This is a genomic window from Alphaproteobacteria bacterium, assembly GCA_019635875.1.
Lineage (GTDB): Bacteria > Pseudomonadota > Alphaproteobacteria > Reyranellales > Reyranellaceae > JAFAZJ01.
This window is the reverse complement of record JAHBYP010000008.1, coordinates 223083-280003: the sequence shown is the minus strand read 5'-3', so window position 1 is coordinate 280003 and position 56921 is coordinate 223083. Positions and strand designations below refer to the sequence as shown.

52 protein-coding genes and 2 tRNA genes (1 of these 54 only partly in view) are annotated in these 56921 nt (G+C 69.0%); 24 read left to right on the top strand and 30 right to left on the bottom strand.

Annotated features, from left to right (window positions below; all coding sequences use genetic code 11):
- Positions 1-57: 57 nt before the first annotated feature.
- Both KF889_25310 and KF889_25305 read right to left on the bottom strand, forming a co-directional pair.
- A complete protein-coding gene (locus KF889_25310) occupies positions 58-501 on the bottom strand; it encodes a DUF3429 domain-containing protein (GenBank protein MBX3502777.1) in 444 nt (147 codons plus the stop codon).
- Between the two features lie 63 nt (positions 502-564).
- Complete coding sequence (locus tag KF889_25305) at positions 565-1029, bottom strand: peptidylprolyl isomerase (protein ID MBX3502776.1); 465 nt, start codon at positions 1027-1029, stop codon at positions 565-567.
- 418 nt (positions 1030-1447) lie between these two features.
- Between KF889_25305 and KF889_25300 the strand changes: the two genes are divergently transcribed.
- A complete protein-coding gene (locus KF889_25300; GenBank protein ID MBX3502775.1) occupies positions 1448-3415 on the top strand; it encodes a CpaF family protein in 1968 nt (655 codons plus the stop codon).
- Positions 3416-3443: 28 nt separating this feature from the next.
- Here KF889_25300 and KF889_25295 read toward each other — a convergent pair.
- Positions 3444-3530: transfer RNA gene (locus tag KF889_25295), tRNA-Leu, on the bottom strand.
- Positions 3531-3653: 123 nt separating this feature from the next.
- Between KF889_25295 and KF889_25290 the strand changes: the two genes are divergently transcribed.
- The 6 genes from KF889_25290 (at position 3654) to KF889_25265 (ending at position 10965) form a co-directional block, all read left to right on the top strand.
- Positions 3654-5195: an AMP-binding protein gene (locus KF889_25290; GenBank protein MBX3502774.1), complete on the top strand. Its 1542-nt coding sequence runs from the start codon at positions 3654-3656 to the stop codon at positions 5193-5195.
- Between the two features lie 181 nt (positions 5196-5376).
- Entirely contained in the window at positions 5377-6348 is a 972-nt protein-coding gene (locus KF889_25285) for a zinc-binding dehydrogenase (GenBank protein MBX3502773.1), read from the top strand.
- 4 nt (positions 6349-6352) lie between these two features.
- Positions 6353-7120: an N-acyl homoserine lactonase family protein gene (locus KF889_25280; GenBank protein MBX3502772.1), complete on the top strand. Its 768-nt coding sequence runs from the start codon at positions 6353-6355 to the stop codon at positions 7118-7120.
- Positions 7121-7233: 113 nt separating this feature from the next.
- Positions 7234-8823, top strand: a complete 1590-nt coding sequence (locus KF889_25275; GenBank protein ID MBX3502771.1) for an efflux RND transporter periplasmic adaptor subunit — start codon at positions 7234-7236, stop codon at positions 8821-8823.
- Between the two features lie 157 nt (positions 8824-8980).
- Positions 8981-9733, top strand: coding sequence for an ABC transporter ATP-binding protein (locus tag KF889_25270; protein ID MBX3502770.1), 753 nt, complete (start codon positions 8981-8983; stop codon positions 9731-9733).
- A gap of 68 nt (positions 9734-9801) precedes the next feature.
- A complete protein-coding gene (locus tag KF889_25265; protein ID MBX3502769.1) occupies positions 9802-10965 on the top strand; it encodes an ABC transporter permease in 1164 nt (387 codons plus the stop codon).
- Positions 10966-11043: 78 nt separating this feature from the next.
- On the opposite strand, the gene KF889_25260 is transcribed toward KF889_25265, so the two are convergent.
- The gene (locus tag KF889_25260) at positions 11044-11901 is read right to left on the bottom strand and encodes an ATP-binding protein (GenBank protein ID MBX3502768.1); all 858 of its coding nucleotides are present in this window, start codon (positions 11899-11901) and stop codon (positions 11044-11046) included.
- Between the two features lie 204 nt (positions 11902-12105).
- On the opposite strand from KF889_25260, the gene yajC reads away from it, so the two are divergent.
- The 4 genes from yajC to KF889_25240 are packed head-to-tail and all read left to right on the top strand — an operon-like array spanning position 12106 to position 15755.
- Positions 12106-12510 carry a preprotein translocase subunit YajC gene (yajC, locus tag KF889_25255; GenBank protein MBX3502767.1) on the top strand — a complete coding sequence of 135 codons (405 nt, stop codon included), beginning with the start codon at positions 12106-12108 and terminating at the stop codon, positions 12508-12510.
- A 15-nt stretch (positions 12511-12525) separates the two neighbouring features.
- Complete coding sequence (secD, locus tag KF889_25250) at positions 12526-14169, top strand: protein translocase subunit SecD (protein MBX3502766.1); 1644 nt, start codon at positions 12526-12528, stop codon at positions 14167-14169.
- A 7-nt stretch (positions 14170-14176) separates the two neighbouring features.
- Positions 14177-15358 carry a protein translocase subunit SecF gene (gene secF, locus KF889_25245; protein ID MBX3502765.1) on the top strand — a complete coding sequence of 394 codons (1182 nt, stop codon included), beginning with the start codon at positions 14177-14179 and terminating at the stop codon, positions 15356-15358.
- Between the two features lie 52 nt (positions 15359-15410).
- The gene (locus KF889_25240) at positions 15411-15755 is read left to right on the top strand and encodes an Mth938-like domain-containing protein (protein MBX3502764.1); all 345 of its coding nucleotides are present in this window, start codon (positions 15411-15413) and stop codon (positions 15753-15755) included.
- Between the two features lie 130 nt (positions 15756-15885).
- On the opposite strand, the gene KF889_25235 is transcribed toward KF889_25240, so the two are convergent.
- A complete protein-coding gene (locus KF889_25235) occupies positions 15886-16479 on the bottom strand; it encodes a superoxide dismutase (GenBank protein ID MBX3502763.1) in 594 nt (197 codons plus the stop codon).
- 250 nt (positions 16480-16729) lie between these two features.
- On the bottom strand, positions 16730-17326 hold the full coding sequence (locus tag KF889_25230; GenBank protein ID MBX3502762.1) for a urate hydroxylase PuuD: 597 nt from the start codon (positions 17324-17326) through the stop codon (positions 16730-16732).
- A gap of 115 nt (positions 17327-17441) precedes the next feature.
- Between KF889_25230 and KF889_25225 the strand changes: the two genes are divergently transcribed.
- Positions 17442-18311 (top strand): squalene/phytoene synthase family protein, encoded by an 870-nt coding sequence (locus KF889_25225; GenBank protein MBX3502761.1) that lies wholly within the window; start codon positions 17442-17444, stop codon positions 18309-18311.
- A gap of 35 nt (positions 18312-18346) precedes the next feature.
- The gene (locus KF889_25220) at positions 18347-19258 is read left to right on the top strand and encodes an alpha/beta fold hydrolase (GenBank protein MBX3502760.1); all 912 of its coding nucleotides are present in this window, start codon (positions 18347-18349) and stop codon (positions 19256-19258) included.
- 2 nt (positions 19259-19260) lie between these two features.
- On the opposite strand, the gene KF889_25215 is transcribed toward KF889_25220, so the two are convergent.
- Both KF889_25215 and trmFO read right to left on the bottom strand, forming a co-directional pair.
- On the bottom strand, positions 19261-20097 hold the full coding sequence (locus KF889_25215; protein ID MBX3502759.1) for an LLM class F420-dependent oxidoreductase: 837 nt from the start codon (positions 20095-20097) through the stop codon (positions 19261-19263).
- A 122-nt stretch (positions 20098-20219) separates the two neighbouring features.
- Positions 20220-21587: a methylenetetrahydrofolate--tRNA-(uracil(54)-C(5))-methyltransferase (FADH(2)-oxidizing) TrmFO gene (gene trmFO, locus KF889_25210; protein MBX3502758.1), complete on the bottom strand. Its 1368-nt coding sequence runs from the start codon at positions 21585-21587 to the stop codon at positions 20220-20222.
- A 109-nt stretch (positions 21588-21696) separates the two neighbouring features.
- On the opposite strand from trmFO, the gene KF889_25205 reads away from it, so the two are divergent.
- Positions 21697-22083: a RidA family protein gene (locus KF889_25205; GenBank protein ID MBX3502757.1), complete on the top strand. Its 387-nt coding sequence runs from the start codon at positions 21697-21699 to the stop codon at positions 22081-22083.
- Between the two features lie 9 nt (positions 22084-22092).
- On the opposite strand, the gene KF889_25200 is transcribed toward KF889_25205, so the two are convergent.
- From KF889_25200 to KF889_25180, 5 genes are all read right to left on the bottom strand, one after another.
- Positions 22093-23457, bottom strand: a complete 1365-nt coding sequence (locus KF889_25200) for a DUF3179 domain-containing protein (protein ID MBX3502756.1) — start codon at positions 23455-23457, stop codon at positions 22093-22095.
- Positions 23458-23488: 31 nt separating this feature from the next.
- Positions 23489-24787 carry a sigma-70 family RNA polymerase sigma factor gene (locus KF889_25195; protein ID MBX3502755.1) on the bottom strand — a complete coding sequence of 433 codons (1299 nt, stop codon included), beginning with the start codon at positions 24785-24787 and terminating at the stop codon, positions 23489-23491.
- Positions 24788-24792: 5 nt separating this feature from the next.
- Positions 24793-25149, bottom strand: coding sequence for a transcription initiation protein (locus tag KF889_25190; GenBank protein ID MBX3502754.1), 357 nt, complete (start codon positions 25147-25149; stop codon positions 24793-24795).
- A gap of 78 nt (positions 25150-25227) precedes the next feature.
- On the bottom strand, positions 25228-25797 hold the full coding sequence (locus KF889_25185) for a chalcone isomerase family protein (GenBank protein MBX3502753.1): 570 nt from the start codon (positions 25795-25797) through the stop codon (positions 25228-25230).
- Positions 25797-27188: a radical SAM protein gene (locus KF889_25180; protein MBX3502752.1), complete on the bottom strand. Its 1392-nt coding sequence runs from the start codon at positions 27186-27188 to the stop codon at positions 25797-25799. The genes KF889_25185 and KF889_25180 overlap by 1 nt, the downstream gene beginning before the upstream one ends.
- Before the next feature lie 150 nt (positions 27189-27338).
- On the opposite strand from KF889_25180, the gene KF889_25175 reads away from it, so the two are divergent.
- Positions 27339-28199 (top strand): DUF547 domain-containing protein, encoded by an 861-nt coding sequence (locus KF889_25175; GenBank protein ID MBX3502751.1) that lies wholly within the window; start codon positions 27339-27341, stop codon positions 28197-28199.
- Between the two features lie 80 nt (positions 28200-28279).
- Entirely contained in the window at positions 28280-29314 is a 1035-nt protein-coding gene (locus KF889_25170; GenBank protein ID MBX3502750.1) for a hypothetical protein, read from the top strand.
- On the opposite strand, the gene KF889_25165 is transcribed toward KF889_25170, so the two are convergent.
- From KF889_25165 to KF889_25110, 12 genes are all read right to left on the bottom strand, one after another.
- Positions 29295-30131 (bottom strand): GNAT family N-acetyltransferase, encoded by an 837-nt coding sequence (locus KF889_25165; GenBank protein MBX3502749.1) that lies wholly within the window; start codon positions 30129-30131, stop codon positions 29295-29297. The genes KF889_25170 and KF889_25165 overlap by 20 nt on opposite strands.
- 85 nt (positions 30132-30216) lie before the next feature.
- Positions 30217-33114 (bottom strand): excinuclease ABC subunit UvrA, encoded by a 2898-nt coding sequence (uvrA, locus tag KF889_25160; GenBank protein MBX3502748.1) that lies wholly within the window; start codon positions 33112-33114, stop codon positions 30217-30219.
- A gap of 107 nt (positions 33115-33221) precedes the next feature.
- Complete coding sequence (locus KF889_25155) at positions 33222-33620, bottom strand: type II toxin-antitoxin system death-on-curing family toxin (protein MBX3502747.1); 399 nt, start codon at positions 33618-33620, stop codon at positions 33222-33224.
- Positions 33617-33838, bottom strand: a complete 222-nt coding sequence (locus KF889_25150; GenBank protein ID MBX3502746.1) for an AbrB/MazE/SpoVT family DNA-binding domain-containing protein — start codon at positions 33836-33838, stop codon at positions 33617-33619. Before KF889_25150 ends, KF889_25155 begins: the two co-directional genes overlap by 4 nt.
- A gap of 31 nt (positions 33839-33869) precedes the next feature.
- The gene (locus tag KF889_25145) at positions 33870-35042 is read right to left on the bottom strand and encodes an MFS transporter (protein MBX3502745.1); all 1173 of its coding nucleotides are present in this window, start codon (positions 35040-35042) and stop codon (positions 33870-33872) included.
- A gap of 147 nt (positions 35043-35189) precedes the next feature.
- Positions 35190-35849 carry a cysteine hydrolase gene (locus tag KF889_25140; protein MBX3502744.1) on the bottom strand — a complete coding sequence of 220 codons (660 nt, stop codon included), beginning with the start codon at positions 35847-35849 and terminating at the stop codon, positions 35190-35192.
- A gap of 105 nt (positions 35850-35954) precedes the next feature.
- Positions 35955-37511 (bottom strand): ABC transporter ATP-binding protein, encoded by a 1557-nt coding sequence (locus KF889_25135; protein ID MBX3502743.1) that lies wholly within the window; start codon positions 37509-37511, stop codon positions 35955-35957.
- A gap of 181 nt (positions 37512-37692) precedes the next feature.
- Positions 37693-38370 (bottom strand): cysteine hydrolase, encoded by a 678-nt coding sequence (locus tag KF889_25130; GenBank protein ID MBX3502742.1) that lies wholly within the window; start codon positions 38368-38370, stop codon positions 37693-37695.
- Positions 38367-39365 carry a formamidase gene (locus tag KF889_25125; GenBank protein ID MBX3502741.1) on the bottom strand — a complete coding sequence of 333 codons (999 nt, stop codon included), beginning with the start codon at positions 39363-39365 and terminating at the stop codon, positions 38367-38369. The genes KF889_25130 and KF889_25125 overlap by 4 nt, the downstream gene beginning before the upstream one ends.
- A 97-nt stretch (positions 39366-39462) precedes the next feature.
- A complete protein-coding gene (locus KF889_25120; GenBank protein MBX3502740.1) occupies positions 39463-40386 on the bottom strand; it encodes an ABC transporter permease in 924 nt (307 codons plus the stop codon).
- A 165-nt stretch (positions 40387-40551) separates the two neighbouring features.
- Positions 40552-41514 carry an ABC transporter permease gene (locus tag KF889_25115; protein MBX3502739.1) on the bottom strand — a complete coding sequence of 321 codons (963 nt, stop codon included), beginning with the start codon at positions 41512-41514 and terminating at the stop codon, positions 40552-40554.
- 139 nt (positions 41515-41653) lie between these two features.
- The gene (locus KF889_25110; GenBank protein MBX3502738.1) at positions 41654-42766 is read right to left on the bottom strand and encodes a BMP family ABC transporter substrate-binding protein; all 1113 of its coding nucleotides are present in this window, start codon (positions 42764-42766) and stop codon (positions 41654-41656) included.
- Positions 42767-43104: 338 nt separating this feature from the next.
- On the opposite strand from KF889_25110, the gene KF889_25105 reads away from it, so the two are divergent.
- Positions 43105-43464 carry a VOC family protein gene (locus KF889_25105; protein MBX3502737.1) on the top strand — a complete coding sequence of 120 codons (360 nt, stop codon included), beginning with the start codon at positions 43105-43107 and terminating at the stop codon, positions 43462-43464.
- Positions 43465-43477: 13 nt separating this feature from the next.
- On the opposite strand, the gene KF889_25100 is transcribed toward KF889_25105, so the two are convergent.
- Positions 43478-44707 (bottom strand): MFS transporter, encoded by a 1230-nt coding sequence (locus KF889_25100; GenBank protein MBX3502736.1) that lies wholly within the window; start codon positions 44705-44707, stop codon positions 43478-43480.
- Between the two features lie 192 nt (positions 44708-44899).
- Between KF889_25100 and KF889_25095 the strand changes: the two genes are divergently transcribed.
- The 3 genes from KF889_25095 (at position 44900) to ssb (ending at position 48262) form a co-directional block, all read left to right on the top strand.
- Positions 44900-46852, top strand: a complete 1953-nt coding sequence (locus tag KF889_25095; GenBank protein ID MBX3502735.1) for a protein-L-isoaspartate(D-aspartate) O-methyltransferase — start codon at positions 44900-44902, stop codon at positions 46850-46852.
- Positions 46853-46956: 104 nt separating this feature from the next.
- The gene (locus KF889_25090) at positions 46957-47658 is read left to right on the top strand and encodes an alpha/beta hydrolase (protein ID MBX3502734.1); all 702 of its coding nucleotides are present in this window, start codon (positions 46957-46959) and stop codon (positions 47656-47658) included.
- Between the two features lie 109 nt (positions 47659-47767).
- Positions 47768-48262: a single-stranded DNA-binding protein gene (gene ssb, locus KF889_25085; protein MBX3502733.1), complete on the top strand. Its 495-nt coding sequence runs from the start codon at positions 47768-47770 to the stop codon at positions 48260-48262.
- 334 nt (positions 48263-48596) lie between these two features.
- On the opposite strand, the gene KF889_25080 is transcribed toward ssb, so the two are convergent.
- Positions 48597-49223, bottom strand: coding sequence for an HAD family phosphatase (locus tag KF889_25080; protein MBX3502732.1), 627 nt, complete (start codon positions 49221-49223; stop codon positions 48597-48599).
- A gap of 350 nt (positions 49224-49573) precedes the next feature.
- Between KF889_25080 and gyrA the strand changes: the two genes are divergently transcribed.
- The 4 genes from gyrA (at position 49574) to KF889_25060 (ending at position 53564) form a co-directional block, all read left to right on the top strand.
- On the top strand, positions 49574-52288 hold the full coding sequence (gene gyrA, locus KF889_25075) for a DNA gyrase subunit A (GenBank protein ID MBX3502731.1): 2715 nt from the start codon (positions 49574-49576) through the stop codon (positions 52286-52288).
- 111 nt (positions 52289-52399) lie between these two features.
- On the top strand, positions 52400-52918 hold the full coding sequence (gene coaD / locus KF889_25070; protein MBX3502730.1) for a pantetheine-phosphate adenylyltransferase: 519 nt from the start codon (positions 52400-52402) through the stop codon (positions 52916-52918).
- A 133-nt stretch (positions 52919-53051) separates the two neighbouring features.
- On the top strand, positions 53052-53381 hold the full coding sequence (locus KF889_25065) for a YXWGXW repeat-containing protein (protein MBX3502729.1): 330 nt from the start codon (positions 53052-53054) through the stop codon (positions 53379-53381).
- 108 nt (positions 53382-53489) lie between these two features.
- Positions 53490-53564 (top strand) — tRNA-Lys (locus tag KF889_25060).
- Positions 53565-53575: 11 nt separating this feature from the next.
- On the opposite strand, the gene secD (KF889_25055) is transcribed toward KF889_25060, so the two are convergent.
- From secD (KF889_25055) to KF889_25045, 3 genes are all read right to left on the bottom strand, one after another.
- Entirely contained in the window at positions 53576-56119 is a 2544-nt protein-coding gene (secD, locus tag KF889_25055; GenBank protein ID MBX3502728.1) for a protein translocase subunit SecD, read from the bottom strand.
- Positions 56120-56188: 69 nt separating this feature from the next.
- Complete coding sequence (locus KF889_25050; GenBank protein ID MBX3502727.1) at positions 56189-56668, bottom strand: hypothetical protein; 480 nt, start codon at positions 56666-56668, stop codon at positions 56189-56191.
- A gap of 53 nt (positions 56669-56721) precedes the next feature.
- A protein-coding gene (locus KF889_25045) for an aminotransferase class V-fold PLP-dependent enzyme (protein MBX3502726.1) crosses the window boundary here: on the bottom strand, positions 56722-56921 show its end. It continues 937 nt past the right edge of the window; the window shows 200 of its 1137 coding nt (coding positions 938-1137); its start codon lies off the right edge, out of view; the stop codon is at positions 56722-56724.

Here is a 56921-nt window from a genome sequence, read left to right as displayed (position 1 = left end):
GCGAGGGATCTACGATCGCCCTGGATCCCTCGCTGCGCTCGGGATGACAGGTTCTGACTAAAGCGGGCCACCGAGGATCGCGCCGAACAGGCAGACCAGCGCGATCCCCGTGAGCGGCCAGCGCAGGCGCGGATACCACGCCGGCACGAAGCCCTGCCGCGCGCCGAAGATGTCGTAGGCGAGAGCGCCGAGGTAGCCGGCCGCCATCACGGTTAGGCCGGAACGGCCGCCGATCGCCAGGGCGACGAAGCCGACCAGCACGGGCACGATCGAGATGGCGAGGCGCAGCGCCGGCACCGGCTGCTCGCGCATTGCCAGGCCCCAGTGAACCGCGCCGAGAAACGACAGGGCGCAGGCGGCGTAGGCGCTCAGCAGGGAGGTGCCGTACAGGCGCCAGTCGAGCGTGCCGCCATAGACCGCGAGTGCCACGCCGGCGATGAACGGCACCAGCGATGCGACGCCGATGACGATGGCGGCTGCGGGCGGCGAAGGCCGCGCCACGGGGCGCGGCCCCGGTTGGCGCGACCTCGTCTCACGCTGCTTCGAGTCGCGTGAAGGCGTCGCTCACTCCTTCACGTCGGCGGCGACCTTGACGCTGATCATCTTGTCGGGCGCGCGCGGCGGCTCGCCCTTGGCGATCTTGTCGACGAACTCCATGCCCGAGGTGACCTTGCCCCACACGGTGTACTTGCCGTCGAGGAAGCGCGCGTCGGCGAAGACGATGAAGAACTGGCTGCGCGCGCTGTTGGGATCGTTGGTGCGCGCCATCGAGGCGATGCCGCGCACATGCGGCTCCTTGGAGAACTCGGCCGGCAGCGGATCGCCCATGCCGCCCGAGCCGGTGCCCGACGGGTCGCCGGTCTGCGCCATGAAGCCGTCGATCACGCGGTGGAACACGACGCCATCGTACTTGCCCTCGCGCGCCAGCTTCTTGATCTGCGTGACGTGCTTGGGCGCCAGGTCGGGACGCATTTCGATCACGACACGGCCGTCCTTGAGCTGGATATAAAGCGTGTTCTCGCGATCCATGGCCTGGCCCTCGCTGGCGACCGTAAGGAAGACGAGCGTTGCCACAATCGATGCGATCCAGCGCATGGTGTCCTCGGGTCGGTTGTTTCGGATGGTTGTCGGAAGAGGCGCGCGGACCATGGCCGAACCGATTCGGCGTGGCAACCGCTTTAGCGGAACGGCACCCGACGACTTCAACTTAACTGGCAGGTTGATTCTGTTAACTCACGGACGGTGCAAGAGGATGCAGCAACCGCCTTTCCTGATGTGACGCGCGAACTTGACCGACTAACTCATGTCGTTGTCTGGCTTTTGACTAAGTCATTGAGAAATCTTACTAATTCGCTGATTTTTCGCTGTCGTCGCGATCGCTGCGCGGTTATCCTGCGCAGGAATATTTGACCTCATAGTCCGTGACATTTTCCAGCGCAGGCGACTGATGCGTATTCCAGGCGAGCCCGGTAGCGGGGCGCTGCACGGCCAGGCCGTGCACTCCCCGGCGGAGGCGACTGCGGTCGAGACCGATCCCTCCGACAATTCGGCCGGCCCGATCTTTCCGCCGCGGCAATCCGACAATCGCACGCGTCAGCTCGAGGAAACCTGGCTGCTGCTGTTCCGCGAGCTGCGCGGGCCGGTCGACTCGACCCTGATGGGCGGCCTGTCGGCCGGCGACGTCGCCTATCGGCTGGGCGAGCTGGTGCACAACTATTTCCGCACCCGGGGCGTGACCCTGACCAGCTTCGAGCTGCGCCGCATCGTCGTCGAGCTGCTCGACAACCACAAGCGCGGCTGGCCGACCTTGAAGCCGGCGCCGGGTCCCAGCGCGCCGCCGTCGAGCCTGGTCGACTTCGTCGATGGCGATCCCGACGCGCGCGCCATCCGCGAGGTGGCCGGCCTGCCGCCCGAGCCCGCCGCGCCGCCGCCGCCGCCGCCGATCGAGGCGATTCCCTCGCCGCTGGTCGAGGTCGAGCCGCGCCCCACCATGAATGAGTCGCCGGCGCCGCGCCGCCGGCCGATGCGCGACCTCCCGCCGGCCAGGGAACGCACCGACACGCTGACGCCGGAGCAGATCGCGCACATGGAAGCGGCCGCCGCCGATGCCGCCCGCACGGTCTTCGGCAGCGAAGTGCCGGCGGCGCAGCAGCTGATGCAGCCGGCGGCCGTGGCCGACGGGATGTCGGCGCAGGCGGCGCTCGCCGCCATCGCGCCCGCCTGGCAGCGCCGGCGCGCCGCCAATCCGCCGCCTGCCGCGCGCGCCGAGCTCGCGAGCTGGGTGTCGCAGACTACCGGCGAGGCGCTGGCCGAGGTGGGCGTGCGCGTCGGCGAGGCCGAACGCGCCCGGCTGGAGCAGCTCATTGTCGACGACGCCTTCGGCCTGGGCGTGCTCGAGCCGCTGCTGCGCGACCGGGCGGTGAGCGCGATCATGGTCAACGGGCCCGACGCGGTGTTCGTCGAGCGGCGCGGCCATATCGAGCGGGTCGACGGCTTCCGCGACGCGCAGCATGTGGCGAGCGTGCTCGAGCGCCTGGCGCGCTTCGCCGGCGCGCCGCCGGCCGCCGCGCCGCGGCCGCTGATCGAAGGCCGCCTGCCCGATGGCAGTCGCTTCGTCATCGTCGCGCCGCCGCTGGCACCGTCGGGTCCGCTGTTCACCATCACCCGCCGCGCGGCGCCGACGGCGAGTCTCGACGACATGGTGGGATGGGATTCGCTGTCGCCGCCCATGGCCGCGCTGCTGCGCGCCGCGGCGCGCGGCCGGCTCAACATCCTGGTCAGCGGGCGCGCCGAGTCGGGCCGCACGACGATGCTCGCGGCGCTGGCACGGACCATCGCCGGCGACCAGCGCGTGGTCACGGTGGAGCGTCATCCCGAGCTGCGCCTCGACGTCGCCAACGTCGTCAGCCTCGTGGCGCCCGAGGCCGGGCCGGAGATGGTGCCGGCGATCGACCTGTCGCTGGCGATCGCCGCGGCCTCCCGCCTGCGGCCCGACCGGCTGGTGATCGACGGGCTGGGCAACGGCGCGGTGGCCACGCTGGCGACCCTGATCGACGCCGGCCGCGACGGCGTGCTGGCGAGCTGCGAGGCCGCCTCGCCGCGCGCCGCGGTCGAGGAGCTGGCGCGCCGCATCGCCGAGACGGAGCCGCACGAGACGCCGGCGACGGCGCTCAGGCGCATCGCCGGCGCCTTCGATCTCGTGGTGCATCTGGAGGCGTTCCGCGACGGCACGCGGCGCGTCACCCACATCGCCGAGCTGGCCGCCGTCGACGGCGGGGACGCAGCCTGCCGCGACCTCTTCTTCCACGACCACGACGCGACCGGCGGCGCCTTCGTCAGCACCGGCCACCGGCCGTTCTTCCTGCCGCGGCTCGCCAAGCTCGGACTCGATCCGGGAATCTTCGACGCGGCCTGACGGCGCGCTGCGAGGCGTCGCCGCCGATTGGTGCCCCTGGTCGGACTCGAACCAACACGCCCTCGCGGGCAACAGATTTTGAGTCTGCCGCGTCTACCAATTCCGCCACAGGGGCACCGTGCCGGACGCGGGCGCAATGAAGCCCATCCGCATCGCAGGGTCAACAACGCCGCCATGACTTGAGGCGGCGTGGCGCGGCGTGCTTTGGTTGGCGCCGCCCCGAGTCCGGAGAACCCCGTTGCATCCCTACATCCATGCCCGGCGCACGCCCGACAAGCCGGCCTATGTCATGGCCGGCAGCGGCGAGACGGTGAGCTACCGCCAGCTCGACGAGCGCTCGAACCGCATCGCGCAGATGTTCCGGGCACGCGGGCTGAGGCCGGGCGACCACATCGCCATCCTGATGGAGAACAACCCGCGCTTCTTCGAGATCTGCTGGGGCGCGCAGCGCTCGGGCCTGGTCTACACGCCGATCAGCTCGCGGCTGACCGCCGCCGAGGTCGACTACATCGTCGGCGATTGCGGCGCGCGGCTGATCATCGTCTCGAAGGCGCTCGAGGCGACCGCCGCCGAGCTGCGCACGCTGCTGCCCGGCGTGAGCACGCGGCTGATGGTCGACGGCGCGATCGACGGCTATGAGTCGTTCGAGGATGTCGTGGCGGGGTTCCCGCCAACGCCGATCGCCGACGAGGTCGCCGGCCAGGACATGCTCTATTCCTCTGGCACCACCGGCCGGCCCAAGGGCGTGAAGACGCCGCAGCTGATGCAGCCGATCGACGAGGTCAATCCGCTGCTCGACCTCAGCCGCAAGCTCTACGGCATCGACGAGGACACGGTTTATCTCTCGCCGGCGCCGCTCTATCACGCCGCTCCCCTGCGCTTCAACATGACCATCATGCGGCTGGGCGGCAGCTGCGTGATCATGGAGCATTTCGACGCCGAGGAATTCCTCAAGCTGGTGCCCAAGCATGCGGTCACGCATACGCAGCTGGTGCCGACCATGTTCGTGCGCATGCTGAAGCTGCCCGACGCGGTGCGCGCGAAATACGACGTGTCCTCGCTGCGCTGCGCCATCCACGCCGCCGCGCCGTGCCCGATCCCGGTCAAGGAGCAGATGATCGCGTGGTGGGGACCGATCATCTGGGAGTATTACGGCGGCACCGAAGGCAACGGCCTGACCATGGCCAGCGCGCAGGAATGGCTGGCGCACAAGGGCACGGTGGGCAGGGCGGTGGTCGGCAAGCTCAAGATCGTTGGCGACGACGGCGAGGAGCTGCCGGTCGGCGAGTCGGGCACGGTGTACTTCGCCGAAGGCCGCGAGTTCGCCTATCACAACGATCCCGCGAAGACGGCGGAATCGCGCCATCCCAAAGGTTGGACCACGCTGGGCGATGTCGGCTACGTCGATGCCGACGGCTTCCTGCACCTGACCGACCGCAAGGCCTTCATGATCATCTCCGGCGGCGTGAACATCTATCCGCAGGAGGCGGAGAACACGCTGATCAACCATCCCAAGGTGGTCGACGTCGCGGTGTTCGGCGTGCCCAACGAGGATTTCGGTGAGGAGGTGAAGGCGGTGGTGCAGCCCAGCGACATGCGCGAGGCCGGCCCGGCTCTTGCCGAGGAACTGCTCGCCTATTGCCGCCAGCACCTCTCGCCGATCAAGTGTCCGCGCACGGTGGACTTCGAGGCCGAGTTGCCGCGTCACGCCACCGGCAAGCTCTACAAGCGCCTGTTGCGCGATCGCTACTGGCAGGACCGGCGAAGCCGTATTGTCTAGTCTCCTTCTCCCCGCGAAGGCGCGGAGAAGGTGCCGAGCGCAGCGAGGCGGATGAGGGGCTTCCTCGCGCAACAATATCGGTCCTTGTCGTCGAGAGTCCGGGAAGCCCCTCATCCGCCCTTCGGGCACCTTCTCCCCGCCTTCGCGGGGAGAAGGACAAGAAAAGATGGAGGAGTTCGCCATGAAGGCAGCTGTCGTCGGCAACAACGGCGTCGAGATCCAGGATGTGCCCAAGCCCGAGCCCAAGGCGGACGAGGTGCTGATCAGGGTGCGCGCCGCCAGCCTCAATCGCGCCGATCTCGGCATCGCCGCCGGCAGCCGGCACGGCTCGATCGGCGGCGTCGGCGCGCGCATGGGCCTGGAATGCGCCGGCGAGGTCGAGGCGGTCGGCAGCGCGGTGAAGGGCATCAAGGCCGGTGACCGGGTGATGAGCTCGGCGCCCGGCGGCTATGCCGAGTACGCCGTGACCGATGCCGGCCGCGTGCATCGCATCCCCGCCAACAACATGACCTTCGAGCAGGCCGCCTGCTATCCGGTGGCGCTGCAGACCATGCACAACGCGGTGATCACCGCCGGCCGCATGAAGAAGGGCGAGAGCGTGCTGATCCAGGGCGCCAGCTCGGGCGTCGGGCTGATGGGCATGCAGATCGCCAGGCTGATGGGTGCGTCGATCGTCATGGGCTCCTCGACCCACGAGGGCCGTCGCGCGCGGCTGAAGGAATACGGCTGCGACCTCGCCATCGACACCACCGACGCGCAATGGCCGGAGAAGGTCAAGCAGGCGACCGGCGGCAAGGGCGTCGACCTGATCGTCGACCAGGTCTCGGCCAGCGTCGCCAACCAGAACATGGACGCCTGCGCGATCCTCGGCCGCATCGTCAATGTCGGCCGGCTGGGCGGCAGCAAGGGCGAGTTCAACTTCGACCTGCACGCGCTCAAGCGCATCGACTACATCGGCGTGACCTTCCGCACCCGCTCGCCGGAGGAGGTGCGGGAGATCAACCGGCTGATGCGCGCGGATCTGTGGGACGCGGTCGAGGCCGGCAAGCTCACCCTGCCGATCGACCGGACCTTCCCGCTGGACCAGGTCGTCGACGCGCTGGCGATGATGAAGGCCAACCGGCATTTCGGAAAGATCGTGCTGACGGTGTGACGCCATGACCGTGAAGCTCTACGCCCTGACCTGCGGCCACCTCACCGGCAGCATGAAGCACATGATGGAAGGCGGCGAAGGCGACGTGCGCCTGCCGATTCCGAGCTATCTCATCGAGCATCCCAAGGGGCTGGCGCTGTACGACAGCGGCATGCACCCGCAATGCCAGAGCGAGCCGGCGGCGCGTGTCGGTGAGAGACTCGCCGGCATCTTCAAGTTCGAGTACGCGCCCGGCGAGGAAATCTCGGCAAAGCTCGAGGCGATGGACCGCGACCCGAAGCGCATCGACTACCTGATCAACTCGCACCTGCATTTCGATCACTCCGGCGGCAATGCGCTGATCCCCAATGCCAGCCTGGTGATCCAGCGCGCCGAGTTCGAGGCCGGCCGCGACGCCGAGCAGGCCCAGCGCTACGGCTTCAACCCGAGCGAGGTCAATTGCGGCCACCCGGTGATCGCGCCGGAGGGCGAGCACGACCTGTTCGGCGACGGCAGCGTGGTCTGCCTGCCGACGCCCGGTCACACGCCAGGCCACCAGTCCCTGCGCGTACGGCTCAACGGCGGCGACGTCGTCCTGGCCGGCGACGCCTGCTATTTCTGCCGTACCCTGCGCGAGCGGCGCCTGCCGCGCTTCGCCTACGACCGCGAGCAGATGCATGCCTCGCTCGACAAGCTGGCGGCCCTGGAGGCCGGCGGCGCGCGCATCTTCTTCGGTCACGATCCTGACTTCTGGGCCACGGTGCCCCAGGGGCCGACGCCGATCGCGTTCTGAGCGGACGCTCGGCCACGCTTCGTCACAAACCTCGACGTGAGCGGATCGCGCCGCCGGTGTAGATTGCCTTTGACCGGCCCCGGGGAAGGCCGGGCCTAGGGACAGGGCCGAGCGTGCTCGACAGCAAATGGAAATGGCTGATCGGCGGGGCTGTGGTGATCGCAGCGCTGGCCGGTGGCGCGTTCGCGTTCACCTCGGGCGGCGAGCAGCCGGTGAAATACCGCACGGTCAGGATCGAACGTGGCCCGATCACCTCGGTCATCACCGCGACAGGCACGGTCACGCCGGTGACGACGGTGATCGTCGGCTCGCAGCTCTCGGGCCAGATCGTCGAGCTCAAGGCCGACTTCAACACCCGGGTGAAGGCCGGCCAGGAGCTGGCGCGCATCGACACCGAGCTGATCGAGGCGCGGCTGCTTTCGGCCCAGGCCGACCTTGCCGCCGCCGAGGCCGCCGTGGTGATGCAGGCGGCGCAGATCGAGAAGGCTGCCGCCGACATCGAGAATTTCAGGGCTACGCTGGCCACGGCCGAGAGCGAGGCCGCGCGGCGCGAGGGCCTGGCGAAGAGCGGCGCGGGCTCCGCGGCCGAGGCCGAGAGAGCGCGCAACACGGCCCTGGCGACCCGCGCCTCGTTGCGCGCCGCCGAGGCCAACCACAAGGTCACCGAGGCGCAGCTGCTCAATCTCAGGGCGCTGGTGCAGCAGCGCCAGGCCGCGGTGCGCCAGGTCGAGGTCGACATCAAGCGCTCGGTGATCCGCGCGCCGATCGACGGCGTCGTGGTGCAGCGCTCGATCGACGTCGGTCAGACCGTGGCTGCCAGTTTGGCGTCGCCGACCCTGTTCACCGTGGCACAGGACCTGCGCCAGATGCAGGTCGAGACCACGGTCGACGAGGCCGATATCGGCCGCGTGCGCGACGGGCTGGATGTGACCTTCACGGTCAACGCCTACCCCAACGATCGCTTTCGCGGCAAGGTCGCGCAGGTGCGGCTGGCGCCCAACAACATCCAGAACGTCATCACCTACACGGTGGTGATCGCCGCCGAAAATCCCGACCTCAAGCTGCTGCCCGGCATGACGGCGACGGTGACCATCATCACCGACCGGCGCGACGACGTGCTGAAGGTCGCCAATGCCGCGCTGCGCTGGAAGCCGCCGGGCCGCGGGCCGCAACAGCCGCAGCCGGGCGCCGGCGGCGACGAGCCTCAGGCCCAGCCGACGAGCCCGGGCGGCGCGCCGCGCGGCGGCAGCCCGCAGGCCAATGCCGAGGCGATGAAGAAGGCGCTGACCGAGCAGCTCAAGCTCACCGACGAGCAGCGCAAGGAGCTCGACCGCATCTTCGCCCAGAGCGGCGCGGAGATCCGCGCAGTCTTCACCAGCGGCGCGTCGCCGGAGGAGCGCCGCGCCAAGGTGCGCGCCATCCGCGAGGCGGCGGCCAAGCAGATCGACGCTATGCTCGACGCCGAGCAGAAGCCGAAATACGCCGCGATCCGCGCCGCAGCCGCGGGCGCGCCGCCGGCCGAGCTGTTCATCGTCGGTCCCGACGGGCTGGCCAAGCCGATGCGCGTGCGGCTGGGCGTCGGCGACGGCACCAGCACCGAGATCATCACCACGACGCTGAAGGCCGGCAGCGAGGTGATCGTCGGCGGCGGCCCGCGGCCGGCCGCGGCCGACTCCTCCGGCCCGCCGCGCCTGCGGTTCTGATGGTCAGGTCTGGTCATCTACCTTCCCCCGGAGGGGGAAGGTGCCCGAAGGGCGGAAGGGGGATGTCGAAGACGAACGCAGGGGTCCGTCTTCGACATCCCCCATCCGGCGCTACGCGCCACCTTCCCCCTCCGGGGGAAGGCAAGAGGCGGCTGCCATGACCGCGCTGATCGAGACGCGCGATCTCGCCAAGACCTATGTCATGGGCGACCAGCGCGTGCGGGCGCTGCGGCGGGCGTCGCTGTCGATCGCGCGCGGCGATTTCGCCGCCGTCATGGGGCCGTCGGGCTCGGGCAAGTCGACCTTCATGAACCTGCTGGGCTGCCTCGACACGCCGAGCAAGGGCGACTACGCGCTCGACGGCGAATCGGTGTCCGGCATGTCGCCCGACCAGCTCGCGGCCCTGCGCAACCGCAAGATCGGCTTCGTCTTCCAGTCGTTCAACCTGCTGCCGCGCGCGACGGCGCTGGCCAATGTCTGCCTGCCGATGGTCTATGCCGGCGCCTCGCGCGCGGTGCGCGAGGCCAAGGCCAGGGCGGCGCTGCGGACGGTGGGGCTGGGCGATCGCCTCGACCATCGCCCGGCGCAGCTTTCCGGCGGCCAGCAGCAGCGCGTCGCCATCGCCCGCGCGCTGGTCAACGAGCCGGCGCTTCTGCTCGCCGACGAGCCCACCGGCGCCCTGGATTCGCGGACCAGCCTCGAGATCATGGCGCTGTTCCAGCGGCTCAACCGCGACGGCCAGACCGTGGTCGTCGTCACCCACGAGCCCGATGTCGCCTCCTTCGCCAGCCGCGTGATCCGCTTCCGCGACGGCAAGGTGGTCGACGATCGCCGGCAGGAGCCCAACGACGCGGCGCAGGAGCTCGAGCGGCTGATCGCGGCCCCCGCTGAACGCGAGGACGCGGCGTGAGCATCCTCGAGGCCCTGCGCTCGGCGCTCGACGCGCTGCGCGCCAACCTGCTGCGCAGCGCGCTCACCATGCTGGGCATCATCATCGGCGTCACCGCGGTGATCGTCATGGTCGCGGTCGGCTCGGGCGCCCGCGCCAAGGTGATGCAGCAGATCCAGAGCCTGGGCTCGAACCTGATGATCGTGATCTCGGGCAGCACGACCTCGGGCGGCGTGCGCATGGGCTTCGGCTCGCGCTGGACGCTCTCGGAGGAGGACGTCAACGCCATGGCGCGCGAGGTGCCGGCGGTGCAGGTCTCGGTCGGCACGGTGCGCGGCAGCGCGCAGATCGTCACCGGCGGCGTCAACTGGTCGACCGTCGTGCTCGGCGTCACCGCGGGCTACCTCGAGGCACGCGACTGGGAGCTCCGGAGCGGCCGCGACTTCACCCAGCAGGAGATCTCCGGCGCCGCCAAGGTGATCCTGCTGGGCGAGACCGTGGTGAAGAACCTGTTCGGCGACGATATCGATCCCGTCGGCCAGATGATCCGCGTGAAGGCGACGCCGTTCATGGTCGTGGGCGTTCTCGCGCGCAAGGGCCAGAACACGTCGGGCCAGGACCAGGACGATGTCGTCGTCGTGCCGCTGTCGACCGCCAAGCAGAAGGTCGTCGGCACCAGCCGGGCCAATTCGCGCGCCGTCGCCGCCGTGCTGATCAAGATCCGCGACGGCGAGGACATGGGCGAGGCCGAGCAGGCGCTGGCCAACCTGCTGCGCCAGCGCCACCGCCTGACGCCGGCGCAGGACAACGATTTCTGGATCCGCAACCTCACCGAGGTGGCCGAGACCCAGGCGGCCTCGGCACGTATCCTCGCCCTGCTGCTGGCCGCCGTCGCCGGCGTCTCGCTGCTGGTCGGCGGCATCGGCATCATGAACATCATGCTGGTCTCGGTGACCGAGCGGACCAAGGAGATCGGCCTGCGGCTGGCGGTCGGCGCGCGCCGCGGCGACATCCTGCGCCAGTTCCTGATCGAGGCCACGACGCTCTCGGCGATCGGCGGCGCGGTCGGCGTGGTGCTGGGCATCGGCGGCTCGGTGATCGTCGCGCGCGCCGCCGGCTGGCCGACCCTGATCCAGCCCGAGGTGATCGTCGTCGCCGTGGGCTTCAGCGCCCTGATCGGGGTGTTCTTCGGCTTCTACCCGGCGCAGCGCGCCTCGCGCCTCGATCCGATCGAGGCCCTGCGCCACGATTGATTTCCGTCATCCCGAGCGCAGCGAGGGATCCAGTCAACTTCCTGGATCCCTCGCTGCGCTCGGGATGACAGCAAGTCGCTAATCCAGCTTGCGCTCCAGCCTGCCGGCGAGGTCCTGGATGAACTGCCAGGCGACGCGGCCGGAGCGGCCGCCGCGCGTCACCGACCATTCGACTGCCTGGGCGCGCAGGGTCTCGGGGTCGATGTCCAGGCCGTAGCGCCGCACGTAGCCTTCGATCATCGCGAAATAGGTCGGCTGGTCGGCGTTGTGGAAGCCCAGCCACAGGCCGAAGCGGTCCGACAGCGAGACCTTCTCCTCAACCGCCTCGCCCGGGTTGATCGCCGTCGAGCGCTCGTTGTCGATCATGTCGCGCGGCATCAGGTGGCGCCGGTTCGACGTGGCGTAGAAGATCACGTTCTCCGGCCTGCCCTCGACGCCGCCCTCGAGCACCGCCTTCAGCGACTTGTAGGCCGCGTCCTGGCCGTCGAAGCTGAGGTCGTCGCAGAACAGGATGAAGCGGCGCGGCGCGCGGCGCAGCGTAGCCAGCACCGAAGGCAGCGAGGGGATGTCCTCGCGGTGGATCTCGATCAGCGCCAGCGGCCGGCCCGCCACCTCCTCGTTGATCGCCGCGTGCGCGGCCTTGACCAGCGAGCTCTTGCCGGCGCCGCGCGCGCCCCACAGCAGGGCGTTGTTGGCCGGGAAGCCCCTGGCGAAGCGGCGTGTGTTGTCGAGCAGCTGCTGCTTCTGGCGGTCGATGCCCTGCAGGAGGTTGATGTCGACGCGGCTGACCGCCGGCACCGGCTCCAGGCGATGGCTGTCGACATGCCAGACGAAGGCGTCGGCGGCCCTCAGGTCGGTATCCTGGCGCGCGGCGGGGGCGAGGCGGTCGAGCGCATCGGCGATCCGGCGCAACAGGGGTTCGTACTCGGCGGTCATGATGGCGCTGGCGGCTGATGGCGGGGCGGAAGCGGCCGGGAACCTATCCCTAATGCCTTGATCGTCCAAGGCATTTTTCCGACCGTGGGACTTGCGCCACGGTCGGCGCAAACCCATCTGTCGCGTTGCAATGCGGGGCCGGGTCTGTATAGTCCGGCGTCTTTTTTCCGGCCCCTCCTGCGGGCCCAAAACCGGGGTTACGACATGTTCATCAGCGAGGCCTATGCCCAGGCGGCGGGCGGCGGCGGCGGTATGGACGGGCTGCTGTCGAACATCGCGCCGCTGATCCTCATCTTCGTCGTCTTCTACTTCCTGCTGATCCGCCCGCAGCAGCGCCGCGCGCGCGAGCACCGCGAGATGCTGGCCAGCGTGCGGCGCGGCGACCAGGTGGTCACCGGCGGCGGCTTTCTCGGCAAGGTCACCAAGGTCCTGAACGACAACGAGATCGAGATCGAGCTGGCCGAGGGCCTGCGCGTGCGCGCGCTCAAGGGCACCTTGCAGAACATCGTCAGCCGCGGCGAGCCGACTGCCAAGGAAGCGGCGAACAAGGAGGCCGTCCAGAAGCCCACCAGCGTGCTGGGCGGCCTGTTCGGCGGCCGCAAGAAGTAGCCGGGCGCGACCCGGATGCTCCATATCCCCCGCTGGCAGACCTGGACGATCTTCGGCATCACGCTGTTCTGCGCGGTGCTGGCGCTGCCCAACCTCCTGCCGCGCTCGGTGCTCAACCACCTGCCGGCGTGGTACGCCGGCAACCTGATCAACCTCGGCCTCGACCTGCGCGGCGGCGTGCACTTGCTGCTCGATGTCGACGTGCGCACGGTGTTCCGCCAGAACGCCATAAACCTCACCGGCACGGTGCGCGAGCGACTGCGCGAGAGGGGCATCCAGGCGCGCGACATCGTCGCCGAAGGCGGCGTCGTCACCGTCACCATCCGCGACGAGGCGCAGGGCAACGACGCCCAGTCGGTGCTGCGCAACATCGATTCGACGCTGACGGTCGAGCGCACCGCGCCTGCCGCCTTCCGCCTGTCGTACACCGAGCAGGAGCAGGCGCGCCGCCGCCGCGAGATCCTCGAGCAGTCGATCGAGGTGCTGCGCCGGCGCATCGACGAGTCGGGCACCAAGGAGCCGTCCCTGCAGATCCAGGGCAGCGACGGCATCGTCGTCCAGGTGCCGGGCGTGCAGGATCCGGCCGAGCTCGAGCGCATCGTCGGCAAGACGGCGCGGCTGTCGTTCCGCCTCGCCGATATCGACTGGGTTCCGGGTTCCCCGGTGGCGGCCAGCGCGGTGCTGCTGCCAACCAAGGAAGGCTGGGACGAGGCGCTCAGGCAGTGGGAAACGCAGAAGCGGCCGGAAGAGAAGGAGCTGCGCGCCGCCGATGTGTGCCGCCGCTTCCAGGTGCAGTGCCAGGCGGTGCGCCGCGCCATCATCGTCGGCGGCGAGGATCTCACCGGCGCCAACGCGACCTTCGACCAGCAGACCAGCCAGCCGATCGTCGGCTTCCAGTTCAACAGCGCCGGCGGCCGCGCCTTCTGCCGCGTGACGACGAACAACGTCGGCAACCCGCTGGCCATCGTGCTCGACGATGTGGTGATCAGCGCCCCGCGCATCAACAGCGCGATCTGCGGCGGCAGCGGCATCATCACCGGCCAGTTCACGGTGCAGCAGACCAACGAACTGGCGCTGCTGCTGCGCGCCGGCGCCCTGCCGGCGACGCTGACGATCGTCGAGAAGCGCACGGTGGGCGCCGATCTGGGCGCCGACGCCATCCAGGCCGGCCTGATCGCCTCGATCGTCGGCACGGTGCTGGTCGTGCTGTTCATGTTCGTCGCCTACGGCCCGATCTTCGGCTCCTTCGCCAACATCGCGATGGTCGTGAACATGGTGATGGTGTTCGCCGGCATGTCGGTGCTCGGCGCCTCGCTGACCCTGCCGGGCATCGCCGGCCTGGTCCTGACCGTGGGCCTGGCCGTCGATTCCAACGTGCTGATCTACGAGCGCGTGCGCGAGGAGCAGGCGGCGGGACGCCAGCCGATGTCGGCCCTGGTCGCCGGCTACGAGCGCGCGCTGTCGGCGATCATCGACGCCAACCTCACCACCCTGATCGCCGGCCTGCTGATGTTCGGCTTCGGCAGCGGTCCGATCCGCGGCTTCGCCGTGACCCTGTCGCTGGGGCTGGTGACGTCGATGTTCAGCTCGACGATCTTCACCCGCATGGTTCTGGGCTGGTGGCTGCGCACGTTCCGCCCGCGCGAGCTGGTGATCTGAGGCCGCCATGTGGAAGCCACTGCGCCTGATGCCGATCAGGACCAACTTCGACTTCCTCGGCAAGCGCATCCACTCGCTCGTGCTGTCGACGGCGGTCAACATCGCCGCGCTGGTTCTGGTCTTCACCGTCGGATTCAATTTCGGCATCGATTTCCTCGGCGGCATCGCCATCGAGGCGCGCTCGAACAAGGGCCCGGCCAGTCTCGCGGCGATCCGCGCGACCACGTCGGGCCTCGGTGTCGGCGAGGTCACGCTGCAGGAGTTCGGCAATGTCGAGACCGTGCTGGTGCGCGTGCAGCGCCAGGATCCCGGTCCGGCCTGTGTCGGCAATGCCGGCAAGCTCCTGACCGCGGCGATGGGCGACGGCTGGGGCCTGAGGCCTGCGACCGGCGGGCTGGGCGGAGAGCTCGAGGTCGTGGCGCCGCAGCCGCTCAATGATGAGCGCCGCGTCGCGGTCGCGCGCACCATCGCCGTCAACGACGCCCAGGTGGCGCGTGGCACGGGTGCGACCTCGCGCGTGCTGATGACGCCGGAGCAGCAGGCCGAGTGGTGCCAGCAGGTGGCGATCCGCCTGGTCGCCGCGGCGCTGGGCGGCGATTACGACATCCGCCGCACCGAGACCGTGGGCCCCAAGATCGGCGCCGAGCTGATGCGCACCGGCATCATCGCGGTGATCATCACCATGCTGGGCATCGCCGCCTACGTCTGGTTCCGCTACGAGTGGCAGTTTGCGGTCGGCGCGCTGATCGCGGTGACGCACGACGTGCTGACGACCGTCGGCTTCTTCGTGATCACCCAGCTCGAGTTCAACCTGGCGGCGCTGGCCGCGGTCCTGACCGTCGCCGGCTACTCGGTGAACGACACCGTCGTGGTGTTCGACCGCGTGCGCGAGAACATGCGGCGCTACAAGAAAATGTCGCTGGTCGGCATGCTCAATGTCAGCGTCAACGAGACCCTGGCGCGCACCATCATGACGTCGGGCACCGTGTTCATGGCCATGGCCGCGCTGGCGCTGTTCGCCGGACCGGTGCTGCACAGCTTCTCCTACGCCATGCTGTGGGGGGTGATCGTCGGGACCTACTCGTCGATCTGGGTGGCCAACGCCAGCCTGGTCTATCTCAACCTGCGGCCCGAGCGGCTGCGGCCGGACGACGACGCCAATCCGACCGCGACGGCGGCGCGGCCCTGAGACGTGACGCGGGCGGTCGGCGATGACGACACCGACCGACAAGACCCTGCCGATGCCCGATCCGACGGAGCGGCAGGTCATCCAGAGCTACGGCGACGGCGGCTTTCGCGTGAGCGGCGCGCGGCATATCGGCGCGATCATGGTGACCGCGGTTCGCACGATCGCCTGGCCCGACGCCCAGGTCGCGGCGCTCGATCCGGGCTCGCTTCCCGGCGACATCGACGTGCTGGTGATCGGTTGCGGCGCACGCGCGGACTTCGTGCCGCCGGCGACGCGCGAGGCTTTCAGGCGGCGTGGCATTTCGCTCGAGGTGGCGGATACGCCGGGGGCGTGCCGCACCTACAACATCCTGCTGGCCGAAGGGCGGCGGGTGGCCGCCGCCCTCCTGCCGGTTTAGGGCGGCGAACGGAAAGACAGAGGCACCCTTTCCTTCCGGGCGGAGCGAGGGATCCAGGCCTGCCCTGGATCCCTCGCTCCGCTCGGAATGACAGCAATTGCGTTCGATCAACTGCCCGCCGGTTTGATCGCTACACCAGGTTGGCGTTGGCGAACTCCCAGTTCACCAGACGGTCGAGGAAGGTCTGGACGTACTTGGCCCTATCCTGCTGGTAGTCGAGATAGTAGGCGTGCTCCCAGACGTCGAGCGTGATCAGCGCCTTCTGGCCGTGCACCATCGGCAGGTCGGCGTTGCCGGTGCTCGTAATCGCCAGCTTGCCATCGGCGATGACCAGCCAGGCCCAGCCCGAGCCGAACTGTCCGGTCGCCGCGGTCTTGAACTCCTCGGCGAATTTCTCGTAGCCGCCGAAATCCGCATCGATGCGCTCGGCGATCGCGCCCGTCGGACGGCCGCCGCCCTGCGGCGTCATGCTGTGCCACAGGAAGGTGTGGTTCCATACCTGGGCGGCGTTGTTGAAGATCTTGGCCTTCGCCTTCTTGCGCGCGGTGGCGCGGATCACGCCCTCCAGCGGCATCTTGGCGAGGTTGGATCCCTGGATCAGTTCGTTCAGCGTCTGCACGTACTTCGCGTGGTGCTTGCCGTGATGGTGGTCCAGCGTGTCGGCGGAAATGTGCGGCTGGAGCGCGTCGCGCGCATAGGGCAGCGGCGGCAGCTCGTGCGTCACCAGGCTCCTGGCCCGCGGCGCGGCCGGCGGGGTTTCCGACAGGTACGGGTTGTGATGGTCCATGACGCGACTCCTGCTGTGGGGATGGACCCGATATAGGTCCCGACCATGACGGGTGCACGGCTATCGCCGCAGATGCCCCAGAATGGCCAAACTTCGTGCGGTATGTGTTCTGCGACACAACGAAACCGCAGCAAAAACGGGGCCCCGCAGGGCCCCGTTGTCGTGCGGTGCTATCGACGGACGGTCGTCAGAGGCCGCCGTTCTGCTGTGCGACCATGCAGTAGAGCATGGCGATCGACAGCAGGGTGTTGATGCGCGAGGTCAGCATGGCGATGCGCGCCGCCTTGGGCTTCTGGTCGGCCGGGCAGTCGACGAGGCCCAGCGCCTTCTGCTGGTTCGGCCAGATGATGAACCAGACATTGAAGGCCATGATCAGCGCCAGCCACATGCCGATGCCGATGGCGTGCACGCCCTTGTTCAGCAGCAGCGCCTCAAGGATGTAGCCGCTCATCCACGCCAGCAGCAGGCCGGTGACGACCGTCGCGAGCGCGCCATAGCGGAACCAGAACAGCACCTCGGGCGCGATGAACTTGCTGATCGCCGCGCGGTGCTCGGCCGGTTCGATCTTCGGCACGGTCGGGATCTGCACGAAGTTGAGGTACCACAGCAAGCCGATCCACATCACGCCCGAGATCACGTGCAGCCAGCGCATGATGAAGGTCGCCCAGGTGTGATCGACCTTGATGAAGGCGCCGGTAAGCGCACCGACGATGACGATGATGGCGATGAGCAGGACGAGACCTGCCAGCAGCGTACGGCCAAGGGATTGGAGTATGGCGGCCATTACAGGCTCCCCTCATTGGTTCTTGTGGGACTCGGTATCGGGATCGAAGGCTATCATATCGGCGAGTCGTTTCAATATGTGGTAGGTCCGCCGTGCGGTCGGACGAGGTATCGCGATGCAGCATGGCCCCAACGGGGGTGACGACGACCTGGCGGCGGCCTGGACCTATTGCGCGACCCAGGCCCGCAGCGCCGATCACGGGCGCTGGCTCTGCAGCCTGTTCGCGCCCGAGGCGGCGCGCCGCGATCTGTGGGCCGCGCTGGCCTTCAACGCCGAGATCGCCCGCACCCGCGAGGTGGTGCGCGAGCCGATGCTGGGGCAGATCCGCCTGCAATGGTGGCGCGAAGCCATCGCCGAGGCCTATGCCGGCAAGGTGCGCGCGCATCAGGTGATGGCGCCGCTGGCCGATGCCATCGCCCGGCGCCGCCCGCCGCGCGAGCGGTTCGAGGCCCTGCTCGACGGCCGCCTGCACGATCTCGAGGACGAGCCCTTCGAATCACTGGCCTCGCTCGAAGACTATGCCGCGGCGACGTCGGGTGCCCTCTCGCTGCTGATGCTCGACCTGCTGGGCATCGACGACGCCGATGCGCGCGCGGCGGCCGGTGCGATCGGCACGGCGTGGTCGCTGGCCGGGCTGGCGCACGCCACACCGCATCTCGCGGCGCGCCGCCGGCTGATGCTGCCGCGGGACCTTTTGGGCGATATCAATCCCGAATCGCTGTTCACAGGACAGCCCGACGAGCGGCTGGCCGGCGTGGTGCGCGTCGTGCTCGATCGCGCGGACGCGCTGCTGGGCGAGGCGCGCCGCCATCGCCGCAAGGTGCCGCGGCAGGCTCTGCCGGTGCTTGTCCAGGCGCGGCTGCTCGACCGCCAGATCGCGCGCATCCGCCATGCGGGTTTCCGCGTGTTCGGGCTGTCCGCCGAAACGCCATCGGCCGTGGCGCCGATCCGCCTGTGGTGGGCGGTGCGCACGGGCCGTTTCTGAGGCACGATGGCGCCATCACGGAGACAGGAGACGACATGCCCACGGCCAAGGCCAATGGCCTCACCATCGCCTACGAGACATCGGGCGATCCGCGCGATCCCACCATCCTGTTGGTGATGGGGCTGGGCGCGCAGCTGACGCTGTGGCCCGACGCCTTCGTCGAGGCGCTGGCGGCCAACGGCCTGCATGTCGTGCGCTACGACAATCGCGACGTCGGCCTGTCGAGCGACTTCGACTCCTCCGGCGTCGTCGACATGAACGAGGTGATGATGAGGGCGATCGCGGGCAAGCCGCTCAGCCCGCCCTACACCGTGGCCGACATGGCGGCCGACGGCATCGGTCTGCTCGACGCGCTGGGCATCAGGGCCGCGCATGTCGCGGGCCTGTCGATGGGCGGCATGATCGTGCCGCACATGGCCGCGCGCCATGCCGATCGCGTGCGCAGCATGACGGTGATCATGTCGAGCTCGGGGCGCCGCGGCCTACCGCCGGGCAAGCCCGAGGCGATGAAGATGCTGATGACGCGGCCGATGTCCGACGACCGCGCCGAGGTCCTGCGGCACAGCATGGCGCTGCGCCGCGCCATCGGCGGGCCGGCCTACCCCGAGAACGAGGAGGTGCTGCGCGCCACCGTCGAGCGGCAGGTCGACCGCCGCTACTACCCGCAGGGCGTCGGCCGCCAGTATTACGCCGTCATCGCCGACGGCGACCGCACCGCCCTGCTGAAGTCGCTCAAGCTGCCGACCCTGGTGATTCACGGCAGTGACGATCCGCTGCTGCCGGTGGAATGCGGCCGCGACGTCGCCGCCTCGGTGCCGGGCGCGGCGATGCACGAGGAGCCCGGAATGGGCCACGAGATTCCCGGTCCGCTCTGCCAGTCGCTCGCCGCCAAGATCGCGGCGCACTGCAAGGCAGCAGCAGAGGTTCGGTCCGTGGCCGCGGAATAGGGCTACCGCATCAGCTGGGCGCCCTTGTCGAGAAGCGGCAGGACCTTGTCCTTCGCTTCCGGCGGCACGCCGAAGACGACGCGATCGACGCCGGCGTCGCGGGCGCGCTTGAGCGCGTCGGCGTCCATGCCGACGCCGAAGATCGTCACCGGCACGTCGGCCTCGGCGCGGCCGGCTTCCTTCAGCATCGCCCGGAACGGCGGCAGCATCGACAGCGTGTCGCCGCCGCGCCCGCCGATCGGCATCCAGCCATCGGCGTAGGCGATGGCGCGGCGCGCGCCCTGCGGGAAGCCGCCGCCGACGATGATCGGCGGATAGGGCTTCTGCACCGGCTTGGGCCACTGCATCATTTCCCCGAACTGCACCATCTCGCCGGCGTATTTCGGCTTCGAGCGCTGCCAGATCTCCTTCATCGCCTCGATGCGCTCGCGCATCAGCTTGAAGCGCGTGCCGAAGGCCGTGCCGTGATCGGCCATCTCCTCGGCGTTCCAGCCGCCGCCGACGCCGAACAGCAGCCTTCCGTTCGACAGCCGGTCGATCGTCGCGACCTCCTTGGCGGTATAGATCGGATCGCGCTGCACGACGAGGCACACGCCGGTGCCCAGCTTGATCGTCTTGGTGACCACCGCCGCCGCGCCCAGCGCGACGAACTGGTCATAGGTGTCGTAGTACCATTTCGGCAGCTCGGCACCGCCGGGCCATGGCGATGTGCGGCTGGTGGGAATGTGGCTGTGCTCGGGGAACCACAGCGATTCGTAACCACGCGCCTCGACCTCGACCGCCAGCTCCTGCGGCTGGATCGAGTAGTCCGTCGGAAACATCGTGATGCCGATCTTCATGCCTGGTCCTCCCCTTGCGGTCAGGCAGGAGAGTAGTTGGACCAGGTCAACCTGTCATTCCGAGCGCAGCGAGGAATCCAGAGCGACCTGGATTCCTCGCTGCGCTCGGAATGACAGGATTTCTACTCCGCCGCCTGACGGGTTACACCCAACCAGGCGTCGAGATCGGCGAGCGCGCGGCTGGTGATGGCGAGCTTCTTGTCCTTGCCGCGCGGCGGGCGCTTGGCGCCTGCCGGCGTGGGTACATCGGGGAACAGGCCGAAATTCACGTTCATCGGCTGATAGGTCGCGGCGTCGGCGCCGCCGGTGATGTGCGCCAGCAGCGCGCCCAGCGCCGTGGTGCGCGGTGGCGGCGATGGTTCGACGCCCAGCCGCTCGGCGGCGGCGAAACGTCCCGCCATCAGGCCGACGGCGGCGCTCTCGACATAGCCTTCGCAGCCGGTGATCTGGCCGGCGAAGCGCAGCGCCGGGCGCGCCTTGAGGCGGAACGTGCCGTCGAGCAGGCGCGGGCTGTTGATGAAGGTGTTGCGGTGCAGGCCGCCCAGCCGCGCGAACTCCGCATGCTGCAGGCCGGGGATCATGCGGAAGATCCTGGTCTGCTCGCCGTGCTTCAGCTTGGTCTGGAAGCCGACGATGTTGAACAGCGTGCCCAGCGCGTTGTCCTGGCGCAGCTGGACCACGGCGTGCGGCCGCCGGCCGGTGCGCGGATCGGTCAGCCCCACCGGCTTCATCGGGCCGAAGGCCAGCGTATCGCGGCCGCGCTCGGCCATCACCTCGATCGGCAGGCAGCCGTCGAAATAGGGCGTGTCCTTCTCCCACTCCTTGAACGAGGTCTTCTCGCCGGCGATCAGGGCGTCGATGAAGGCGTAGTAACCGTCGCGGTCGAGCGGGCAGTTGATGTAGTCGGCGCCATCGCCGCCCGGCCCGGCCTTGTCGTATCGCGACTGGAACCAGGCGATGTCCATGTCGATGGAGTCGCGATGCACGATGGGCGCGATGGCGTCGAAGAAGGCAAGGTTGCTCTCGCCCGAGAGCTCGAGAATCGCCTGGCTGAGCGCCGGCGAGGTCAGCGGGCCGGTGGCGACGATGACGCTGTCCCAGTCCGGCGGCGGCGCGCCGGCGATCTCCTCGCGGCGGATCTCGATCAGCTTCTCGGCCTCGATCGCCGCTTGCACGGCGCCGGAGAAACCGTGCCGATCGACGGCGAGCGCGCCGCCCGCCGGCACCTTGTGCTGATCGGCGGCACGCAGGATCAGCGAGCCGCAGCGGCGCATCTCCTCGTGCAGCAGGCCTACCGCATTGCTCGCGGCGTCGTCGGAACGGAAGGAGTTGGAGCACACCAGCTCGGCCAGCGAATCGGTGATATGCGCATCGGTGCCGCGAATGGGTCGCATCTCGTGCAGCACCACGGGGACGCCGGCGCGCGCCAGCTGCCAGGCGGCCTCGCTGCCGGCGAGACCGCCGCCGATCACATGCACGGGCTTGAACATCGCTGCCGACACCGCTTCAATCCGACCAAGCGCCAGGGGGAGGCGCAGCAATAGTCCCGCGGGCCGACCGGCGCAATCGCCGGTGCGTCGCGGGCGATCGGGAGGCTCAATGCCAGTCACGCGTCACAATCCGAAGACCGTTCCGCTCGCCGGCAAATACACCCATGGCGTCGAGCTGCCGCCGGGGCAGCGCGTCCTCTACGTCTCGGGCCAGGTCGGCACCGACGCCAAGGGCAAGGTCGCCGCCGGCATCGAGAAGCAGTGCGATGCCGTCTTCAAGAACATCGGCGCGGTGCTGAAGAGCACCGGCATGAGCTACGGCGATATCATCAAGGTCAATGTCTACCTCACCGATGCGCGCTACATCGGCGCCTTTCGCGCGGTACGCGACAAATACATCCACGACCCGTTCCCGGCCTCGACCCTTGTGATCGTGTCCGGGCTCGCCGCGCCCGACATGCTGGTCGAGGTCGAGGCGGTCGCCGCCAGGCCCTGACGGTCTCGCCTACGGCGGCGTCCACAGGCCGGCGCGCTCGCCGAACTGGTTGCGCCAGCCGAACCAGTAGGCGTTGTGGCCGGGCACGCGCTCGAGCCGCCGGCCATCCGGCGCGACCAGGGCGGATTCGGTGCGCGACCACGTCGTGCCGCTCTCGTCGCGCAATCTGTCTCCCGGCAGCGCGTCGAAGGTGAGCGCGCCTCGACGATAGACGCGCACCGTCTCGGTCGCGCCCTCGCCGATCGCCACGACGGGCACGGCGCCGACCATGTCGTTGACCACGCGCCCGCCGGCGAAGGCCTTCACCGGCCAGGCGCGCAGCGCGCCGTCCAGCCGCACGCCATGCACGATGTCCTTGGGCTTCAGCCTCCCGTCGGTCGCGGCCGCCGGGAACATCAGCCCGGGACGGGTGAAGTAGTCGCCATAAGGCTTGCCGGGCGCGTAGTCGCGCGTATGGCCAGTGTCGAGCGAGAGCACGCGCGTGCCGGGCTGGTCGCGCTTCCACCGCTCCCAGGTGGTGACGACGATCGGTCGCGTGCGCAGCGCGATGCCGGATCCCACCAGGGGGCCGACCGCCGGCGTGCCGCCGAGGTGGTTCCACAGCGACAGAGTCTCGCGGTCGTACATCAGCTTGTTGGAGCGGTAGAGCAGCTTCGACGAGCCGAACTCGAAGGGCTTGGCGCGGCCGGCGACATGGCTTTCATAGAGCACGCCGGCGCCGCAGAGCGTGCAGTAGGCCAGCGCCACCGGCACGCCGCTGACCACGTCGTTGGCCATCTCGTGCCAATCCATGATGCGGTGCGGATACGCCCGCACGTCGCCGCCGACCTCGACGCCGAAGACCAGCTCGCCCGGCCACAGCCAGTCGGCGTCGCCGGCGGCGATGAACCTGGGGTTCACCAATGCGGGAATGCCGTCCTTGGCGACGCCACCCCAGACGATCTCCTCGAGCCGGATGGCGCGACGCGCGCCGGGCGAGACGAAGTCGAGGAAGTTGGGATCGATCGCGTGCAGCAGATTGGCCTTGAAGACGTCGTAGCCGGCGAACGGCTCGCGCGGGTTCAGCTCCTGCCAGACCATCCATTCCTGCCAGCCCTTACCCACGTCGCGCCCGGCGGCGGCGCGCAACGCCGGGCCGATCACCTCGAAATCCTCGGGATTGAAGAACCACAGGTCGAGCAGCACCGGCACGACGTCCGGCCGCTCCAGTGCGACCAGCCCGCGCAACGCTGCGCGCCGGCGCTCTTCGTGACCGGTGAGCGCGGCGAGCGCCAGTCGCAGCACCGGCTCGTCGCGCGCCCGGGCACCGCCGGCCAGCGCGGCGAACGCCATCGCCGAGGCGAGCCGGCGGCCGATCGGAGGCGGGCGTCGCATGCCGCGAGCCTCGGCGACCGCCAGCGGCGGATCAAGCGCCCGACACCACCGCTCCCGGTGATGTGACCGCTTGTGTGCCGGCACGGCGCAGAAGGAAGCGTTGCGCCGGCATCGAACGGGTCAGCCGCGCCGCCTCGGCGAAGGCGCGCGCGGCGTCGGCGTCGCGGCCCAGCCGGCGCAGCAACTCGCCGCGAATGGCAGGCAGCAGGAAGTACTCCTCCAGTGCCGCCTCGCCGGCCAGCGCCTCGACCTCGGCCAGGCCGCGCGCGACGCCATCGGTCATCGCCACGGCGACGGCGCGATTGAGGCGATGCACGGGCGAGGGCGCAAGCGCCACCAGCGTGTCGTAGTAGCCGAGGATCGAGCGCCAATCGGTTTCGTCGAACGTCGCGGCGCGCGCGTGCTCGGCGGCGATGCCGGCGAGCAGGTGGAACTCCGACAGGTGCTGGCCGGTCGCGGCGCGCTCCAGGCGCGCGAAGCCCTCGGCGATCGCCGCGCGATCCCAGCGCGCGCGGTCCTGGTCGGCGAGCAGCACGATCTCGCCGGCCGCGTCGGTCCGTGTCGGCAGGCGCGCGAGATGGAACAGCAGCAGCGCCGCCAGCGCCTGGGCTTCGGGCCGGCCGGCGATCGGGTGATCGGCCAGCAGCCGCGCCAGCCGCACCGCCTCGTCGCAGACATCGGCACGCACCAGCGCGTCACCGTCGGCCGCGCCATGGCCCTCGTTGAAGGCGAGGTAGAGCGCGTCGAGCACCGTCGCCAGCCGCGAGGGCAAGTCGCGCGGCGACGGCATGTCGAGCGACAGGCCGCGCTCGAGCACGCGCCGGCGCGCGCGCACCAGCCACTGCGCCACGGTGGCTTCTTCGCGCAGCACGCCGGATGCTATTTCGCGCGTCGACAGCCCGCAGCCGACGCGCAGGATCAGCGCCAGCCGCATCTCTTCCGACAGCGCCGGGTGCGCGCACATGAAGAGCAGGCGCAGCTCGTCGTCGGCGAGCTCCTCGGTAAAGCGCGCGCCCGGCGGCGCGGGCGTGCGCGCCAGCAGCTCGCGCTCGATGGCGGCGGCATGGCGGCGCAAGGTGGCGTCGCGGCGCGCGGCGTCGATCGCCAGCCGACGCGCCGCGGTGAACAGCCACGCGGCGGGGTCGTCGGGCACGCCGCGATAGGGCCAGACGCGCAGTGCCTGCAGCAGCGCCTGCTGGGTCACGTCCTCGGCGAGGTCGAGGCGTTGCGCGCCCAGGCTGCGCGCGAGCGCGGCGACGATGCGGCCGGACTCGCGGCGGAACAGGCGATCGACCAGCGCGCCGACGGGGTCGCAGGGCGCCGGCCGCATGGCGCTCACATCTCGTGGATCTGACGCACCTCGATGGTGCCGGTGGCGCCCGGTCGGACATGCGGGCAGCCCTTGGCGATCTCGCAGGCGGCGGCGTAGTCCTCGGCCTCGATCACGAAGTAGCCGCCGATCAGCTCCTTGCTTTCCGCGTACGGCCCGTCCTTCACCGTGACCTGCGCGCCGCTGTGATGCAGCACCTTGCCGGGATCGTCGCGCAGCTTGTCGCTGCCGACCAGCTTGCCGGCCTCGCGCAGCCCCTGTGACCAGGCGCGATACTTGCCGATGATCGCCTGCATCTCGGCCGGCGACAGCGCGGTGAAGTCCCTGGGGTTGTCGCGCAGCAGCAGCATGAACTTGGCCATCTCCGTCTCCCTTGGCTGGACATCATAGAGACGGATGGGCTGGCCGGAAATCGACAGGCTCCGGTGCGGGTCGATGGATTATCGCTGTTTGTGGCCGAGCAACGCCTCGCGCAGGTCTGTCGTAGGGGGTACCCGGCCGATCCATGTCTCGAGCAACACCCGGGCGAAGGCGGGGCCGGCGATACCGCCGCGAAGGACCTGGTCCTCATGCACTTTGAGGTTCCCGCCGTCGAAGACGAAACGCCACCGCGTCTTCGGGCGGGCGTCCGCCAGCGTGGCGAGGAAGGCGTCAGTGGCGTCGCCATCGAGCACGCAGCCGATGCGGCAATTGGCGCGCAGCGACGTAAGACAGGCTTCGCGGATCGCGGCCGCCGACGCCTCGCGGCAATAGACCATCTCGACCGCCCAGGACCGCCCGAGGCGCAGCGCTTCAGACGCTGCGGTCGTCAATGTAGGTTGGTAGAGTGCCGCCGCGTAGGCCCGAATGCCCCATGGCGAGACGACACGCCAACCCTGGCCATTGAGGAAGAGCGCGGTACCGCCCACCTCGATCATCCGGGGAAACGACATCTCGCACGCCGCGGCCGGCGGCGCCGAGCACAGCAGCACGGCAGCGAATATGAGCGAGCAGCGGATGGCGCGGCGCACTACCAGCCGGTGGACGAGGCGTCCGTGCGGTCGAATCGCGCGCGGGCACGGCCTTTGGCCGTCTTGCGCGACAACTGCACGACCGAGGGTGCGTGGGCGCGTTCGCTTGTCGCGCCCGTGACGGGATCCCAGAAAAGGCGATGGCCTGGCTGGTGGAGCCTGATCGGCGGCAGCAGAAATCGGTCGCGCTGCGCATTCACCAGGCACATGGACCGCATGCCGTCGGCGGTGGCCACCATGAACGCGCAAGCCTCGATGCGATCTCGCTCGAGCTTGCAGGCGTCCATGAAGTTGTGGACGAAGAATGAGACCTTCTCGACCCTGCCGCGTCCGCGCCACAGCCCGCGCCTCATGCGCCAGGCCAACCGGCCGGCCCATCGCAGCCCGGGCAACCACAGCCCGGGCCGCGCCATCCAGAACCGCAGTAGCGTCGCGACAGACCGCAATCGATGTCGCCGGTCGAGGCGCACATCCACGGCCTCCTCAAGCATGCGCTCGAGGAACGGGCGATCGCGGTACAGGTCGAAGGCCTCCTGTCCCGCCGCCAGCACACAGGCGTAGCGGTTGCAGGCCGGGTGGCCGCCGAGTGGAAAGTCCCATGACAGGCGCGCGGCCAGGGCGGCATCGATGGCGGCGCAGATTGCGGCCGGCGTCAGCGTCTCGGGCCGGCTGCCCAGCACGCCGCGGCCGGTTGCGGCCTGCAATTGAAAGCTGGCAAAGGATATCGTGCCGGCCCGGGCAAAGAAGTAGCGCACCAGCGCCCTGACCTCGCCGACATTGCCGGTGTGCAGCGAGGTGTTGAAGATGACGTTCAGGCCCAGCCCGCGGGCGCGTTCGACGTAGACATCGCGCAGGGCGTTGAGCGCGACTTCCGAGTCGTAGCCCTTGCGGTTCTGCGTCGTATCGACATGGAAGGCCACGTCGACAAGGCCCGCGCTGGCGAGCCTCGCCAGCAGCTCCCGCGTGGCGCGAATACCGTTCGTGAACAGCGCGGGCCGCAGTCCGATCGCCGCGGCGTGGCGCACGATCGCCACCAGCTCGTCATGATCGCGCAACGTCGGATCGCCACCGGTGATCTGCACGTCGGTTCCCTCGCCATAGATGCAGCGCACGTCGTCCAGGCGCCGCAGGACCTCCGGCAGCGGCAGATCCTTGAGCGCCTCGGACGAGTCTGAGAGATAGCAAAGGCCGCAATCGAGATTGCAGCGCTGCGTGATCTCGACGGCGATGCAGCCGACGCCCCAGCGGCGGCCATAGGCCTGCGCCGGCGACCACAGGCCGAGCTTGCGCATCAGCCGGCGAGCGCGCTCGTGCGGCGTCTCGCCGCCATCGCCGCGATAGGCCGGCCATGCCGCGATCTCGTCCGGGCTCATCGTCGATCGCTCGATCATCGCGGACTCCGTCGTGCGGCGGCACTGTGCCCATGCGTACTGACCGTCGCCATTCACGTTGTCGTTGCCGGGAGCCGGATCACACAGACTTGAGTGTCAAGTGAACGCTGCCGCATCTGATCTTTCGCCGCACAGCGACGAGGTATCGAGATGAATGGCACCGCCGGTGCGCCCCGGATGACGCGGCGAGCGATGATCGGCGGACTCGCAGCCGTCGCCACCCCATCCGCCGAGGCGCTCGCCCAGCCCAGCGCCGATCCCTGGCAGCGCTGGTCATCGCACGACGATGGCAGTGCCACAGCGATTGACCACGCGATTTGGGCCGCTTTCCTCGATCGCTACGCCGCGAGCGACGCCTACGGAGTCGTGCGCCTGCCTTACGCGCGAATAGCCGGCGAGGATCGTCGGGCGCTGGAGTCGTACATCGCCGCCCTGGAAAGCAGCCCGGTGTCATCGCTGCGGCGTGCCGAGCAGCTCGCCTACTGGGTGAACCTGTACAACGCCCTGACCGTTCGGATCGTGCTCGACCACTACCCGGTGAAGTCGATTCGCGATATCCGCCTTGGCGGTGGCCTGACAGCCGCCTTCTTCGGTGGCCCGTGGGATGCCAAGCTGCTGCGGATCGAGAATGAACGAGTGTCGCTCAACGACATCGAGCATCGCATCCTGCGCCCGCTCTGGCGTGATGCGCGCCTGCACTACGTCGTCAACTGCGCCTCGACAAGCTGTCCCGCGCTGCCCGTGCGGCCAATCTCTCACGCGGCGGCGGACGATGCGATGGATCGCGCCGCGAGGGCGTATGTGAACGGCGCCTATGGCGTGCGTCGCCAGGGCGACAGCCTATGGGTCTCGAGCATCTACCGATGGTACCGCGGCGATTTCGGCGGCAGCGACGCCACCATCGTCGCTCATCTGGCGCGCTATGCCACCGGTGAGCTCGCGGCCGTCCTTGCCCGTGGGCCCAGGATCGTGAACGACTTCTACGACTGGAGTCTAAACGACAGGTCGTAGCGCAAATCGCCGCGCCTGACCGGCAGTTCGGCGAAAGGCGGTCGATTGCCGGTGCTCCGAAATGAGCGTATGCTCAACCCATGGATCTGCCGGCCGTCCCGTTCTTCGATGCCCGCGACGGTGGGCCGGCGGCGCATGCGCGCGCGCGTGCCGGACAGACGCGGGCGGTGCGCGACGCGTGCCTCGGCTGGGTCCCGGCCGGCGGTGCGCTGGCGCGCATCGGCGATCCGATCGTGCGCCGCTGGATGAAGCGCTCGGCCTCGCCCTACGCCACCGACATCGCCGCCATCCAGGCCGGCCTGGGCAGGCCGGGTGCGTGGACCTTGCACGGCGCCTATCTCTTCGGCTGCACGGCACTGGCCGATGAGGGAGCATGCGGGCCGCGCCTGCGCCGCACGCTCGACTGGCCGTTCCCGGGCCTCGGCCGACTGGCCGAGGTCGTGCGCCAGCGCGGACCGGCCGGCGACTTCCTCAACGTCACGTGGCCGGGCTTCGTCGGCGTGCTGACGGCCGTTGCGCCCGGGCGCTTCGCCGCCGCGATCAACCAGGCACCGATGCCGCGCCGCACGTCGAGCGACGCGATGCGCTGGACGGACTATGCGCGCAATGCGCTGCGGCCGTTGCGCTCGGCCAGCAGGTGGCCGCCGGAGCATCTGCTGCGCCACGTCTTCGAGACCTGCGCGAGATTCGCCGAGGCGCGCGCGATGCTGGAGCGGGCGCCGCTCGCGCGCGCGGTGCTGTTCACGCTGGTCGGAGTGAGGCCCGGCGAATGCGTGGTGATCGAACGGGAAGAGACGGCGGCACGGACCCGCGTCGCCGACGGCGCGATCGCCAATGCCTGGCAGGATCCGCGCGAAGGCTGGGAGCCACGTGTCTGCGGTGTCGGCAGGCCGGCCGAGAACAATGCGAGGCGGATCGCGGCGCTTTCGGCCTGGTCCGGTCGGGAGGCACCGGCGTTCGAGTGGGTGGCACCCCCGGTGCTCAACAGCTTCACGCGGCTGAGCGTCGACATGGCGCCGGCCGACGGCACGCTGCGCGTGATGGGCTGGGAGCCGGATTCGCGTGGCGGCGCGATGCCGGTCTCGGCCGGCCGCTTCAGCCCATCGCCTGGCTGACCAGCGCGAAGCGGCGGGCGGGTCCCGACGGCGCCGGCGGCGTGCCGCGCACCATGATCGGCAATTCGCCGCCGCGCTCGAGGCCGAGCTCGTTGAGCCAGGCGGCGATGGCGGCGTGCTCCCTCGGCACGTCGACGCGCAGCGGCCGGCCGGCGTGCCGCCGGAGCCAGAACGCGATCAGGCGGCGCGCCTCCTCGTTGTCGCGTGCGACCACCGGGCCGACGACATGGCCTCTGCCGAAGAGCCGGCAGACCGAGAAGCCGACGATGCCGCCCTCGCGGCGCAGCGCGACGACCTCGCCGGCCTCGACCAGGGCGCCCAGCAGCGCCTCGCGCGGAAAGCCCATCGCGCTGGCGTCGAGCGCGACCAGCGCCGGCAGGTCGGCGCGGCCGGCCGGCTCGATCGTTCCGGTCACGCCGGCATCGACGGCCGTGCCCATGTGGGCGGCGTTCTCGCCGATGGCGACGAAGCCCAGCGACTCGTAGAGCCGGCGGCCGGCCTCGGTCGAGATCAGCAGCAGCGAGCGGCCGGCGGCATCGGCCAGCGTGCGTGTCATCAGCGCCCGCCCCATGCCGGCGCGATGCACGGTGGGATCGACGGCGACCATGCCGATCGTGGCGAAGTCATCGCCGTAGGGGAACCACATCAGCGCGCCGCGCAGCGCGCCGGCGCCGTCGAAGGCGCCCAGGCCGTTTCCGACCGACAGCGCGAACAGCCAGTCCTCGTAGCGATGCGCCCAGCCGACGGCGGCTGTCAGGCCGTGCGCGGCTCTGGTATGCATCGTGGTGATCGGCGCGATCTCGAATAACAGGCTCATGGGAACCTCCTGTGTCATCCCGAGCAAAGCGAGGGATCTAGTGCCGGCCTAGATCCCTCGCTGCGCTCGGGATGACAGTGTCTCTTTATGCTCGCTTGCGCGCGGCGGTCGTGCCGCCCTTGCGTAGGTGGGGCGCGAGGTACTGGCCGGTGAAGCTCTCGGCGACGCGCGCGACGTCCTCAGGCGTGCCCTCGGCGACGACGCGGCCGCCGCCGGCGCCGCCGTCGGGGCCGAGATCGAGGATCCAGTCGGCGGTCTTGATCACCTCGAGATTGTGCTCGATCACCAGCACCGTGTTGCCGGTCTCGACCAGCCGATGCAGCACCTCCAGGAGCTTGCGCACGTCGTCGAAATGCAGGCCGGTGGTGGGCTCGTCGAGAATGTAGAGCGTGCGCCCGGTGGCGCGGCGCGACAGTTCCTTGGCGAGCTTCACGCGCTGCGCCTCGCCGCCGGAGAGCGTCGTCGCCTGCTGGCCGATATGGATGTAGCCGAGGCCGACCTGCTGCAGGGTCAGGAGCTTGTCGCGGATCACCGGCACCGCTTTGAAGAACTCGACGCCCTCGTCGACGGTCATCTCCAGCACGTCGGCGATCGACTTGCCCTTGAACAGCACCTCGAGCGTCTCGCGGTTGTAGCGCTTGCCCTTGCAGACATCGCACTGCACGTAGACATCCGGCAGAAAGTGCATCTCGATCTTGATCACGCCGTCGCCCTGGCAGGCCTCGCAGCGTCCGCCCTTGACGTTGAAGGAGAAGCGACCGGGCTTGTAGCCGCGCGTCGTCGACTCGGGCAGTTGCGCGAACCAGTCGCGGATCGGCGAGAAGGCGCCGGTATAGGTCGCGGGGTTGCTGCGCGGCGTGCGGCCGATCGGCGACTGGTCGATGTCGACGATCTTGTCGAGATGCTCGACGCCCTCGATGCGCTCGTGCACGCCGGGCTGCTCGCGCGCGCCGTTGAGCCGCTTGGCCAGCGCCTTGTAGAGCGTCTCGATGATCAGCGTGGACTTGCCGCTGCCCGATACGCCGGTGACGCAGGTGAAGGTGCCGAGCGGGATCGAGGCGCTGACGTTCTGCAGGTTGTTCTCCTTCGCGCCCTTGACCGTCAGCAGCCGCTTGCGGTCGGCCGGCCGGCGCCTGGTCGGCACCTCGATCTGGCGGAAGCCGGAGAGGTACTGGCCGGTGACGCTGTCGGGGTTGCGCATCACCTGCTCGGGCGTGCCCTCGGCGACGATCTGGCCGCCATGCGCGCCGGCGGCCGGGCCCATGTCGACGAGATGGTCGGCTGAGCGGATCGCATCCTCGTCGTGCTCGACGACGATCACCGTGTTGCCGAGATCGCGCAGCCGCGTCAGCGTGCGCAGCAGGCGGTCGTTGTCGCGCTGGTGCAGGCCGATCGAGGGTTCGTCGAGCACGTAGAGCACGCCGGTGAGGCCCGAGCCGATCTGCGACGCCAGCCGGATGCGCTGGCTCTCGCCACCGCTGAGCGTGCCGGAGGAGCGGTTGAGGTTGAGGTAGCTGAGGCCCACGTTGTTGAGGAAGCCCAGCCGCTCGTTGATCTCCTTGAGGATGCGCGCGGCGATCTCGCGCTGCTTGGCGCTGAGCTTCACCGGCAGGGCGGCGAACCACTCCACCGCCTCGCCGATGCCGAAGCGCGTGACCTCGCTGATGTGCAGCCCGCCGATCTTCACCGCCAGCGCCTCGGGCTTCAGGCGGTCGCCCTTGCAGGCCTCGCAGGCGTGCTCGTTCTGGAAGCGCTCCATCTCCTCGCGCACCCACGACGAGTCGGTCTCCTTCCAGCGCCGGTTCATGTTGGGGATCACGCCCTCGAACGGCTTGGTCGTCTGGTACTGGCGGATGCCGTCGTCGTAGCGCATGGCGATCGGCTCGTTGCCGCTGCCCTTGAGGATCGCGTCGCGCATCTTCGTGGGCAGCTCGCGCCACGGCGTGGTCATCTTCTGCCTGAAGTGCTTGGCGATGCTCTCGAGCGTCTGGCCGTAGTACTGCGACGACGATTCCGCCCACGGCGCGACCGCGCCCTCCGACAGCGACAGCCGGTCGTCGGGCACCACGAGGTCGGGATCGAAGAACATCTTCACGCCCAGGCCGTCGCAGGCGGGGCAGGCGCCCTGCGGCGCGTTGAAGGAGAAGAGGCGCGGCTCGATCTCCTCGATGGTGAACCCCGAGACGGGACAGGCGAACTTGGCCGAGAAGATCGTGCGCTCGCCGCCGTCGGCGTTCTCGGCCACGGCGATCCCTTCGGCCAGCTCGAGCGCCGTCTCCAGCGAATCGGCGATGCGGTTGCCGAGATCGGCGCGCACGACGATGCGGTCGACCACGACGTCGATGTCGTGCTTGTACTTCTTGTCGAGCGTGGGGGCGTCGTCGATCTCGTAGAGCTTGCCGTCGACCTTGACGCGCTGGAAGCCGCGCTTGCGCCACTCCGCCAGCTCCTTGCGGTACTCGCCCTTCCGCCCGCGCACCACGGGCGCCATCAGGTAGAGCCGCGTGCCCTCGGGCATCGCCTTGATGCGGTCGACCATCTGCGAGACGGTCTGGCTCTCGATCGGCAGGCCGGTGGCCGGCGAGTAGGGGATGCCGACGCGCGCATAGAGCAGGCGCAGATAGTCGTAGATCTCGGTGACCGTGCCGACGGTCGAGCGCGGGTTGCGCGAGGTCGTCTTCTGCTCGATCGAGATCGCCGGCGACAGGCCCTCGATGGAGTCGACGTCGGGCTTCTGCATCAGCTCGAGGAACTGCCGCGCATAGGCCGACAGGCTCTCGACGTAGCGCCGCTGGCCCTCGGCGTAGATCGTGTCGAAGGCGAGCGAGGACTTGCCCGAGCCGCTCAGCCCGGTGATCACGATCAGCCGGTCACGCGGCAGGTCGACGTCGATGTTCTTCAGGTTATGCTCGCGCGCGCCGCGCACGCTGATGAAGCGGCTGGGCTCGGCGAGGCTGCGGAAAGCGGGCTGGCTCTTGCTCATTGGGCACTGAACGCGCGAGGGGCAAACGGACCGGGAGGCGCATTATCCGTGCCACCGCCGTTCGCGCAATGTTCTTGTTGTCGGGGTTGCCCACAGATGGTGGACGGTCAGCCTTCCGCCAAGTGCCTGCGGTACCACGCCGCGAGCGTGGGCTCGTCCAGGCGCCCAGCCGCCAACTCCGTGAAGACCAGTGCGGCATCGACTTCTGTTGCGTTGAGATCGAAGCCGTTGTGGGCGAGGAAAGCGTAGGCCGCTGTGAACGCAGTACGTTTATTGCCGTCGACGAAAGGATGATTTCGCGCAATGCCGAACGCGTAAGCCGCCGCCAAATCCGCGGCGTCGGGCCCGCCGTAGGTCGCGAGGTGCTGTGGACGCGCGAGGGCCGACTCCAGCAGCCCCTGATCGCGGGTGCCGCTGCTGCCTCCATGTTCGGCGATTTGCTCGACGTGCATCGCCAAGACGGCGCGCAGAGGCAGCCATTGCCAGATGCGCGATGGCCGAGTCACTTTGCAAGTTCGCGCAGCGCGTTTCGATACTTGCGCATGCCTTTGCGCGCGGCCTCCATCACCGCGTCGAATTCCGCATCATAGGGCGTCAGTTCGATACCGTTCGGCGTCTCGACAAGGGTCAGCGTGTCACCCTTCTCGATCTTCAGCCGCGCCAGAACTTCCTTCGGTAGGACGACTCCCACCGAGTTGCCGACGGTTGTGACCTTGACTTTCATGGTTATAACTTAAGTTATAAGTTACGAATTTTCAAGCTGCCCCGCCCTGCGCCGCGACCCTCGCCGTGGGCCTGTCGTTCATCAGCAGCTGGGCGGTGCCGGCGATCAGGCCGATCAGCACGCCGATCTTCCAGGCCGTCTCGTAGTTGCCCATCAGGTCGTAGAGGTAGCCGCCGCCCCAGGCGCCGAGGAAGGAGCCGGCCTGGTGGCTGAGGAAGGCGAAGCCGGTGATGGTCGAGAGGTAGCGCAGGCCGAAGATCTGCACGACCAGGCCGTTGACCAGCGGGATCACGCCCAGCCACAGGATGCCCATGGCGGCGGCGAAGATCAGCGTCGTCGCCGGCGTCGGCGGGATCATGAAATAGAGCGCCAGCACGGCCGAGCGCGACAGATACAGGCCGCCCAGCAGGTAGCGCTTGGGGAAGCGGTCGCCGAGCCAGCCGGCGCCCCACGAGCTCAGGATGTTGAAGCCGCCGATCAGCATCAGCGCCAGCGCGCCGTAATAGGCGCCGTCCATGCCGCAGCTCGCCAGATAGGTCGGCAGGTGGGTGGTAAGGAACACCAGCTGCAGGCCGCAGACGAAGTAGGCGCAGGCCATGATGACGAAGCCGCCATGGCTGCGTGCTTCGCCCAGCGCAGCGCGGATCGTCATCTCGCGGTCGGCGGCGGTGCCGTTGGGCAGGCGGTCTGCGCCGCCGCCGATGAAGGCGGCGGGCAGCATTGCCAGGCCGAGGATGGCGAAGGCCCACAGCCCGGCACGCCAGCCCTCGGTGCTCAGCATGTACTGCGCCAGCGGCGCAGTGAGCAGACTCCCGACCGAGCCGGCGGCGCCGACGATGCCGAAGGCAAGGGTACGGCGTTGCGGCCTGACCACGCGCGCGGCGATGTTGGAGGTGATGCTCGAGCTGGTGCAGGAGAGCGCCGTGCCGATCAGCAGGCCGACGCCGATGGTGATGTGCAGCGCGCTCGTGGCGGTCGCGGCGAGGTAGAGTCCGAGGATGTACATCGTGCTGCCGCCGATGGCGACCCAGCGCGTGCCGAAGCGGTCCGCGAGCATGCCGGCGAAGGGCTGCGTCACGCCCCAGGCGACCTGCTGCACCGCGACGGCGAAGGCGAAATCGGCGACGGCGATGCCGAGCCCCTCGGCCGCCGGCTTCTGGAACAGGCCGAGGTTCTGACGCATGCCCATGGCCAGGGTCATCATCAGCGCGGCGCTGCCAAGCAGGGCATAGGCCTGCCGGCGCGCGACAAGCTCGGTATGGAACGGACGCGACATGGCGCGCAGTGTACGGCCGCGCGGAGTCGCGTGACCATGCGTGCGCGGCATGGCTGCCCGCGATGCGGAAGCGCTTTACAGCGCGGGCAGCACCTTCGCGAGCGGCGCCGTCCAGCCGACGATGGCGCCCTGGGCACGGATCATGTCGAGCGTGGCGCGCTTGAACTCGGGGAAGTAGCTCTCGGTGCAGTCCTCGACCAGCAGGCACTCATAGCCGCGGTCGTTGGCCTCGCGCATCGTCGTCTGCACGCAGACTTCTGTCGTGACGCCGGCGAACAGCAGATGGGTGATGCCCAGGCCGGCGAGCGTGGCGTCGAGCGGCGTGGCGTGGAAGGCACCCTTGCCCGGCTTGTCGAGCACGATCTCGCCGGGCAGCGCGGCGAGCTCTGGCACGATGTCGGCGCCCGGCTCGCCGGCGATGAGGATGCGGCCCATCGGGCCGGGATCGCCGATGCGCAGCGCGGGCTTGCCGCGCGTCAGCTTGGCCGGCGGGCAATCCGACAGGTCGGGCCGATGGCATTCGCGCGTATGGATGATCGGCAGCTTCGCCCTGCGCGCGCTGTCGAGCAGCCGACGCACCGCAGGCACGATCGCCGCGACGGGACGCACGTCGTTGCCAAGCGTCGCACCGAAGCCGCCGGGCTCGACGAAGTCGCGCTGCATGTCGATGACGATCAGGCCGAGCTTGCCGGCGGGGAACTCGAAGGCATAGGGCTGGGCGTCGATCACGGGCATGGCTGCGGTACCTTTGTCATCCCGAGCACAGCGAGGGATCCAGGAAGACCGCGTAGATCCCTCGCTGCGCTCGGGATGACAGTCGGGGTGGGTCGGCCAATCATCTCAATGACCAGCCATGTGGTGGCCGACGATGTCGGGGCGCGCCTCGGCGATTGGCGCGTCGTAGGCGATGCGGCCCTCGAACATCACCAGCACGCGGTCGCTGAGCTCGAAGATCTCGTCCAGGTCCTCGCTGACCAGCAGCACCGCGGCGCCGGAATCGCGCGCCTCGACGATGCGCTTGCGTGTCTCGGCCACCGCGACGAAGTCCAGCCCGAAGCAGGGATTGGCGACCACCAGCACGCGCGCGGCCCGGCCGAGCTCGCGGCCGAGCACGGCGCGCTGCACGTTGCCGCCCGACAGCGTGCCGATCGGCGCGTCGGGGCCGGGCGTGCGCACCTTGAAGGTCGAGATCAGGCCGCGCGCACGGTCGCGCATCGAGCCGGGCTGCAGCCACCAGCCGCCTTTGGCGTGCGGCGGGCGGTCGAAATCGCGGAACGCCATGTTCTCGGCCACGCTCATGGCGCCGACGCAGGCGTTGCGCAGCGGCTCCTCGGGCAGGCAGGCGACGCCGAGCGCCGAGGCCTCGGCGCGCGTGGCACCATAGGCCTTGCCATCGATGGCGATGCCGCCTTCGTCGGCTAAGCGCTGGCCGGCAAGGATCTCGACCAGCTCGCGCTGGCCGTTGCCGGAGACGCCGGCGATGCCGACGATCTCGCCGGCGCGCACGTCGAGCGTGGCGCCGCGCAGCATGCGCTTGCCGGCCTCGTTGGTGACCGCGAGGCCGTCGACCTTCAGCCGCACCGCGCCGGCGTCGCGTTGAGCGCGCGAAGCCGGCGGTGCGACTTCGCCGTCGCCGATCATCATCGCCGCGAACTGCTCGGGCGATCCCGTGGCGACATCGGCGCTGCCGACCAGCCTGCCCTGGCGCAGCACGGTGACGCGGTCGGCGAAGGCCATCACCTCGCGCATCTTGTGGGTGATCATCATCACGGTGATCGACTTCGCGCGCGTCATGGCGCGCAGCAGGCCGAGCACTTCCGTCGCCTCGCCCGGCGTCAGCACCGAGGTCGGCTCGTCCAAGATGAGGAACCGGTTGTCGAGATAGAGCTGGCGCAGTATCTCGACCTTCTGCTTGTCGCCGGCGGCGAGGTCGGCGGCATACGCGTCGAGCGGCACCTTGAACGGCATCTTCGCGAGGAAGGCCTCGAGCTTCGCGCGTTCGGCCTTCCAGTCGAGCACCGCCGGCAGCCGGGCGCGCGACAGCACGAAGTTCTCCAGCACCGTCATGCCCGGCACCAGCGTGAAGTGCTGGTAGACCATGCCGATGCCCAGCGCCTGCGCCGCGCGCGGCCCGTCGACCAGCTGTTCGCGGCCGTCGATCATCAGCTGGCCGCTGTCGGCGTGATAGAAGCCCATCACGCATTTCACCAGGGTGCTCTTGCCGGCGCCGTTCTCGCCCAGCAACGCGTGCAACTCGCCGGCCTCGACCTTCAGCGACACGTCGTCGAGCGCCTTGTTGGCGCCGAAGGCCTTGCTCATGTGCACGGCCTCCAGCGCCAGCGCGCGCGGCAGGTCGGCGGGGCGCGGCGGCTCGCCGATGACGTCCGACGGCGTCATGACGGCATTCTTTCCTTCTCCCCGCGAAGGCGGGGAGAAGGTGCCGAGCGCAGCGAGGCGGATGAGGGGCTTCCTTGCGCAACGACGAATGTCGTCGTTGTTGAGACTCTGCAAAGCCCCTCATCCGCCCTTCGGGCACCTTCTCCCCGCCTGCGCGGGGAGAAGGAATTGAAAACGGCCATCACGGCAATCCCCCGATGAAGTCTGCGCTGCTGGACACCGAGCCGAACACGCCGCCCTGCATCTTCACCATCTTGATCGCCGCGAGATGGTTGCCGTGGTCGGTGGCGCCGCAGCAATCCTCGAGCAGCAGGCATTCGAAGCCGCGGTCGTTGGCCTCGCGCATCGTCGTGTGCACGCAGACGTCGGTGGTGATTCCCGTCAGCACGATGTTCTCGATGCCGCGCGTGCGCAGCAGCAGCTCGAGGTCGGTGGCGCAGAAGCTGCCCTTGCCGGGCTTGTCGATGATCGGCTCTCCCGGCGTCGGCGCCAGCTCGGAGATGATGTCCCAGCCCGGCTCGCCGCGCACCAGGATGCGCCCGCACGGGCCGGGATCGCCGATGCCGGCACCGATGCGCTGCGAGCGCCAGCGCTTGTTGGCCGGCAGATCGGAGAGGTCGGGGCGATGGCCCTCGCGCGTATGGATGACGTGGTAGCCCTTGGCGCGCATCGCCTTGAGCACGCGCTTGATCGGCTCGATCGGCGCGCGGGTCAGCGACAGGTCGTAGCCCATCGTGTCGACATAGCCGCCCTTGCCGCAGAAGTCTGTCTGCATGTCGATGATGATCAGCGCCGTGTTCGCGGGGCGCAGGTCGCCGTTGTAGGGCCAGGGATAGGGATCGGCGGCGATCGTGCTCACGACGCGCCTCCGTAGCTGCGGTTGGGCACCGGGAAGCCGCAGCTCGTGCCGTCCTTGACCTTCACCTGGTCCTCCCACGGCAGGCGGTATTTGCCGCCGACGAGGTCGCGCATATAGGTGTAGGGGCAGTCGCCGGCGCCGTCCCTGACCGCGACGTAGCCGCGATGGCCGAACTGGTAGATGTTGTTCTCCACGCCCCACCCGTTGCGCGCCTCGCGGATCAGGTCGGGCCTTACTTCCGCGGTGATGATCTCGTCGGGCACGCCGCTGCCTTCGACCAGCATCGTGCCGTCGAAGTCGCAGATCATCGCCTCGCCCATCGAGTTGAACGTGCCGTCGGTGCCACACATGCAGACCGAGGCGGTGGCCATCAGGTTGCAGAAGGCGTTGGACTGGTTGGTGACTTTCCAGGCATGGCGGATCGGCGCGGTGTAGCCGGCGGTGCGCAGCATGATCTCGGCGCCCTTGTAGGCCGCCTCGCGCGCCATCTCCGGGAACATGCCGTCGTGGCAGATGATCAGCGAGAGCTTCGAGCCGTTGGGCCCGTCGCACACCGGGATGCCGATATTGCCCGGCTCCCATGGCTCGACCGGCACCCAGGGATGGAGCTTGCGGTAGTAGAGGCGGATCGCGCCGGTGTCGTCGATGATCAGGCCGCTGTTGTAGGGATTGCCGTCGGGGTTGCGCTCCATGATCGAGAAGCAGCCCCAGATCCTGTTCGCATGACAGGCGCTGCGGAACGACGCGACCTCCGGCCCGTCGAGATCGCACAGGATCTCCGGCCGCGTGTCCATCGACAGGCCGTGCAGCGAGTACTCGGGAAACACGACGAGATCCATCGTCGACATGCCACGCCTGGCCTTGGCGACCATCGACACGATCTTCGCCGCCTGCTTCGTGACGTCGGCGCGCGTCTCGATCACCGGCAGCTGCAGCTGTACCAGCCCGATCACCACGCCGTTGGCCGATTTGTTGAGTCCGCCCAGTCCGCTCATGGTTCTCTCCCTCTCCCTGTCATCCCGAGCGCAGCGAGGGATCCAGGATCGCCCTGGATCCCTTGCTGCGCTCGGGATGACACTTGGATTTCATGATCTATCGCGTGACGCCCAGCTCGGCCGGCGCGCCGCGCAGGCTGCGCGTGGGCGAGCAGGTGGCGATCATGATTCCCAGGGTCAGCACGTAGGGCGCGGCACCGAACAGGTAGTAGCCCCAGGTGACCCCCACGGATTGCAGCGACGGCCCGAGCGCGCCGGCGGCGCCGAACAGCAGCGAGGCCCAGATGCAGCGGATCGGCTGCCAGCGTGCGAAGATCACCAGCGCGATCGCCATCAGGCCCTGGCCGCTCGACAGGCCCTCGTTCCACGAGCCGGGATAGAACAGCGACAGGAACGCGCCGCCGATGCCGGCCATCGCGCCGCCCGCCGTGGTGGCGACGAAGCGCATGGTCTGCGCCGAATAGCCCATGGCGCGCACGGCTTCGGCGCTGTCGCCGGCGGCGCGCAGGATCAGGCCCCAGCGCGTGCGGCCGAGGAACCAGGTCAGCGCCAGCGACAGTAGGATGCCGACGACGAACAGCGGATTGATCTCCAGCGCCGCGCGCAGTTCCGGCTGGTCGATCCACCAGCCCAGCGGAATCGCCGGCAGGTTGGGCGCCTTGGGCTGCACGAAGGGCTTGCCGAGGAAGAAGGCGATGCCGGTGCCGAACAGCATCAGCGCGATGCCGACGGCGATGTCGTTGACCTTCGGCAGGCCGCAGAGCAGCGCATGCAGGCCGCCGAGGAAGGCGCCGGCCGCCATCGCCACCAGCACGCCGAGCCACGGCGAGCCGCTGAGATAGGAGATGCCGTAGGCGCCCATCGCGCCCAGCACCAGCGTGCCCTCGAGGCCGAGGTTGATGCGGCCCGAGCGTTCGGTAAGGCACTCGCCGAGGCTGACGAAGATGTACGGCGTGCTGACACGGATCGCACCGCCCAGCATCGCCACCGGCACGGCCCAGAGCCCGAGGTCATCGGCCATGGGTGGACTCGCAATTTCTTTCTACCTTCCCTCGGAGGGGGAAGGTGGCGCGCGCAGCGCGACGGATGGGGGATGTCTCAACGACAGCGGTGTTCGTCTTCGACATGCCCCATCCGCCCTGTCGGGCACCTTCCCCCTCCGGGGGAAGGTAAGGTGCTGGGCCGCTCATGCCTTGCCACCGAACATGCTGCGGCCGCGCAGCGTTTCGCTGGCGAGCAGGACGACGAAGAGGATGCCCTGCAGCACCAGCACGGTGGCGTCGGGCAGGTCCATGCGCCGCTGCAACAGGCCGCCGGCGGCGTTGATGCCGCCGAACAGGATCGCGACGGGAATCACCGCCGACGGCTCGTGGCGCGCGAGGAAGGCGACTAGGATGCCGGTGAAGCCGTAGCCGGTATTGAGCGAGGCATTGGCCTTGCCGTGGATGGCGGCGACCTCGATCATGCCGGCGAGACCGCCGGCGGCGCCGGCCATGGCGCAGGTGGCGATCACCAGCCGGCCGATCGGCAGGCCGGCCATCCGCGCGGCACGCACATTGCCGCCGACCATGCGGGTGGCGAAGCCGAAGGTCGTCTTGCGCATCAGCACGGCCATGGCGAGGCAGACGACGACGCCGATCGCCAGACCCCAATGCACGTCGGTGCCGGGAATCGCGCCGATCATGTGCTGATCGCCGATCGAGGCCGTCGACGGCTTGTTGAGGCTGGCGGGATCGCGCAGCGGGCCTTCGACCAGGTGGTTGAATACCGCGACGGCGATGTAGGTCAGAAGCAGGCTGGAGATCGTTTCGTTGACGCCGCGCGCGTGGCGCAGCCAGCCGGCCAGCGCGATCAGCGCCGCGCCTGCGACCATCGCCGCCGCCGCCATCAGCAGCATCGCCGGCACGTAGGGCGCATCGACCAGCAGCACGCCGATCGCCGCCGCGGCGAGCCCGCCCAGCACGATCGCGCCTTCGCCGCCGATGATCACCAGACCGAGGCGCGCCGGCAGCGCGGTGCACAGCGCCACCAGCAAGAGCGGCGCGGCGCGCAGCAGCGTGTTCTGCAGCGAGAACCAGCTGGCGAAGGCGCCGGTCCAGATCAGGCCGTAGACCTCGAAGGGATCGGCGCCCGACGCGAACAGGAACATCGCGAAGATCACCGCCGTGACCAGCAGGGCAAAGACGGTCGGCGCGGCGGCCTGCGCCGCCGCCGTCGCCCTGGCACCCCACGCCGCCGGCCGCGCGGCGTCGACGCCGGCGGCCGTTGTGACGCTCACCGCCCGCGCCCTAGGCGATGACGCCTTCGACCATCCAGTTCATCGTCTCCAGCCACGGATCGGTCTGGGCGTGCGACTTGCCGGCGGCGATGACGGTGTTTCCCTTGTTGTCCTTCATCGCGCCCTTGAAGATGGTGAAGGCGCCGCCCAGCATCTGCGCCTTGATGCCGTCGGCCATGGTGCGCGCCTTCTCGGGCACCGCCGCGCCGTAGGGCGAGGTCTTGACGAAGCCTTCCTTCAGGCCGCCGCGCACGAAATTGCCCGGCGCCTTGCTGGCCTTCATGTCGGCGATGAAGTCGGTATAGACCTTGTGCCAGTTCCACTCGGCGCCGGTGAGATAGCCCTTGGGCGCCAGCTTCGCCTGGTTGGCGTGATAGCCGCAGGTCATGATGCCGCGCTTCTCGGCGGTCTCGACCACGACCTTCGGGCTGTCGACATGGCAGGTCACGACGTCGACGCCCTGGGCGATCAGGCTGTTGGTCGCCTCGGCTTCCTTGACCGGCAGCGCCCAGTCGCCGGTGATGATCACCTGCGTGGTGATCGCCGGGTTGACCGAGCGCGCGCCCAGGGTGAAGGCGTTGATGTTGCGGAGCACCTGGGGGATCGGCTTGGCGGCGACGAAGCCCAGCTTGCCGCTCTTGCTGGCGTGGCCGGCGACGACGCCGTTGAGATACTGGCCCTCGTCGATGTAGCCGAAATAGCTGCCGGTATTGGCGGGGTGCTTGCCCGCGGTCCACAGGCCGCCGCAGTGGCGGAACTGCATCTTCGGGTACTTCGCCGCGATCTTCAGCATGTGCGGGTCGAAGTAGCCGAACGAGGTCGGGAACAGCAGCGTGGCGCCGTCGAGGTTGATCATGCTCTCCATCGACTTTTCGACGGCGACCGTCTCCGGCACCTTCTCCTCTTCCAGCACCTTCACCCCGGCCATCTTCTTCAGCGCCGCGGCGCCCTCGGCATGGGCCTGGTTGTAGCCGTAGTCGTCGCGCGGCCCGACATAGATGAAGCCCACGACCAGCGGCTTGCCCTGGGCCAGCGCGCCGGAGAGCGGCAGGGTGGCGGCGGCGAGGCCGGCGGCGGTGGTGCCGAGCAGACGGCGGCGGCCGATTGCGGTGAAGTCGTTCATTAGCGTTCCCCCTGAAGGCGGAGGCCTCGAGCGGCCTCGATCGCGTCAGGAGGAAGAGCAAGCGATGGGCCAACGCGGAAACGCCGCTGAACAAGCGCCTCGGCGAGGCTGGAATCCCCCGTCATCCGGAAAATCTCCTGTCATCCCGAGCACCGCGAGGGATCCAGGGAAGCCGCCTGGCTCTCTTGCGGTGCTCGGGCTGAAAGGGGTGGCGACTAACCACAAGGCGCTTCAGTGCCTAAATTTCAGGCAGAAACCCGAAATTGTGTACAGTGGCCGCGCTTGCAACTTTGCCGCTCGAGCGGGCGTTCGGACCGATCAGGCTCCGGAGACGCACCATGAACCTTCAGAAGAGCTACACCTCACTGCTCACCGCAGATCTCGCGGCAGCCGAAGGTTGGTACACGAAGCTGCTCGGTCGCAAGCCGGACCACCGACCGATGGACACGCTGGTGCATTGGGAGCTCTTCGACCATGGCGGGTTGATGCTGTCGAGCAGCGAGGAGATCGCCGGAAAAGGTGTGTTGTTCCTGTACGTGAACGACGTCGCGGCCGAACGCCGCCGGCTGCAGGGTCTGGGCATCACGCTCGGGGATGACATCAAGGGCGACTACTCGACACTGGCTCCAGTGCATGATCCTGATGGCAACCTGGTCATGCTGGCGACGCCGCCTTCGCGGGCCTTTCCGCCAGCGTGAACCCTGCCCGGCGCTATGCTGGCTGTGCCGCCATGCGCGCCGTCGGCCGTTCATCCATCAGCAGCTGCATCGTGCCGGCGATCAGGCCGATGACGACGCCGATCTTCCAGGCGAGGTCGTAACTGCCGCCCCAGTCGTAGAGCAGGCCGCCACCCCAGGCACCGACGAAGGAGCCGAGCTGGTGGCTGAAGAAGGTGATGCCGTAGAGGGTCGCCATGAAGCGCAGGCCGAAGATCTGCGCGATCAGGCCGTTGACCAGCGGCACCACGCCCAGCCAGGTCAGCCCCATCGCGGCGGCGAACAACAGGGTCGACAGCGGCGTGGCCGGCAAAGCGAAGTACAGGCCGAACACTGCCGTGCGCGCGAGATAGATGATCGCCAGCAGCAGCCGCTTGGAGTAGCGGTCCGACAGCCAGCCGAACAGGAACGAGCCCACGACATTGAAGGCGCCGATCAGCGCCAGCGCCTGCGCGCCGACCATCGGGTCGATGCCGCAATTGGCGAGATAGGTCGGCAGGTGCGTGGTGATGAACACCAGCTGCAGGCCGCAGACGAAGAAGGCGACCGTCATCACCACGTAGCCGCGATGGCCGCCGGCCTCGATGAGCGCTTCGCGCAGGGAAAGCGCGCGGTCGGTGGGGGCGGCGACCGGCACGCGATCGGCGATGCCCGTCGCGAATGCGGCGGGCAGGATGGCGATGGCCAGCGCCAGGAAGCCGAGCAGCGCCATCTGCCAGTCGAAGGCCTGCATCATGGTTTGCGCGAAGGGCGCGCAGATCAGCGTGCCAAGTGAGCCGGCGGCGGCGACGATGCCCACGGCGAGCCCGCGCCGCGGCGGCGAGACGCTGCGCGTGGCGGCGCTCAAGGTCGTGGCAAAGGCGGTGAAGGAGAGCGCGATGCCGATGCCCACGCCGGCGCCGAGGATCAGCGTCAGCAGGGAGCCGCCCCAGATCATCAGCGCCAGCGAGACGGCATAGATCGCGCCGCCTGTCAGCGCGATCCAGCGCACGCCATAACGGTCGACCCACGGGCCGATCATCGGCTGGGTTATGCCCCACACCGCGTTCTGCACCGCCAGCGCCAGGGTGAAGTCGGCGGCCGAGAGCTGCAGGTCGCGCACCATCGGTGGCATGAAGAGGCCCAGGCTCTGGCGCATGCCCATGCTGAGCGAGAGCATCGTGGCGGCGCCGATCAGCACGGCGATGGTGTGGGCACGCGGAAGCGGTGCGGCACTACGGGTCATGGGTCGCGTCTGTGGCCGTTCGCGCGCGCCGGCACAACCGCAGAATTCGCACCTATGGGTGATGGGAAATCATGTGACGGCAACGTCGCTGTGACGAGGTCGTTGAGCGATGGGATGCACTTTTCTCCCCGCCTTCGTGGGGAGAAGTCAGCGGAGGCTCCCGTGCTCGACGTCGTCGACGCCCGCGACCGCATGGTCGACATCCATATCGCGCGGCGCGGCGTGCGCGACCGCCTTGTGCTCGATGCGATGCGCCGCGTGCCGCGCGAGGCCTTCGTCGAGCCCGGCATGGAGGAGTTCGCCTACGAGGATTCGCCATTGCCGATCGGCGAGCAGCAGACGATCTCGCAGCCCTATATCGTGGCGCTGATGACCGAGGCCGCCGAGGTGAAGCCCGGCGACAAGGTGCTGGAGATCGGCACTGGCTCGGGCTACGCCGCAGCGGTGCTGGCGGAGATCGCCGATCGCGTCTTCACCATCGAACGCCACGCCAGCTTGGCCGAGACTGCGCGGCGACGGCTGCGCGATGCGGGTTGCGACAATGTCGAGGTGCGTGCCGGCGACGGCACCAGGGGTTGGCCCGAGGAGGCGCCGTTCAACGCGATTCTGGTGGCCGCGGGCGGGCCCACGGTGCCGCAGGCGCTGAAGGAGCAGCTCGCGCCCGGCGGCCGCCTGGTGATTCCCGTGGGCGACGAGTTCGGCCAGCAGTCGCTGGTCAAGGTGACACGTAGCGGCCGGCGCTATCACGAGGAGAACCTCGGCGGCGTGCGCTTCGTGCCGCTGATTGGCGAGCAGGGCTGGGCCGAGGATGGAAGCCGCGCGGCGAGCAGCCATCTGCCGGCGCGAACGCGCAGCCTGTCGCAGATGATCGCCGATGCGGCTGAGCCCTTGCCCGGTCTCGACGACCCGAATTTCGGCGCGCTGTTCGAGCGCTACGCCGATCGCCGCGTGGTCCTGCTGGGCGAGGCCAGTCACGGCACGTCGGAGTTCTATCACGGGCGGGCGGCGATCACGCGCCACCTGATCGAGAAGCGGGGCTTCGAGATCCTCGCCGTCGAGGCCGACTGGCCGGACGCAGCCGCTGTCGACCGCTACGTGCGCCACAAGCCGGCGCGGCTCGATGTCGAGCCGCCATTCCAGCGCTTCCCGACCTGGATGTGGCGCAATCTCGAGATGGACGCGCTGCTCGACTGGATGCGCGCGCACAACGACGGCGTGCCAGTCGACCGACGCGCCGGCTTCTACGGTCTGGACCTCTACAACATGCACGGCTCGATCGCCGCCGTGCTGGCCTATCTCGACAGGGTCGATCCGCAGGCGGCCGCCGTCGCACGCGAGCGCTACGGCTGCCTGACGCCGTGGCAGCGCGATCCGGCGACCTATGGCCGCGCGGTGCTGACAGCGGGCTACGGGAAGTGCGAGGAGGCGGTGATCGCGCAATGCCGCGACCTGCTGCGCCGGCGCCTGGAGTATGCAGGCCGGGACGGCGAGAGCTTCCTCGACGCGGCGCAGAACGCGCGCCTGGTCGCCTCGGCCGAGCGCTACTACCGCATCATGTATTACGGCGGCGCGCAGTCCTGGAACCTGCGCGACACGCACATGTTCGAGACGCTGCAGAATCTGCTGGAGGCGCGCGGCCCGAACTCCAAAGCAATCGTCTGGGCGCATAACTCGCATATCGGCGACGCGCGTTTCACCGACATGGGCAATGTGCGCGGCGAACTCAATCTCGGCCAGCTTTGCCGCCAGCGATTCGGCAAGCAGGCGGCGCTGATCGGCTTCGGCACCCATACCGGCACGGTGGCCGCCGCCGACGACTGGGACGGCGACATGGAGGTCAAGGCGGTGCGACCCTCGCATCGCGACAGCGTCGAGCGGCTTTGCCACGACAGCGGCGTGTCGCGCTTCCTGCTCGACCTCGGCGGCGATGCGGCCCTGCGCGGCCGGCTGCTGGAGCCAAGGCTGCAGCGCTTCATCGGCGTGATCTACCGGCCGGAGAGCGAGCTTCTCAGCCACTACAGCGACGCGTCGCTGCCGCAGCAATTCGACGCCTATGTCTGGTTTGACGAGACCAGCGCGGTGACGCCGCTGGGCGCCGAGCACGCGCGGCCCGGCGCACCGGATACCTATCCCTTCGGCCTGTAGGGCCGCCCTGCTTTCCCCGGAGAAGCGAAGGTTGAGAACGGTTATGCACCGTGACTCGCGCGCATGGATCGGCGAGGCTGCGCCCGCGCGGCAGGGGGAGATTGATGGCGACGTACGTGCTGGTGCATGGGCCTTCGCAGGGCGGATGGATCTTCGGCCGGGTGGCGAAGTTGCTGCGCGCCAAGGGGCATGACGTCTATACGCCGACGCTGACCGGCGCGGGCGATCGCAGCCATATCCGCGCCGAGGCAAACCTGTCCCTGCACATCGAGGATGTCGCCAACGTGCTGCGCTACGAGGCGCTCAACGATGTCGTGCTGTGCGGCCACGCCTATGGCGGCTTCGTCATCAGCGGCGTCGCCGATCACATGCCCGGCCGGGTGCGCTCGCTGGTCTATATCGACTCGTTCATCCCCGAGAACGGCGATGCGCTGTGGAAGCACATGCCGGTGCCCTTCGTGCCGATGTTCCTCGGCAGCACCGCCGGCCAGGGCGGGCTGCGCATCGAGCCGGTGCCGGGCGAGGTCTTCAACCTCAACATGGCTGATCGCGAGATGTTCGATGCCCGCTGCACCGGCATGCCGATCGCCTGCCTGCTCGAGGCCATCCAGCTCAACGGCGCCTGGCGCACGGTGCGGAACCGTCACTACGTCTCGACGACCGGCTGGGCGCCATCGCCCTTCCTCGCCGAGGCCGAGAAATTGAAGGCCGAGCCCGGCTGGAAGCTCCACAGCAGCCCGGCCGGACACCTCGTCATGCTCGACGACCCGCAATTCGTGGCCGATGTGCTGCAGCGGGCGGTCTGACCGTCACAACCAGAAATTGGTGGTTTATCCACAAGTGTTCGCGCTATGTTCCAGAGCGTGAGGTAGGAACGGTCCCCGCCGTTCCGGGAAAGCCGAAAGGAGGCCAACGATGGCCGGCAGTGTGAACAAGGTGATTCTGGTCGGGAATCTCGGCCGCGACCCCGAGGTCCGCAACATGACCAGCGGCGGCATGGTGGTGAACATGTCGGTCGCGACGTCGGACAACTGGCGCGACAAGGCGACAGGCGAGCGCAAGGAGCGCACCGAGTGGCACCGCGTGGTGATCTTCAACGACAAGCTGGGCGAGATCGCCCAGAAGTACCTGCGCAAGGGCTCCAAGGTCTATCTCGAGGGCCAGCTCGCTACCCGCAAATGGACCGACAAGGACAATCAGGAGCGATACACCACCGAGGTCGTGGTGCCGCGCTTCGGCGGCGCGCTCACCCTGCTGGACAGCCGCGGCGGCGGGGGCATGGGCGAGGGCGCCGATGACGATGGCGGCGTCTACGACGAGGGCGCCAGAAACGGCGGCGCGCGTTCGGGTGCTGCCCGTCCCGCGGCGCGCGGCGGCAAGAGCGACCTGGACGACGACATCCCGTTCTGACGACCGTAGGGGCGGAAACCGGCGTTCGCGCACCGCAGCCGCAGCATCGGCTCCTGAACGTGCATCAGGAGCCGATCGCATGGCCATGCCCAATCCCGTCCGGCCGGATCGCCGACCGGGAGGCCGGCGTCGACGGCGCCGCTGTGGACCGCTGCAGCCATGTCAAACCATAGCAATCGGGTCGGGCCGATTCCGGACGCCCGGCGCCCCCGTTGATCCTGGGCGGACTCCGCGAAGACCAGGCCAAACCATAGCAATCAGGCGGGCGGCTCCCGGGTGGCCAGGTGGACGGCATGTGAAGCCATGGCAAACCATGGCAACGCCGCCGGCCAGCTCAGGCCGGCAGCCCCATCGCCCGCAGCTGGGCGATCGTTTCGTCCGGGCTGCGGTGGTGGATGGCGCGCAGGCCGAAGGCGCGGGCGCCCTCGACGTTCTTCACGGAATCGTCGACGAACACGCCCTGGTCGGGCGTGAAGCCGCCGCGTTGGCAGACCAGCTCGAAGATGCGCGGATCGGGCTTCACGAGGCCTTCCTCGCCCGACACCACGATGTGGTCCATCAGCTCGAGCACCGGCAGGCGCCGGCGCGTCGCGGCGAAGGTGTCGGCCGCCCAGTTGGTGAGACCATGCATTGGCACGCCGGCCTTGTGCAGGCGGCGCATCAGGTCGCCCATCGGCGCGATCTCGCCGCGCACCGTCTCGGCGAAGCGCTCGACATAGGTCCTGAGGTGATGCGCGTGGTCGGGGAACAGCGCCATGTGTGGCCTGGCGGCCTCGCGCGAGTCCCTTGCCAGGTCGAGCGCGAGGAAGAATTTCTGGTTGCAGACATTGTCCAGGAACCAGTCGAGCTCGCAGCTCTCGGCGATGATCGAGCTGAACAGATAACGCGGATTCCAGTCGGCGATGACGCCGCCCAGATCGAACACCACGACCGATGGCGGGGCGGCTGCAATGGTGCTCACGGGACCTCGCGAAATGGCTGCCCGACCCTAGCCCGCAGGGCGGATTTCGGCGACCAGATTCGACAGTGTGGCAGTCACTTCACGGAGTCTTCGCAGCCGCAAAAAAGACGTCGTTTTTATGAGCAATTTCAATAGTTTACAGCCCGTCCGGAGGCGTCGATTTCGATTGCCTCCGGGGCGTGGTCTGCTAGTGTGCGGCGACGCGGTTTCGGGTTCCGGAAACCCGCCAAGTTTTCCATCGAAAAACGGCCTTGAGCGACATCGACGAACCGCCTCCGCCACCCCCGTCGGCACCCCAGATTCCGCCCCCGGGCGGCGGCGACGTGGCCCCGGTCACCATCGAAGAGGAGATGCGGCGCAGCTACCTCGATTACGCGATGAGCGTGATCGTGGCGCGCGCGCTGCCCGACGCGCGCGACGGCCTGAAGCCGGTCCAGCGGCGCATCCTCTTCTCGATGCGCGAGCTGGGTTACGATTCGTCGAAGCCCTACCGCAAGTCGGCGCGCATCGTCGGCGACGTGATGGGCAAGTACCACCCGCACGGCGACAAGGCGATCTACGACGCCATGGTGCGCATGGCGCAGGACTTCTCCATGCGCCTGCCGCTGATCGACGGGCAGGGCAATTTCGGCTCGATGGACGACGATCCGCCGGCGGCGATGCGCTACACCGAGGCGCGGCTGGCCAAGGCGGCGGAGACGCTGCTCGACGACATCGACAAGGATACGGTCGACTTCCAGGCCAACTACGACGATTCGGCGCGCGAGCCTACCGTGCTGCCGGCGCGCTTCCCCAACCTGCTGATCAACGGCGCCGGCGGCATCGCCGTCGGCATGGCGACCAACATCCCGCCGCACAATCTCGGCGAGGTGATCGACGCCTGCTGCGCGCTGATCGACGATCCGGCGACGACGCCGTTGCGCCTCAACGAGATCGTGCCCGGCCCGGACTTCCCGACCGGCGCCCTGATCGTCGGCCGCAACCAGATCCGGCTCGCCTACGAGACCGGCCGCGGCTCGATCGTCATGCAGGCGAAGAGCACCGTCGAGGAGCTGCGCGGCGGCCGCCTGGCGGTCATCGTCACCGAGGTGCCGTTCCAGGAGAACAAGGCCAAGCTGGTCGAGCGCATCGCCGAGGTGGTGCGCGAGAAGCGGGTCGAGGGCGTCTCCGACCTGCGCGACGAGAGCGACCGCGACGGTGTGCGCATCGTCATCGAGCTGAAGCGCGACGCCACGCCCGAGGTGGTGCTGAACCAGCTCTACAAGTTCACCGCGCTGCGCACGACCTTCCCGGCCAACATGCTGGCGCTCGACGGCGGCCGCCCCCGGCTGATGGGGCTGAAGGAGCTGCTGCAGGCCTTCATCCGCTTCCGCGAAGACGTCATCACCAGGCGCACGCGCTTCGAGCTCAACGCCGCGCGCGACCGCGCCCATGTGCTGGTCGGCTTGGCGATCGCGGTGGCCAACATCGACGAGGTGATCGAGCTGATCCGCCGCGCGCCCGATCCGCCGACGGCGCGCGAGCGCCTGATGGAACGCGCCTGGCCGGCGCAGGACGTCAAGCCGCTGATCGAGCTGATCGACGAGCCCGGCCGCGGGGTCGCCGAGGACGGCACGTACAGGCTGTCCGAGGCTCAGGCGCGCGCCATCCTCGAATTGCGCCTGCAGCGCCTGACCGGGCTGGAGCGCGACAAGATCGCCGAGGAACTGGGCGAGGTCGCCACGCAGATCACCGGCTTCCTCGAGCTGCTGGCGTCGCGGCCCATGCTCTACGCGCTGATGCGCCGGGAGCTGGTCGAGGTGCGCGACGCCTACGCCACGCCGCGCCGCACCGAGATCGTCGAGATCGAGGACGAGACCGACATCGAGGACCTGATCGAGCGCGAGGACATGGTCGTCACCGTGACGCAGGGCGGCTACGTCAAGCGCGTGCCGGTGGCGTCCTATCGCGCGCAGCGCCGCGGCGGGCGCGGCCGCGCCGGCATGGCGACCAAGGACGACGACGTCGTCTCCACCGTGTTCGTCGCCAACACGCACGTGCCGGTGCTGTTCTTCACCAGCCGCGGGCTGGTGCATCGCCTGAAGGTCTGGCGCCTGCCGCTGGGCGCACCGCAGGCGCGCGGCAAGGCCTTCGTCAATTTGCTGCCGCTGCAGGAGGGCGAGACCATCACCGCCGTGATGCCGCTGCCCGAGGACGAGACGAGCTGGGGCGGCCTGCAGGTGATGTTCGGCACGGCGCGCGGCTACGTGCGGCGCAACCAGCTCTCCGACTTCGAATCGATCCAGCGCGGCGGCAAGACCGCGATGAAGTTCGAAGGCGAAGACGAGGGCGACCGGCTGATCGCCGTGCAGGTCTGCAGCGAGGACCAGGACGTGCTGCTGGCGACGCGCAACGGCCGCGCCATCCGCTTCCCCGTGGACAAGGTGCGCGTGTTCGCCGGCCGCTCCTCGGTCGGCGTGCGCGGCGTGCGCCTGCTGGGCGACGATGAGGTCATCTCGATGACTCTGGTCGATTCGGGCCAGGACGTGACCTCGGCCGAGCGCGACGCCTACGTGCGCCAGATGCGCGCCCTGCGCGCCGCCGAGAACGGCATCGAGGAGGACGACGCCAACGGCAGCGAGCCGCATGCCGACGGCGAGAACGGCGCCGAGCCGGCCGAGGCGGCGCCGTCGGTGGTGGTCCTGTCCGACGAGCGGCTGCGCGAGCTCGAGGGCCGCGAGGAGTTCATCCTCACCGCGACTTCCGACGGTTTCGGCAAGCGGACCTCGGCCTACAGCTTCCGCGTCACCGGTCGCGGCGGCCAGGGCGTGGCGCTGATCGCGCTGGCCGAGGGCGCCGAGGTGGTGGCGATGTTCCCGGTCAGGCCGCGCGACCAGATCATGCTGGCCAGCGATGGCGGCATGGTGGTGCGCATCCCGGTCGAGGGCATCCGCATCATGGGCCGCACGGGCCGCGGCGTTCGCCTGGCGGATGTGCGCGAGGGCGAGCGCGTGGCCTCGGTGACGCGCATCGTCGACGACGGCGGCGAGGACGCCGCGAGCGACGAGGAGGGTGAGCCCGGCTGATTCCGCCGTGCTGTGTTGCACTGCCGCAACAAGGTAGAAACCTGACCGCAATCCGGTTATGAGGGCGTACCGCAACGCACCATAAACGTCGGTTCAGACGGCGGGGGGAACATGGCGAACGAGCGAATCGGTGTCTATCCCGGCACCTTCGATCCGATCACCAGCGGCCACGCCGAGATCGTGCGGCGTTCGATGCGGCTGGTCGACCGGCTGGTGCTGGCGCCGGCGATGAACGTCGGCAAGGGCCCGCTGTTCTCGCTCGAGGAGCGCATCGAGATGCTGGGCGAGGTGATCGCCGAGCAGCCCGAGGAGCTGCGCGCGCGCATCACTATCGTGCCCTTCACCGGCCTGCTGGTGCACTTCGCCAAGTCGCAGAGCGCCACCTGCATCATCCGCGGCCTGCGCGCGGTGTCGGATTTCGAGTACGAGATCCAGATGGCCAACATGAACGCGCGCATGGAACCCGGCATCGAGACCATCTTCCTGATGGCGTCGGACCGCCATCAGTTCATCGCCTCGAGCCTGGTGAAGGACATCGCGCGGCTGGGCGGCAACACCTCCTCGTTCGTCTCGGCCAAGGTCTTCGACCGGCTGAAGGCCAAATTCGCCGGCCAGCGCGGCGTGAACTGAGGCGGCGCTTTCCGCCTTACGCCGGCCACGCATGTGCCAAGCCCGTGGCGGCGGGGAACGCCGCCTCCCAGCGCCCGTTTAGCCCATCATCCGGCGCCGACCCCTGGCGCCCCGGAAACGATGGAGCTTCCACATGACCGTCCTGTCCCGTCGCGGGATGTTTGCCAGCCTGGCGGTGGCAAGCGGATGTGCGCTGGTGCTGCCGCCCGCTCTGGCGCAGATCCAGATCGAAGTTGTGCCGATGGAGCCGCCTCCACCGCGCGTCGAGGTGGTGCCGGTGATCCCGATGGAACGCCGCGAGGCGGAGTTCTGGCAGCCCGGCTACTGGCGCTGGAACGGTCGCGCCCATGAATGGGTCGAGGGCCGCTACGTCGTGCGTCCGCGACGCGGCGCGACCTGGATCCCCGGCCGCTGGGAGCGTCGCGGCCCCGGCTGGGTCTATATCGAGGGCAGCTGGCAGTAGCGCCGGCAGCACAACGGGCCGGGCGGAGGCTGCTCCGCCCGGCCTCGTCCTGTGTCCACACGCGTTGACCGCGCCGACCCCGCCGCCTATACCGGCGCCGCCGAGGGCGGGCGCGTAGCTCAGCGGCAGAGCATCTGACTTTTAATCAGAGGGTCGCGGGTTCGATCCCCGCCGCGCTCACCATCCGCGCTCCATCATTCCAGCGCTTCTTGGCCGCGGCCGCGGACTTCGCGCGCGGCCGACCGGCCCGGGCGGAGTCGGCCTTCGCCCAGGAAGAGCAGGATCGGTGCGGCGATGAAGATCGACGAGCTGGCACCGACGACGATGCCGAACACCATCGACACCGCGAAGTTGTCGACCGCGCTGCCCCCGGCGAGGGCCATCGGCAGCATCGACAGGAAGGCCGTGGCCGACGTGTAGATGCTGCGCGCCAAGGTCGCGTTGATGCTCAGATCGATCAGCTCGCGCAACGGCATGGTCTTGTAGAGACGCAGGTTCTCGCGCATGCGGTCGTACACGACGACCTTGTCGTTCACCGAATAGCCCACGAGGGTCAGCAGGGCGGCGATGGCCGTCAGGTTGAAGTCCATCCCGGTGACGGCGAACAATCCGACGGTCTTGGTGATATCGAGCACCAGTGTGACGATCGCGCCGACGGCGAACTGCCACTCGAATCTCACCCAGATGTAGATGAGCATCGCCAGCGCCGCGAGCACGACGGCCAGCACGCCTGCCTCCACCAGCTCGCCACTGACCTTCGGCCCGACGACCTCGACCCGTTCGATCGAGGAGCCGGGCGACACGGCCGCGAGCGTTGCCCTAACCTTGTCGGTGGCGGCGATCTGCTCCTGCTCACCGCCCGCCTGACGCTCGATCCGGATCAGGATCTGCCGCGCCGACCCGGCCTCCTGCAGCGCGACCTCGCCGAGGCCCAGGCCGTTCAAGACGCCGCGCAACGTGTCGAGCCCGGTCGCCTGCTCGGTGCGGACCTCGACCAGCGTGCCGCCCTTGAAGTCGATGCCGTAGTTCAGGCCCGGCGAGACGAGCAGCGCCAGCGACGAAAGCGACAACACGGCGGAGAGCGCAATTCCGGCGAACCGGGCACGCATGAAGCGCAGCGATGTCCGGTCAGGGAACAGCCGGAATCTGAACAACGGTCGGATATTGAATGGCCGGGGCCGGCGGCCGCCAGCGACCCACAATGTCATGATCATGCGCACGACCGAGACCGCGGTGAACATGGAGATGACGATGCCCAGGCCCATCGTCACCGCGAAGCCACGCACCGGGCCCGAGCCGAGCGCGAACAGCATCGTCGTCGCGATCAGCGTGGTCACGTTGGAGTCGACGATCGTGCTGTAGGCGCGCCGGAAGCCGGCATCCAGCGCGGCTCGCGCACTGCGCCCCTTCGCGATCTCCTCGCGGATGCGCTCGTTGATCAGGACGTTGGCATCGACGGCCAATCCGATGCCGAGCACGATCCCGGCGATGCCGGGCAAGGTCAATGTCGCTTCCAGCAGGCTCAGCGCTGCGAAGGTCAGCGCCACGTTGATCGTGAGCGCCAGGTTGGCGACCAGACCCCATGCGCCGTAAAGAACCAGCATGAAGGCGAATACCAGCGCGAAGCCGATCAGGCCGGTGTTCAGGCCCTGCTCGATGGCGTCGCTGCCGAGGTCGGCGCCGACGGTGCGCTCTTCGATCACCTTCATGGGCACGGGCAGCGCGCCCGCGCGCAGCAGCACGGCGAGGTCGCGTGCGCCCTGGACCGTGAAGTGCCCGCTGATCTGCCCGGAGCCACCCAGGATCGGCTCGCGAATGACGGGCGCGCTCAGCACCTTGCCGTCGAGCACGATGGCGAATGGCTTACCGACGTTCCCGTCGGTGATGCGGCCGAAGCGACTGGCGCCTTCGCTGTCGAAGCGAAACTGAACGATCGGCTCGCCGGTACGCTGGTCGAAGGAGGCGCTCGCGTCGACCAGGCGGTCGCCTTCGAGCATGACCCGTTGCCTGATCCTGATCTTCTCGCTGCTGCCGTCGAGCGGCAGGAGAAGGGTGCCTGGTTCGGCATCGGCCTGCTGCTCGGCGACCATGTGGAACGTGAGCCGTGCCGTGCTGCCGAGCAGTCCCTTGAGGCGCGCCGGATCGTTGACGCCGGGAAGCTGTACCAGGATACGCGCGGCGCCCTGCCGCACGACCGTCGGTTCGGCGATGCCGGCCTCATCGATGCGCCGCCGGACGATCTCGAGACTTTGATCCGCGGCTCGGTCGATGCGCGCGGCGATGTCCGCTTCCGTCGGGCGCAGGCGGATAAAGCCGCTACGCTCGATGGTGATCTCAAGTCCCGGACGGCCCTCGGTGCCGAAGCGATTCGTGACCGGCGTGGCCAGCGATGCGAGCGCGCGCTGCGCGTCCTGGGTTCGCGCGGGGTCGACCAGCTCGACGATGATCGCCGTCGTCGTCGTCCTGGCGGTACGCGTTGCAATGCGCGCCTGTCGCAGGGCCTGATCGGCCGGGCTGGCGAGCCCGGCCAGACGGTCCTTGAGAACCGCCTCGCCGTCGATCTCCAGCAGGAGCTGGGAACCGCCTCGGAGGTCGAGTCCCAGCGTCACCTGTTGCTTGGGCAGCCAGCGCGGAAGCAGGTCGAGTTGTTCGCGGGTGAACAGATTGGGAAGCGCAGCGGCGATGCCGCATATCACGATGATGGCGTAGGCCACCACCTTCCACGGAGATGGACGCATGATGGGATATCCTGAGTGAAGTGGGCGTGCGCGGAACGCGCAGCTCCCTCCGCTCAGGTCAGCCCATCTTCAGTGATGGACCTCCGCGCGGACGATCAGCGTCGTTCCACGATGATGGGTCGGAAGCCGATCCATCGTCGGTGGTCCGCGCGGGCGGTGGGCGAGGCGCCGGGAATGCCGGGGCAGACAGGGCCTGTCGGTCCAATCGCCACAAGCACTATCCGGCGTCGGCGTGATGACCGGAACGACAGGTGTAAGGATCTCGGGCGGCGGGGCGCGATCGAAACCGGGTTCGAGCTGACGCCTGTCGGCCGTGATCCTGGGGGCCGCCTGACCTGGCCGTATGCCGTGATCCGACGGCAGGAAGCCATCGACGATCGCACCACTCAGGTGGCCCGCGGCCAGCGAACGCGGTGCGAGCGCATGCGAGACCGCGCCGGCGACGAAGAGGAGCAGTGCGGCGCAGGACAGCAGAGCCGTACGCTTCCAGCCCTCTGTGGCCGGGAGGTTGCCGTGGCGTGCCGCTGTCGCGGCGAACGTCGCTCGCATCGCCGTCCCTTCGCAGACGGTGCGCAGCGCGTCAAGCCGGCAAGGGGGGTCGCCTACGCCAGCACCTCGCGCAACGCCACGCCCAGTCGTGCGAAATCGTCCGCCGACAGATACGGCGCCGCGGCGATGCGGGTCCAGGCGCGGTCCTGGAAGGGCACGATCTGCGCCTCCAGCCCGTGCTCCTCGCGCAGCTTGCGCCTGAGCGTCAGCGTGTTGTCGCGCGTGCCTGATACGCGCGAGGGCAGCGCGATGG

Excerpts from the sequence above, each read along its gene's own strand:
- KF889_25110 (MBX3502738.1), bottom strand. The coding sequence starts at position 42,766 with ATGAACGACTTCACCGCAATCGGCCGCCGCCGTCTGCTCGGCACCACC.
- yajC (MBX3502767.1), top strand. The coding sequence starts at position 12,106 with ATGTTCATCAGCGAGGCCTATGCCCAGGCGGCGGGCGGCGGCGGCGGT.
- uvrA (MBX3502748.1), bottom strand. The coding sequence starts at position 33,114 with ATGAGCAAGAGCCAGCCCGCTTTCCGCAGCCTCGCCGAGCCCAGCCGC.
- coaD (MBX3502730.1), top strand. The coding sequence starts at position 52,400 with ATGGCGAACGAGCGAATCGGTGTCTATCCCGGCACCTTCGATCCGATC.
- KF889_25100 (MBX3502736.1), bottom strand. The coding sequence starts at position 44,707 with ATGACCCGTAGTGCCGCACCGCTTCCGCGTGCCCACACCATCGCCGTG.
- KF889_25265 (MBX3502769.1), top strand. The coding sequence starts at position 9,802 with ATGCTGGGCATCATCATCGGCGTCACCGCGGTGATCGTCATGGTCGCG.
- KF889_25170 (MBX3502750.1), top strand. The coding sequence starts at position 28,280 with ATGGATCTGCCGGCCGTCCCGTTCTTCGATGCCCGCGACGGTGGGCCG.
- KF889_25150 (MBX3502746.1), bottom strand. The coding sequence starts at position 33,838 with ATGAAAGTCAAGGTCACAACCGTCGGCAACTCGGTGGGAGTCGTCCTA.
- KF889_25200 (MBX3502756.1), bottom strand. The coding sequence starts at position 23,457 with ATGCGACGCCCGCCTCCGATCGGCCGCCGGCTCGCCTCGGCGATGGCG.
- KF889_25280 (MBX3502772.1), top strand. The coding sequence starts at position 6,353 with ATGACCGTGAAGCTCTACGCCCTGACCTGCGGCCACCTCACCGGCAGC.
- KF889_25270 (MBX3502770.1), top strand. The coding sequence starts at position 8,981 with ATGACCGCGCTGATCGAGACGCGCGATCTCGCCAAGACCTATGTCATG.
- ssb (MBX3502733.1), top strand. The coding sequence starts at position 47,768 with ATGGCCGGCAGTGTGAACAAGGTGATTCTGGTCGGGAATCTCGGCCGC.
- KF889_25115 (MBX3502739.1), bottom strand. The coding sequence starts at position 41,514 with ATGTTCCTGTTCGCGTCGGGCGCCGATCCCTTCGAGGTCTACGGCCTG.
- KF889_25195 (MBX3502755.1), bottom strand. The coding sequence starts at position 24,787 with ATGCGGCCGGCGCCCTGCGACCCCGTCGGCGCGCTGGTCGATCGCCTG.
- KF889_25225 (MBX3502761.1), top strand. The coding sequence starts at position 17,442 with ATGCAGCATGGCCCCAACGGGGGTGACGACGACCTGGCGGCGGCCTGG.
- KF889_25050 (MBX3502727.1), bottom strand. The coding sequence starts at position 56,668 with ATGCGAGCGACGTTCGCCGCGACAGCGGCACGCCACGGCAACCTCCCG.
- KF889_25180 (MBX3502752.1), bottom strand. The coding sequence starts at position 27,188 with ATGATCGAGCGATCGACGATGAGCCCGGACGAGATCGCGGCATGGCCG.
- KF889_25105 (MBX3502737.1), top strand. The coding sequence starts at position 43,105 with ATGAACCTTCAGAAGAGCTACACCTCACTGCTCACCGCAGATCTCGCG.
- secD (MBX3502728.1), bottom strand. The coding sequence starts at position 56,119 with ATGCGTCCATCTCCGTGGAAGGTGGTGGCCTACGCCATCATCGTGATA.
- KF889_25190 (MBX3502754.1), bottom strand. The coding sequence starts at position 25,149 with ATGGCCAAGTTCATGCTGCTGCTGCGCGACAACCCCAGGGACTTCACC.
- KF889_25240 (MBX3502764.1), top strand. The coding sequence starts at position 15,411 with ATGCCCGATCCGACGGAGCGGCAGGTCATCCAGAGCTACGGCGACGGC.
- KF889_25095 (MBX3502735.1), top strand. The coding sequence starts at position 44,900 with ATGGTCGACATCCATATCGCGCGGCGCGGCGTGCGCGACCGCCTTGTG.
- KF889_25260 (MBX3502768.1), bottom strand. The coding sequence starts at position 11,901 with ATGACCGCCGAGTACGAACCCCTGTTGCGCCGGATCGCCGATGCGCTC.
- trmFO (MBX3502758.1), bottom strand. The coding sequence starts at position 21,587 with ATGTTCAAGCCCGTGCATGTGATCGGCGGCGGTCTCGCCGGCAGCGAG.
- KF889_25090 (MBX3502734.1), top strand. The coding sequence starts at position 46,957 with ATGGCGACGTACGTGCTGGTGCATGGGCCTTCGCAGGGCGGATGGATC.
- KF889_25230 (MBX3502762.1), bottom strand. The coding sequence starts at position 17,326 with ATGGCCGCCATACTCCAATCCCTTGGCCGTACGCTGCTGGCAGGTCTC.
- KF889_25065 (MBX3502729.1), top strand. The coding sequence starts at position 53,052 with ATGACCGTCCTGTCCCGTCGCGGGATGTTTGCCAGCCTGGCGGTGGCA.
- KF889_25140 (MBX3502744.1), bottom strand. The coding sequence starts at position 35,849 with ATGCCCGTGATCGACGCCCAGCCCTATGCCTTCGAGTTCCCCGCCGGC.
- KF889_25215 (MBX3502759.1), bottom strand. The coding sequence starts at position 20,097 with ATGAAGATCGGCATCACGATGTTTCCGACGGACTACTCGATCCAGCCG.
- KF889_25120 (MBX3502740.1), bottom strand. The coding sequence starts at position 40,386 with ATGGCCGATGACCTCGGGCTCTGGGCCGTGCCGGTGGCGATGCTGGGC.
- KF889_25220 (MBX3502760.1), top strand. The coding sequence starts at position 18,347 with ATGCCCACGGCCAAGGCCAATGGCCTCACCATCGCCTACGAGACATCG.
- KF889_25300 (MBX3502775.1), top strand. The coding sequence starts at position 1,448 with ATGCGTATTCCAGGCGAGCCCGGTAGCGGGGCGCTGCACGGCCAGGCC.
- KF889_25135 (MBX3502743.1), bottom strand. The coding sequence starts at position 37,511 with ATGACGCCGTCGGACGTCATCGGCGAGCCGCCGCGCCCCGCCGACCTG.
- KF889_25175 (MBX3502751.1), top strand. The coding sequence starts at position 27,339 with ATGAATGGCACCGCCGGTGCGCCCCGGATGACGCGGCGAGCGATGATC.
- KF889_25145 (MBX3502745.1), bottom strand. The coding sequence starts at position 35,042 with ATGATGACCCTGGCCATGGGCATGCGTCAGAACCTCGGCCTGTTCCAG.
- KF889_25285 (MBX3502773.1), top strand. The coding sequence starts at position 5,377 with ATGAAGGCAGCTGTCGTCGGCAACAACGGCGTCGAGATCCAGGATGTG.
- secD (MBX3502766.1), top strand. The coding sequence starts at position 12,526 with ATGCTCCATATCCCCCGCTGGCAGACCTGGACGATCTTCGGCATCACG.
- KF889_25165 (MBX3502749.1), bottom strand. The coding sequence starts at position 30,131 with ATGAGCCTGTTATTCGAGATCGCGCCGATCACCACGATGCATACCAGA.
- secF (MBX3502765.1), top strand. The coding sequence starts at position 14,177 with ATGTGGAAGCCACTGCGCCTGATGCCGATCAGGACCAACTTCGACTTC.
- gyrA (MBX3502731.1), top strand. The coding sequence starts at position 49,574 with ATGCGGCGCAGCTACCTCGATTACGCGATGAGCGTGATCGTGGCGCGC.
- KF889_25125 (MBX3502741.1), bottom strand. The coding sequence starts at position 39,365 with ATGAGCGGACTGGGCGGACTCAACAAATCGGCCAACGGCGTGGTGATC.
- KF889_25305 (MBX3502776.1), bottom strand. The coding sequence starts at position 1,029 with ATGGATCGCGAGAACACGCTTTATATCCAGCTCAAGGACGGCCGTGTC.
- KF889_25205 (MBX3502757.1), top strand. The coding sequence starts at position 21,697 with ATGCCAGTCACGCGTCACAATCCGAAGACCGTTCCGCTCGCCGGCAAA.